We start from the raw sequence: 53,972 nt of genomic DNA on the forward strand, positions 1-53,972 counted from the left end.
TCATCGAAACAAGGGCAAGGCCACCACTGAAGCGCTGGTGATTTTGTCACGTAAACTCGCGCGTATTGCATACGCGCTGCTGAAGAGCGAGAAAGCATACGTCAGCAAAACTGCCTAAAAAACGTTGTTCGCAACCATAGAATCTCCCACAGGTTCTGTGTTTCTTCAGTGGCGGCGCTACAATCGGCTCCTTTTCTCCCCGGAGCAGATCCCCATGAGCGCCGACCATCGCCGCCCGGTTCCCCTCAACAAAGCCTACCGTTTGCTCAACCACGGGCCGACCGTATTGGTCAGCGCCGCCCACAACGGCCAGCGCAATATCATGGCTGCCGCCTGGGCAATGCCGCTGGATTTCGAACCGCCGAAAGTCGCCGTCGTACTCGACAAATCGACCTGGACGCGACAGTTGCTCGAAGCCTCGGGCACCTTCGTCCTCAACGTACCGTGTGCGCAACAGGCCGACATCGTGCAAACCGTCGGTAACACTTCCGGTCTGGACATCGTTGGCGATCAGGGGCGCGATAAATTCGAAGCGTATGGCCTGCAAACCTTCGCCGGAGATCTTGTTGAGGCGCCTCTGTTCGACGGCTGCGTCGCTTGGCTTGAATGTCGTTTGTTGCCGGAGCCGCACAATCATCAGCAGTACGATCTGTTCCTCGCCGAGGTGATTGCCGCGCACGCCGATGCGCGCGTGTTTAGCGAAGGGCGCTGGCATTTCGACGGCCACGATTCGTTGCGCACACTGCACCACGTGGCGGGCGGGCATTTCCTCACTATTGGCGATGCGCTGGATGGCAAAGTGCTGGAGGCTAAACCATCGGAGTGAAACAAAAATTAACGTTTTACAGTAATTAATTATTGTTTTGCGATAATTTAATCGTCTATGGTTTGTCTCACATTCAATCTGTGAGGCAACCCATGACTTCTGTTTCTCTCGCGCAATTCAGCCGCCGTATGGCCACGATTACATTGCTGCTGATCATCCTGATGCTGGTGCTCAACGCTGCGGTCTGGCTGTTCCCGACGTTGGCCAGCAAGGATGGTTTGGGGCTTGGGTTCGCACTGAGCGATCGCCAGCTCTCGGACATGACCAGTGCCGCCGCAGTGTTTCCGTGGTGGCAAACATTGGGCGCGATCGTGCTGTCGAGTATTCCTCTGATTGCACTGGCGTTTGGATTGAGGGCGCTGCGTCGTCTGTTCCAGTGCTACGCCACGGGTGAGTATTTTTCCGCCGAAGCCGCCGGTCATCTGGGCAAAGTCGGGCGCGCCGTGGCGCTCTGGGTGCTGCTGGATTTTCTATGCGAACCGATGCTCAGCTTGTGGATTACGCAAAATGCGCCCGTGGGTGAGCGAATGGTGACTTTGAGCGTCACAGCGTCCACCTTCGTCGCGTTGTTCATGGCCGGCTGTATTTCGATCATTGCGCGTATCCTGTCGCAGGCCAGCGAAGTGGATTCCGAAAACCGTACTTTTATTTGAGATCGCTATGTCTATCGTGATTCAACTGGACGTGATGCTCGCCCTGCGCAAGGTCAAATCCAAGGATCTGGCCGCCGCCATCGGCATCACCGAAGCCAATCTGTCTTTGCTCAAACAGGGCAAGGTCAAAGGTTTGCGTCTGGCGACCCTGGACGCCATTTGTGAATACCTCAACTGCCAACCCGGCGACTTGCTGATCCGCGTGCCGGAGGGCGAACCGGCTGTTTAAAAGCACTGCCCAACCCATGGCAAAACGCGGCGGGATGTTGCAAGGTGTGGGCATTGTCGAATCAATCAGGCACATGCCCCATGGATATCTCTGCCGTGAGCTACCTCGCTCCATTGCTGTCGCTGGCGCTGTTGTGGACAGTCGCCGTGGTCACGCCGGGGCCGAACTTCTTCAACATCGCGCAACTGGCCGTCAGCCGTTCGCGACGCCATGGCGTCGTTGCCGCACTCGGCGTGGCCAGCGGCACGGTACTGTGGGGACTGGCCGGCGGCTTGGGCATCCAGTCATTGTTCAGCGCTGCGCCGACGCTGTACCTCAGTTTCAAGATCGCCGGTGGCTGCTACCTGATCTACCTCGGCCTCAAGCAATTCAAACGCAAGGCTGCCATCGCGCCGGGCACCGTGGACGCGTCGCAGCAAACACTGCGCGGCGCCTATGCCCGAGGCTTTCTCGGCAACATGACCAATCCAAAATCGGCACTGTTCGTCGCCACCATCTTCGCTACCGCAATGCCGGCACACATACCGCCGTTATTGCTGGCGCTGGCGGTACTGACCATGGCCACGCTGTCGTTCAGTTGGTATTGCAGCGTCGCACTGTTCTTCGCCAGCCGCCGGGTGGCGAGTGTTTACGAACGCTCGCGTAAGTGGCTGGATCGACTGGCAGGTGGTTGCTACTTGCTGTTTGGCGCGCATTTGGTGTCGAGTCGTTGAGCGCATTGGGTGTATCTGTCTCAGGGCAAGTCGAGAGGAAAATGCTTCGCTTCGTAGGCTTCGATCAAGGTGATCAATACCTCGAAGTAATCCCCTTCAGGCGTACCAGGTACAGGTTCATTGTCGAAAAGTGCGGAAACGTTTTTGAGCGCCGCACGGTAGTCTTCTTCGGTGTGGATCGGACGGATGTTCATGGGGAAAACTCCATTTCAACGAACGGACTCACTCTACCTCTGCGTACAATTTTCAGGGATAGGAAAAGGCGACATGACATTGCCGAAGCTTCCGAGCCCGCATAAAAAAGGCCTACCTCCCAGTAAGCCTTTTCCGTCTTTCATGTAAGCTTCAATCCCCCAACGCTTCCCCTTCACGCCGTGGATCCGCACCACCTTCCAGCGTTGCATTCCCATGCTCATCCTTGACCCGAACAATCGCTTGGGTGCCGCTGGTCATGTCGATTTCATTCACCGCATGCCCTTTGTCTTTCAACGCCTGAATCAGCGTCGGGCTGAATTGGCCCTGTTCCAGTTCGGTCGGGCCGTTGCGGCTGCCGAAGTTGGGCAGGCTGATGGCGCTTTGTGGGTCGAGGTTCCAGTCGAGCAGGCCGATGGTGGTTTTTGCCACGTATTCGATGATCTGCGAGCCGCCCGGTGAGCCGACGCTGGCGAGTAATTCGCCGCTGTTGCGATCGAAGATCAAGGTCGGTGCCATCGACGAGCGTGGGCGTTTGCCGGGCTCGACGCGGTTGGCGACTTTTTGGCCGTTCTCTTCGGGGATAAAGGAGAAGTCGGTCATCTGGTTGTTGAGCAGAAAACCCTGAACCATCAGGTGCGAACCGAACGCCGCTTCGATGGTGGTGGTCATCGATACGGCGCCGCCGAGGTCATCCACCGCGACCACTTGCGAGGTCGAGATGCGCAGTGGCGAACGATCAGGCGCATAGGCCACCTGCACGCCCGGTGGTGTGCCGGGTTGGGCGGTGCCCATGCTGCGCTCGCCGATCAGACTGGCGCGATTGGCCAGATAACCCGGGTCGACCAGGCCTTTCACTGGTACCGGAACGAAGTCGGTATCGGCGACATATTGCGCACGATCGGCGTAGGCCAGACGTTCAGCTTCGGCGATCAGGTGCACCGCTTGTGGCGCGGGTTCGATGCCGGCGGGTTTGTCGGTTTTCACTGGTTTTAGTGGCGTGAGCGACAAGCGCGGATCGCGGGTTTCCAGCGCCTGCAAGGTGCCGAGAATCTGCGCCACGGCGATGCCGCCCGACGACGGTGGCGGCATGCCGCAGACTTGCCAGCGCTTGTAATCGGTGCACAGCGGCGCGCGTTCTTTGGCTTGATAGTGCTGAAGGTCGTGCAGCGACAGGCTGCCCGGGTTGGCGTGGCCCTGAACCTTAGCGACGATTTCTTCAGCGATCGGGCCTTTGTACAGCGCGTCGGCGCCTTCGTTGGCGATGCGTTTGAGCACGCCGGCCAACGCTGGATTCTGCAAGCGCGTGCCGACCGCTTTGACGCTGCCATCGGCATTGAGGAAATACGCGGCCATGTCCGGCGAGTTGCGGATCACCGGATCAGATTCCAGCAGCGAATGCAGGCGCGGGGAAATGGCGAAACCTTGTTCAGCGAGTTTGATCGCCGGTTCAAACAGCTTGGCCCATGGCAGGCGACCGTGTTGTTTATGCGCCATTTCCAGAGCGCGCAAAACGCCAGGAGTGCCAACGGAGCGGCCGCCAATTTGCGCCTGGGGAAACGACATCGGTTTACCGTCAGGGCGCAGAAAGAGTTTCTCGGTTGCGCCGGCCGGCGCGGTTTCGCGACCGTCATAGGTGCGCACCTGTTTACCGTCCCACAGCACGATCATCGCGCCGCCACCGATCCCGGAAGATTGCGGCTCAACCAGCGTCAGCACAGCCTGCATCGCAATCGCCGCATCAATCGCCGAACCGCCCTGACGCAACATCTCGCGACCGGCCTCGGCAGCCAGTGGATTGGCAGCGGCGGCCATGTGTTTGCTGGCGTGACGGGTTTGCAGATCGGTGCGGAAACCCGACGCGGCTTCCGGTGCCAACGGCATGACCGAGGAGGGCGGGGCATTGCACGCGGTGAGGGTCAGGGCGCTGATGATCAGCGTCAGGGCAGGCAGGCGAAAGCGGCTCAAGGGCAAGGCTGAAAACACGCGGGCTCTCCGTCCGTGGATTAAAAGTCTGAGGGACTCTATCGACCGGTCGGTCGAGACGCAAACCGATGGGCATTTTTGTCTTTCTTTTCAGGGCGGATGTTCGCTAGGGTCGACCTCAACTGATGGACCATAACGACTCCCTGTAGGAGTGAGCCTGCTCGCGATAGCGTCATCACATTCAACATCATTGCTGACTGATCCAGCGCTATCGCGAGCAGGCTCACTCCTACAGTTGAAAGGCATAAAAATCACAAGAGGCCAAGCATGCACAGCGAGTTTCCCACCGAGTCCAGTTACCGCATTCAACGCGAACAGTTTCTCGCCGCCGCCAATGCCGCCGGGGCGTCAATCACCTCCTACGCACATCCGCGCTGTGGCCCGTTTGGCGAGCCGTTGAGCACCGACGTCGCCGTGCTCGGTAACCCGCAGGCAGAAAAACGTCTGGTGGCGCTCAGCGGTACCCACGGCGTGGAGGGCTATTACGGTTCCGACTGCCAAATCGATTGGCTGAAAGCATTCGCACCCGGCTCGCTGCCCAAGGATGTCGCGGTGATCATGGTTCACCTGATCAACCCGTGGGGCACCGCGTGGTTGCGTCGAGTCAACGAAGACAACATCGACCTTAACCGCAATCATCTGGATTTCACCGAAGCGTTGCCGGATAACCGCGCTTACGCGGCATTACACGATATCTACGCCTGCACCGACCTGAATGGCCCCGAGCGTCAACGCGCCGATGCCTTGCTCGATGCGCAGATCAACGCACACGGCTGGCCGGCGGTGATGTCGATTGTCGAGGGTGGTCAACACAGTCATCCGGATGGATTGTTCTTTGGCGGTCGCGCGCCGAGCTGGTCGAATCGCACGTTGCATCAAATCATCGAAGCGCATCTGGCTGGCGCGGACACCGTGATGTGTTTCGACCTGCACACCGGCGCTGGCGAATACGGTCATCCGATGTTGCTGACGATCACCCAAGCGCCGTACCCGGCACTCCCCAAGGCTCAGTCGATTTACGGGCCATGGCTTTACACGCTGCACACCGGCGCCGACACCCTGAGCGAAACCGGCGTCGCCGCGACCGCCACCGGTTACACCTCGCAGGCATTGCTCGATGCCTTGCCGGACGTGCAATTGATGCCGTTCGTGATCGAGTGCGGCACCTATTCCGGCGCGGATGTGCATCGGTATTTACGTGACGACCATTGGCTGCATTTACACGGTGATCCGCTGGATGCAACGGGGAGGGTGATCAAACTGAATCTGCTGGAACAGTTCTACCCGGCCGATCCCGACTGGCGGGCGATGGTGGGTTTGCGTACCCGGCAAATCTGGGCGAAAGGGTTGGCGGCACTGGCAGGCTGAAACGCTGGAGGAGGGGAGAAATCCCCTCAACATAAAACCGGCGCTTTTCTCGAGGCATAAAAAAACGGCCTACCTTTCGGTAAGCCGTTTTTAGTACTTGGTGGCTACACAGGGACTTGAACCCCGGACCCCAGCATTATGAATGCTATGCTCTAACCAACTGAGCTATGTAGCCAAGTGGCGCGCATTATTCCCCTGAAATGGAAAAGCGTCAAGCGTAAATTTAAAATTTTTTCTACGCTTTCAACCGTTTATCAAAATCACTGGCTCAGCAGCGGCGAAGGGCAGCGTTGGAACCAGCGGCTGGCCTGTTCATACGCGTGCGCCAATTGCAGAACAGCGAAGTCTGCCTGGTGCTTGCCGATGATCTGCAGCCCCATCGGCAAACCCTGCGCATTGAATCCAGCCTGAACGCTCGCCACCGGGCAACCCGACAACGTGCCGGGGATCACCACTTCCATCCAGCGATGATAAGTGTCCATGCTCACGCCATCGATCGACGTCGGCCACGGCTGGGTCTTGTCGAACGGAAACACCTGAGCGCTCGGCAACAACAGGTAGTCGTATTTTTCGAATAACTTCGAGATCGCTCGATACCAATCACTGCGCACCGCCGAGGCGGTAAACACTTCGCTGGCGGAAAGCTGCAAACCGTTTTCCACTTCCCAGATCGCTTCCGGTTTCAACAGCGCACGCTTTTGCGGATCGGCGTAAGTCGCGCCCAACGAACCGGCGACCATCCAGTGGCGCAACGTGCGCCAACTGCTCCACAAGCGCTCAGGCGCGAAACCCGGATCCGCTGCCTCGACGTGGCAGCCAATGCTTTCGAAGTCGGCGAAGGTCTTCTTGCACAGCGACAGCACGCCGTTCTCCATTGGCAGATAACCGTTGAAGTCACCCAGCCAGCCCAGGCGTGTGCCTGTGAAATAACGATCCAGCGGCGCCGCAAACGCCTCACCGGATTCGGCGATGGACAGCGGCGCTCGCGCATCGGCGCCGGCCTGCACTGACAGCAGCAACGCCGCGTCACGCACGCTGCGCGCCATCGGGCCTTCGTAACCGAGTTGATCGATAAACAGATCGGCACTGTCATCAAACGGCACACGACCCTGCGACGGACGGAAGCCGAAGATGTTGTTGAACGCCGCCGGATTGCGCAGCGAGCCCATCATGTCGCTGCCATCGGCCACGGGCACCAGATGCATCGCCAGCGCCGCGCCAGCGCCACCGCTGCTGCCGCCGGCGGTTTTGCTCGGGTCATACGCGCAACCGGTGGCGCCGAACAATGGGTTGTAGCTTTGCGAGCCGAGGCCGAATTCCGGTGTGTTGGTCTTGCCGATGATGATCGCGCCGGCGTTCTTGATCCGCTCGACCATGATGCCGTCGCGCTCGGGCACGAAATCCTTGTACAGCGGCGAACCCATGGTGGTGCGAATGCCACGGGTCAGCGACAGATCCTTGATCGCGTGCGGCAGGCCGTGCATCCAGCCATGGTATTCGCCGCGCAGCAGTTCAGCGTCGCGCTGATCGGCCTGAGCCAGCAGATCTTCAGGCGCTTGCAGGCTGATCAACGCATTGACTTTGGGGTTGAAGCGTTCGATGTGCGCGAGATAGGTCTGCATCACTTCGCGGCAGGAAACCTGGCGCAGGCGAATGCGCTCGGCGAGCTCATGGGCCTGCAACAGGACCAGTTCGCTGATGTTATTAGAATTCATTGCAAGCAGCCTTCAAGACGACTGGAAAAACGCCCCGGCCTCGCGCCGGGGCGGCAGGGATCAACGCATCAGGTTGGTCCAGAGACGGTCGGCCAGACGGATCGAGCCTTCGCCGCAGGTCTTGCTGAACACCACTTTGGTGCCTTGCGGAATGTGCAGCTCGGGCGCGTCCTTGAGCGAGGCATCGAGGAACGGTTCGACGCCTTTGATCGGGCTCTGATGCTTGAGGAAGTTCTGTGTCATCGCCGCATTTTCAGGCTGGCTGAGGAACGCAATGAACGCCTTGGCATTCGCTGGATTCTTGCTGCCGGTCGGAATGACCATGTTGTCGACCCACGCCAGCACGCCTTCTTTCGGGTACAGATATTTCAGCGTCGGTTTCATTTCGCGGGCGCGCATCGACGAGCCGCCCCAGAACATCGACATGTCGATTTCACCCGAAGCGAGGTTTTCGCGGATCGAACCGGCCTTCGAGCTGTAGGTTTTCACGTACGGTTTCTGCGCCTTGAGCAGCGTCAGAATCTGCTGCATCTGCTTCGGATCTTCGGTGCACAACGGGATGTCGAGGTAGAGGCTGGCCATGTCCACCGCGTCGCTGACCGCGTCGAACATGTTGATCCGGCCTTGCAGCTCGGCCGGCGGCTCATACAAGACTTTGTAGCTGTCGGCCGGGCCGCTGTAGCGCGCGGTGTCGAGCACGACGCTGGTGGTGCCCCAAATGAACGGCACCGAATACGCGCCCTCGGGATCCCAGCTTGGTTTTTTCAGATTGTCGGCGACGTTGGCGTAATACGCTTCTTTGACCGGGTCGAAGCGCTCCAGGAGTTTTTCCTGAATCAGGATCGGCACGAATTGATGCGACGGAATCGCCACGTCATAACCGGCGCCGCCCTGTTTCAGTTTCGCCAGCAGCGTCTCGTTTGAGTCATAGGAATCGACGGTGACTTCGATGCCGGTCTGCTTCTGGAACTTGGCGAGAATCTCCGGCGAAAAGTAGCCGCTCCAGCTCACCACGTTGAGTTTCTCGGCGGCCTGAACACTGCCCGTCATCGCCAGCGGCACAGTCAGAAACAACGAAGTGCCAACGCTTTTTATCCACTTGCTCATGCTATTTCCCCACAGGTCGTAGAAGGTTCAGGCGTTCTTTTTGCCCAACAGGTAAGAGAGGCTGACGAACAGCACCGAGACGCCAAGGATCAGCGTCGAGACGGCGTTGACGTCGGGTGTCACACCCATGCGCAGCAGGCCGAAGATGAAGATCGGCAGGGTGGTGGTGCCGGCCTGCGAGACCATCATCGAGATCACGAAGTTATCCAGCGAGACGATGAAGGCCAGCATCAATCCGGAGAAAATCCCCGGCATCAGCAGCGGCAGCGTGACCTTGCGAAAGGTGCGCCACGGGCCGGCGTAGAGATCGGCCGAGGCTTGCTCCAGCGACAGATCCATATCGTTCAGACGTGCACGAATCGGCAGGTAGGCGAAAGGGATGCAGAACACCGTGTGCGCGATGATCAGGTTGCCGTAACCCAGCGACAGGCCGATGGTCGAGAACAGCGCCAGCGTTGCCACGCCGACGACGATTTCTGGCAACACCAGCGGCAACATGATCGCGCCCATCGACAGTTGCAGGCCCTTGAACTTGGCCCCGCGCGAGGTACCGAGCGCGGCGAGGGTGGCAATCGCCGTGGCGATCATGCTGGCGCACACCGCGATCAACAAACTGTTGCTGGCGGCCTGGCGCAAGGCCTGATTGGCGAACGCGGCGCGGTACCAGTCGAGGCTGAAACCGGTCCACACCGTCGCCGACTGATTGGCGTTGAACGAGAACACCACCAGCACCACGATCGGCGCATAGAGGTACAGATAGAACAGAAAACTGAAGCCGCCGAACCCGGGAAAGTCCTGCACGCCCAGCCCTTTGCGTTTGAATAAAGCGAGCATCACGCACCTCCTTTGGCGATGCGCTGACGCTCGGCGCGCAGGGCATACACGGTCAGCACCAACATCACTGCGGCCATCAGCACCAGCGACAGCGCCGCGCCGAATGGCCAGTTACGCGAGTCACTGAACTGGCGGAAGATCAGGTTGCCGAGCATCATTCGCGTGCCGCCGCCGAGCAGTTCCGGGGCAATCATCGCGCCCAGGCACGGTACGAAGGTGAGGATGGCGCCGGCGAGAATCCCCGGTTTGGCGATCGGCAGCACCACTTTGCGTAAGGTGCGCACGCGGCCGGCGTAGAGATCCTGCGCAGCTTCGAGCAGGCGAATGTCCATTTTTTCCAGCGTCGCGTAGATCGGCAAAACCACGAACGGCGCGTAGGTGTAAACCAGCCCCAGCAGCACCGCGCCGTCGGTGTACAACAACTGCAATGGTTCATGGATCACGCCCATGCCCATCAGGCTGTTGTTGATTACGCCGGTATTACGCAGCAGCAAAATCCACGCGTAGGTACGGATCAGCAGGTTGGCCCAGAACGGCACGGTGATCAGAAAAATCAGCAAGCCGCGCCGATGCGCCGGCTGCATCGCCAGCCACACGGCGACCGGAAAACCGATCAGCAGGGTGATGATCGTGGTCAGCCCGGCAATGCCGATCGAGCGCAGGGCGATGAGCAGATAGGAGTCGGTAAACGCCAGGCTGTCATCCATTTGCCGCTCGAACAGCAACGAGGTGTAAGCCTCACTGCTGAAGACTTTATTGACCCCGCCGTAGGGGTTGGCTTCCATCAGCGAATAGCCGATGACAATCAGAATCGGCACCACCAGAAACAGGCAGATGGCGGTCAGCGCCGGGCTGACACCGAGAAAACTCTGGAAGGCCTTGCGACGTTCCAGCGTGTTGGCAATCGGTAAGGCGTGCATGGCAATTTCTCCGGCTCAATCGTGCAGGACGCTGGCGCTACCACGGTCAAACAGCAGACCGGCCTGGGAGCCGACGGCGAAACGCAGGCTCTGGTCGACGCAATTGGGCGTGCGCACGGTGAGACGCGAACCGTCGCTGAGGCTGACCTGATATTGCAGGTCGGTGCCGAGGTAGATCTGCGCGTCGATCCGGCACGGCAAGGCAGCCTCGGTAGTGGCCGGCACCAGATGCAGGCGCTCGGGGCGAACCGACAGCGTTACGCTGGCGCCAACCTGCACGTCATCGCACGCTTGCGCCGGCAGCGGATGACCGGCCGGCCCGGCGAACCACGCCTGACCGTCTTCCACACGAGTCACGGTGCCTTCGATGAAATTGGTTTCGCCGATGAAGTCAGCGACGAAGCGATTGCGCGGACGTTCGTAAATCTCTTCCGGCCGCCCGACCTGCTGCACTTCACCTTCAGAGAGCACGGCGATGCGGTCGGACATGGTCAGTGCTTCTTCCTGGTCGTGGGTGACGAAGATGAAGGTGATGCCGGTTTTCGCCTGAATGGTTTTCAGCTCTTCGCGCATGGCCTGACGCAGCTTGAGATCGAGTGCCGAGAGCGGCTCATCAAGCAGCAACACTTTTGGATGCGGCGCTAAAGCACGAGCGAGGGCGACACGTTGTTGCTGGCCGCCAGACAGTTGCGCCGGTTTGCGATTGGCGAAGCGCTCCATCTGCACCAGCGCGAGCATCTCGCGGACACGTTCGCTGATTTGCGCCTTGGTGAGGACTTTACCCATCGGGTGCGATTCGAGGCCGAAGGCCAGGTTTTCAGCGATGGTCATGTGCGGGAACAGCGCGTAATGCTGAAACACCGTGTTGACCGGCCGCTCGAAGGGTGGACGATCGGCGATGTTTTCGCCGTAGAGAAGAATCTCGCCTTCGGTGGGAAATTCGAAACCGGCGATCATCCGCAGCAGCGTGGTTTTGCCACAGCCGGACGGGCCGAGAAGGGTGAAGAATTCGTTGTCGCGGATATCCAGATCAATGCTTTTCAGCGCCACTGGACCGGTGTGCGGATCACCGTATACCTTGCGCACCGAGCGGATTGAGACCGCCAGTGTTTGCAGCGAATGCAGGGCATTCATGCGTTACCTCCGATTCCCCCATCGCCTGCGACTTGCTCTCAAAAAGCATTGCCGTCGGGCCATGGATATTATTTTTTTGGGCAGGATCGAGATTGCGTTCGGGTGTAATAACCAGCTGTTTTTTTGTTCTGCTGTGGCTCGATTATCAGCCAGGGGTTGCGCGGGGCGACACTTCAATTTAAACATGGCAGCTGTTAGTTAATTTAATAGCCAAAGGTGCCAGGAATCATGCCCGACCACCGATTGCCGCCGCTGAATGCGGTGCGTGCGTTTGATGCCGCCGCGCGTTTGGGCAGCTACGTCGAAGCCTCGAAAGCGCTGCACGTGACCCAGCCTGCGATAGGCCGGCACGTGAAATTGCTCGAAGACTGGTTGGGCATTCAATTGTTCGAACGCACCTCGCGCGGGGTCAACCTGACCCCGGCGGGCGAGAAATACCACCGCAAGATCAGCGCCGCGTTGCAGTTGATCATCGAGGCCGGCAAGGAAGCGCAGCCCAAAGACGCCGAACGCTGGCTGCGGATCATGGTGGTGCCGGGGTTCGCCAAGCGCTGGTTGATGCCACGGATCGAAGCAATGCGGCACCTGCGGCCAGGGCTGAAATTCGCCATCGAACCCAACTCGACCTTCACCGAAGTGGACGGCAAGAGTGCCGATCTGGGCATCGTCTACGGCCTCGACGGGGAGTACGCCGATTCGCGGGAAGCGCTGATTTGCCCTCGGGTGTTTCCGATTTGCACGCCGGAGTATCTGGCGAGCATCGATCCTATCGACAGCCCGAGAGATCTGATCAAGCACGAGCTGATTCACGTCGATGACGGTGAGTGGTGGAACCTGTGGTTCGCCGCCCATGACCTCGATATCCACCTCAAATCCGACCTGCTGTACGTCAACAACGATCACGCCTTGTCAGTGGCCGAAAGCGGGCAGGGCATTGCGCTGGCCAACGAAGTGCTGGTGCGCCATGAACTGGCCAGCGGCAAACTGGTACGCGCGATTGATGATGAGGTGAAGCTGGAAAGTTACCGGGTGCTGACCGCGTCCGCCGAACTCTCGGCGGACGCCGTGTGGTTTATCCACTGGCTGAAAACCGAGCTGGAAAAGGACTTCCCGCAAGCGGTGATCAGTTGAGACGAAAGCGCGCCGTGTTCTCGCTCAGTGCCTGGCTGCCGAGGCGTAGGGTGTCTGCCGCGAGGTTCACCGCTCGCGCGCCTTCGAGCAAACGCACCGCAGCTTGATCGACCTGCTGGATATTGCCGCTGACTTCATCGGCGGTGCACGCCTGTTCCTCCACCGCCGTGGCGATTTGCGCGAGGGTGTCGGTGACACTTTGCACGGCACTGGCGATTTCGCCCAACCGTTCGCCAAGCCCGGTGACTGACTCGGCATCGGTTTGCGCCTGGCCGCAGGCAGCTTCCATCAAACTCACGGCTTCGTTGACCGTTGCGCGCAGGCTGTCGACCGTTCCGGCGATCTGCGCGGTGGATGATTGCGTGCGTTGCGACAGGCTGCGCACCTCGTCCGCCACGACGGCAAAACCGCGACCCTGTTCACCGGCGCGCGCGGCTTCAATCGCCGCATTGAGCGCCAACAGGTTGGTCTGTTCGGCCACCCCGCGAATGGTGTCGACCACCAATTGAATCTGCTGGCCTTGCTCGCTGACCCGACCGAGCGCCGCTGCGGTGTCGTTCAAACGCTGATTGAGCTGTTGAATACTCGCGGTGGTGCGCTGACTGTCGCGGCTGCTGTCGGCAGCGATGCGTTGGGTGTGCTGAGCGCTGCCGGAAGCCTGTTCGCAACTCTGCGCCACGCCTTGCGAGGTCGCGGCCAATTGCGTGGCCGCAGTGGCGATCTGGCTGATCTGCAACTGCTGCGCTTCGACTTCGCCGAGGGCACCGCTGGAGTGATCGTTGAGGCTGCGCACCGCGTCGCTCAATTGCGAGGTCTCGTGATCGACTCCGAGCATACTGCTGCGCAGTTGCACCACCGCGACGTTGAGCGCGGTGCTGATCGCCGCCAGTTCATCGCGACCCTCCACCGGCACTTGCAGGCTGAGGTTGCCGTCGCGCAGGGCTTCCGCGAGCAAGGTAATGCCGCTGGCGCTGCGACGAATCGAAGCTTGCAGGCAGATGAACAGGTACAGCGCGGCCAGTAGCAGGCAACCGAACACGGCGGCGACGATGATGAACTGACGGATCGCTGAACCGTGGTAGGCATCGAGTCGTTGATCCAGCGAGACCAACGATTGCTGGCGCAGGGCGGCGAGGTCGCTTAACAAGGCGTCGAGGCTGCGTTCAAAGTCTTCCGGTTTGAGATTGATGCTGCCGCCAAACACGCCGTCGTCCAGCACCTTCAGGCCGCTGTCGAGGTGTTTGAGGCTCTCGTGGTATTGGTTGGCCCAGCTCTGCTGATCTTTCGGCAGGCGTGCTTCCAGCAGCGTGGCGGTTTTCACCAATTGCTCGCGAGCATCACCGATACGGCTGCGCAGATCGCGCAACTGCAAACGGCTTTGCAGGGTGAACTGGCCCGAAACTACTGAGGCCTGGCCGACGGCAGCGAGGCGACCGACGCGTTCAATCAAGTCCGGCGCGTGTTGCGTGGAGATTTGCGTCAGCAGGTAGGTTTCCAGCCATGGCGCGAGGGTCAGGCGGTTGTCCATGACGATCTGCTCGCGCAACGCTTGCAGGGCGCTCAGGGCGTTGGTGAAACGGTCATAACCGTCCGGCCACCAACCGACGCCGCTGAGGCTTTTTGAATCCAGTCCATTGAGTGCGGTTTGCAGCGTTTGATAGCGGCTGAGTGTTTCACCTTCCGCGCCTTCGTTTTTCAGGGCATTGCCCAGATCCGTGGTGGCTTGCACAACCGCCGGTTGCACCGCGTCGAACGCGCCCATGGCGGCGAGGGTGGCCGGTGTCGGCTGGCGATTGGTTTCGGTGGCGCGCCAACGGGCGGCGCGGTCGCGTTGGGCGGCGAGCAGGTTGTCCAGCGCATCCAGCGCGAGCAACTGGCGCACGCCGGCACGTTCGCCGGCAATCAGATTGAGCTTGTCGCGATAGTCCTGGCCGATCATCAACAGGCTGCCGGCCAACGGCAAAATGAACAGCAGAAACAACAACTGGAATTTACCCGCGAAGCCAAACCGCCCCAGCAATTTGATCCCCGGTGAAAGGAAAGCCTGCATGCCCCATGACTCCTCTGGACACCACGCACCATCGGCGTGCATCGCGGTCGTTCGACGTTGATGTTGTGCCCTGCTAAAAGGCCTCGAAAGTTCACTCTCACCCGCTCTGTAGGCAGGTTCTGTAGCGAAACTTCCCATTGTCGATCACCTTTGTAAGGCGACCGCGTTCAGGGGCAGTAGCAAGGCAAGATTCAGACCATGGCGTTGCGCTATCACCTAAATCCCGTCCCCTGTAGGAGCTGCCGAAGGCTGCGATCTTTTGATGTTGTTTTTTAAAAGATCAAAAGATCGCAGCCTTCGGCGCTCCTACACGATTGGGTGATTCAGGTCAGGGTGGTTAGTTAGCTGGCTAAGGGGATGGCGCTGACGCACTGAAAAATGGCACATTGACGCACCTGCCTGCGTGCACCCATCTGCTGTCCGGAAACTTCCATGGCTATCAGCAACGTTCAGACCGCCGCTGCCTCGGCGCCCGCTGCCCCCCAAAGCAGTCCATTGGTGATGCGAATTATCGGCGCGGTGGCGCTGGCGCATCTGATCAACGACCTGATCCAGTCGGTCTTGCCGTCGATCTACCCGATGCTCAAGGCCAATTACGGCCTGACCTTTACCCAGGTCGGCCTGATCACGCTGACCTTCCAACTGACCGCGTCGCTGTTGCAGCCGTGGGTCGGTTATCACACCGATCGGCATCCGAAACCGTGGCTGTTGCCGGCCGGTTCGATCTGCACATTGATCGGCATCGTGATGATGTCGATGGTCGGCAGTTTTCCGTTGATACTGCTGGCGGCGGCGCTAATCGGTATCGGTTCCTCGACGTTCCACCCCGAGGCCTCGCGGATTGCGCGGCTGGCTTCCGGTGGACGCTTTGGTCTGGCGCAATCGACCTTTCAGGTCGGTGGTAACGCCGGTTCCGCATTTGGCCCATTGCTGGCGGCGGCGATCATCATTCCGTTCGGTCAGGCCAACGTCGCGTGGTTCGGTTTGTTCGCGGTGTTTGCGCTGTTCGTTCTGTACCGCATCAGCCGCTGGTACGCGCACCACTTGAACCTGTTCAAACTCAAGGCAGGTCAGGCCGCGACTCACGGACTGTCGAAGGGCCGGGTGACCAGTGCGCTGGTGGTATTGGGGCTGTTGGTGTTCTCCAAGTATTTCTACATGGCCAGCCTCACCAGCTACTTCACCTTCTACTTGATCGAGAAGTTTGACCTGTCGGTGGCGAGTTCGCAGTTGCACCTGTTCCTGTTTCTCGGTGCGGTAGCGGCGGGCACCTTCTTCGGCGGGCCGATTGGCGACAAGATCGGCCGTAAGGCGGTGATCTGGTTCTCGATCCTCGGCGTGGCACCGTTCACGCTGCTGATGCCCCACGTTGATCTGTTCTGGACGACTGTCCTGAGCGTGGTGATCGGCTTCATTCTGGCCTCGGCGTTCTCGGCGATTGTGGTGTACGCGCAGGAACTGGTGCCGGGCAACGTCGGGATGATTGCCGGGGTGTTCTTCGGTTTGATGTTTGGTTTCGGCGGGATAGGCGCGGCGCTGCTCGGGCATCTGGCGGATATTCACGGGATTGAGTACGTGTATTACCTGTGCTCGTTCCTGCCGCTGTTTGGCGTGTTGGCGATCTTCTTGCCGCGTACCAAAAAGGCCTGATCCCACACAAATCCAACTGTGGGAGCGGGCTTGCTCGCGAATGCTGGGTATCAGCTACACATGTACTGGCTGACACGACGCCTTCGCGAGCAAGCCCGCTCCCACAGGGGAATTGCGTACAACGATAAATCTCAGGCACAAAAAAGCCGCGTATCAAACGCGGCTTTTTCTTGGGCGTAACGCTTACACGTTAAAGCGGAAGTGCATCACGTCGCCGTCTTTGACGATGTAATCCTTGCCTTCCAGACGCCATTTACCGGCTTCTTTGGTGCCGGCTTCGCCCTTGTACTGGATGAAGTCGTTGTAGGCGATGACTTCGGCGCGGATGAAGCCTTTCTCGAAGTCGGTGTGGATCACGCCGGCAGCCTGAGGTGCGGTCGCACCGACTTTGACGGTCCAGGCGCGGACTTCTTCGACACCGGCGGTGAAGTAGGTCTGCAGGTGCAGCATTTCGTAGCCAGCGCGGATCACGCGGTTCAGGCCAGGCTCTTCCAGGCCCAGGGCCTCGAGGAACATGTCCTTCTCTTCGCCGTCATCGAGCTCGGCGATTTCCGCTTCGATCTTGTTGCAGACCGGAACGACCATGGCGCCTTCTTCTTCGGCGATGGCGCGAACCACGTCGAGGTGCGGGTTGTTCTCGAAACCGTCTTCAGCGACGTTGGCGATGTACATGACCGGTTTGGTGGTCAGCAGGTGGAAGCCCTTGATCACTGCCTTTTCGTCAGCGTTCATGTTCTTCATCAGGCTGCGCGCAGGCTTGGCTTCGGTGAAGTGCGCGATCAGTTGCTCAAGCAGGCCTTTCTGAACCACGGCGTCCTTGTCACCACCCTTGGCGTTACGCGCGACTTTCTGCAGTTGCTTCTCGCAGCTGTCGAGGTCGGCGAAGATCAGTTCCAGGTCGATGATTTCGATGTCGCGCTTCGGGTCAACGCTGTTGGAAACGTGGATCACGTTCTCGTCTTCGAAGCAGCGCACGACGTGAGCGATCGCGTCGGTCTCGCGGATGTTGGCGAGGAACTTGTTGCCCAGGCCTTCACCTTTCGAGGCGCCGGCAACCAGGCCTGCGATGTCGACGAATTCCATGGTGGTCGGCAGGATGCGCTTTGGATTGACGATGGCCGCCAGAGCGTCCAGACGCGGATCCGGCATCGGCACGATGCCGCTGTTCGGCTCGATGGTGCAGAAGGGGAAGTTTTCGGCCGCGATACCGGATTTGGTCAGGGCGTTGAACAGGGTGGACTTGCCGACGTTAGGCAGGCCGACGATGCCGCAATTGAATCCCATGGTGTTTCCCCTCGGAGTAGAGTCAGGCCTTCTGGCTGTGCAGGTTTTTCATCGCACGGTTCCATTCACCGGCGAGGATATCCGGCAGCACGCCGAGGGCAAAGTCGATGCTGGCATCGAGTTTTTCCTGTTCGGCGCGTGGCGCACGACCCAGGACGAAATTTGAAACCATACTGGCGACGCCCGGGTGGCCAATGCCAAGCCGCAGGCGGTAGAACGTATTCTGATTGCCCAGTTGCGCAATGATGTCGCGCAACCCGTTGTGACCGCCATGGCCGCCGCCCTGCTTGAGCTTGGCAACGCCCGGAGGCAAGTCGAGTTCGTCATGCGCCACGAGGATTTCTTCAGGCTTGATGCGGAAGAAACCGGCGAGTGCCGCCACGGCCTGGCCGCTGCGGTTCATGTAGGTGGTGGGAATCAGCAGACGAACATCCTGACCCTGATGCGAATAGCGCCCGGTCAGGCCGAAATATTTGCGATCGGCCACAAGATTCACATTCTGTGCGTGGGCGATGCGCTCAACAAAAAGGGCCCCTGCGTTATGCCGGGTCTGGTCGTATTCGGCGCCTGGATTTCCCAGGCCAACGATCAGTTTGATGGCAGTCACGATAGGGGCCCTTCCTTTGAGTGGTGAGTAACATCGCCGCGATCAGGGAAAGCGGCGAAAGTGGACGAAAAATGCTCATTTACCATGGATGTAAACTCCGCGTTCTCGCCCGCTTTCTCGCTACGTTCCAGTCCGCGATGTTACTTGCTCACTCAGGCATGACAGAGTGAATTACTCTGCTGCGCCTTCTTCAGCTTCTGGAGCAACGCGTGGAGCGTGTACGTTTGCAACAGCTTTGTCGTCGCCGTGAGCCAGTGCAACGAACTCAACGCCTTTAGGGGCTTTGAGGTCGGACAGGTGAACGATTGCGCCGATTTCCAGAGCCGACAGGTCGACTTCGATGAACTCAGGCAGATCTTTCGGCAGGCAGGAAACTTCGATTTCGTTCAGGACGTGCGAGATCTCGCCGCCTTTCTTGGTCGGAGCTTCTTCACCAACAAAGTGCACAGGCACGATAGCGGTCAGTTTCTGGCCAGCTACGACGCGTACGAAGTCAGCGTGCAGAACGTGACCCTTGGACGGGTGACGTTGCAGAGCCTTGATGATGACGTTCTGCTTTTTGCCGCCAACGTTCAGTTCGATAACGTGGCTGTAGGCAGCATCGTTTTCGAGCAGTTTGGCAACTTCTTTGGCCAGCATGCTGATGGATTCAGGGGCTTTTTCGCCACCGTAAACAACAGCTGGAACCAGAGCGGCGAGACGACGCAGGCGGCGGCTCGCACCTTTCCCCAGGTCGGAACGCAGTTCAGCATTCAGAGTAAAATCGTTCATTGTGTATCTCCAATATAGCCATGACCGGGTTGACGTTTGCGACCAGCGCCAAACACGGTATGGGCAAAAAAGCCCCGCCCCGGCAGGAATGCCGGGGCGGGGCGCTTTTCGTCAACGAGACATTTCGAGAAGGGCAGGGCCCTTAACGGAACATCGCGCTGATCGATTCTTCATTGCTGATGCGGCGAACCGCTTCGGCAACAACCGGTGCGATATCCAGTTGACGGATACGTGCACAGGCTTGTGCTGCAGCGGACAGCGGGATGGTGTTAGTCACCACCAGCTCGTCCAGCACGGAATTTTCGATATTCTCGATGGCCCGACCCGACAGCACAGGGTGTGTGCAGTAGGCAAAGACCTTGGCTGCGCCATGCTCTTTCAGGGCCTTGGCCGCGTGGCACAGAGTGCCGGCGGTATCGACCATGTCATCGACCAGAATACAGGTACGCCCTTCGACATCACCGATGATATGCATCACTTCAGAGTGATTGGCTTTCTCACGGCGTTTGTCGATGATCCCGAGATCCACGCCCAGGGATTTGGCAACAGCACGTGCACGCACGACGCCACCAATGTCCGGGGACACAATCATCAGGTTTTCGAAGCGCTGATCTTCAATGTCATCCACCAGAACCGGGGAGCCGTAGATGTTATCTACCGGAATATCGAAGAAACCCTGAATCTGGTCAGCATGCAGATCAACCGTGAGAACACGGTCGATGCCGACTACGGTAAGCATGTCAGCAACGACTTTCGCGCTGATAGCCACACGTGCGGAACGCGGACGGCGATCCTGACGGGCATAACCAAAATAAGGAATAACAGCAGTGATACGAGTAGCCGAGGAGCGGCGGAAGGCGTCAGCCATCACTACCAGTTCCATCAGGTTATCGTTGGTCGGAGCGCAAGTCGGCTGAATAATGAAAACGTCTTTACCGCGAACGTTTTCATTGATCTCGGCTGTAATTTCGCCGTCGGAAAACTTACCGACAGAGATGTCACCGAGAGGGATATGCAGCTGACGTACAACACGCCGAGCCAGATCGGGGTTAGCGTTCCCCGTAAAGACCATCATCTTGGACACGCGCAGTACCTAGAGGCTGAGGGTAACCTGGATGAGTATAGAAAATGGCAGGGGCGGCTGGATTCGAACCAACGCATGGCAGGATCAAAACCTGCTGCCTTACCGCTTGGCGACGCCCCTGTATCTGTTGCATCAAGTGCCGTGCACTTGGTTCCTTTAGAGCAGACTTTGCAGCTTGCGATGCAACATCGAAACGTTGCTTCCTTTCGCTACAAACCCTGTAAGGGTCTCTGTCAGAAGGGCCGAGACTTTATCAGCTTCAGCTTTGCTTGGGAAGCCCCCAAACACACAACTTCCAGTTCCGGTGAGCTTTGCTTCGGTAAATTTACCTAACAAATCCAATGCGTTATGTACCTCTGGATAACGCCTTGCAACCACCGGCAAGCAGTCATTTCGACTGTTTCCCTCGGGAACGGGGCGCACTTTAATGGGCGGCGTGTTACGTGTCAACAAAGGATCGGAAAAAATTTCTGCCGTACTTACAGAGACTTGCGGTACGAGCACCAGATACCACGGTTCTTCGGGATCGACCGGGGTGAGTTTCTCGCCCACGCCCTCGGCAAAAGCCGCGTGACCACGGACGAAAACCGGCACGTCGGCGCCAAGCGTCAGACCCAGTGCCGCCAGGCGATCTTCATCCCAGCCCAGCTGCCACAAGTGATTCAGACCGAGCAAGGTGGTCGCTGCGTTTGAGCTGCCGCCACCGATGCCGCCGCCCATGGGCAGAATTTTGTCGATCCAGATGTCGATACCCAGCGTACAACCCGATTGTTGCTGAAGCATTTTGGCTGCGCGCACGATCAGATTGCTGTCATGCGGCACGCCGGCAAATTCGGTGTGCAACTGAATCACGCCGTCATCGCGCACGGCAAAAGTGATTTCATCGCCGTAGTCGACAAACTGAAACAGCGTCTGCAACTCGTGATAACCGTCTTCACGGCGACCAAGGATGTGCAGCATCAGATTGAGTTTGGCCGGCGAGGGCAGGGTCAGACGTGCAGCGGTCATGCGTTATTGCCCCAACTTGCGCGGTTGCCAGGTCTTGATCACCAGCGTGACGTCGAGGTCGGTGCCGTGCAGCTTGATGCGCTCGGGCAACCAGTAACCGTTTTGTTCGGTGTACGCGGTGTACTCAACTTTCCAGCCGTCCTGTTCCAGGCTGGCCAGACGGCTGTCGGCGTCCAGATTCAGGCGACTTTTAGTGTCCGGAGCCGGCAGGCCACGCACCCACCAGGCCAGATTCGACACCGGCAACTTCCAGCCCAGTTGCTCTTCGAGCAGGGCTTCCGGCGATTGCGATTCGTAGCGACCCTGATTGGCGACTTCCAGCGACACCTTGCCCGGGCGTCCGGTCAGGCGTGCAGCGCCACGACCCAACGGGCCGGACAGACGAATGTCGTAGTAATCCTGTCGTTGCAGCCAGAACAACGTGCCGCTACCGGAATCTTTCGGTGCGCGGATGCCGATCTTGCCGTCGATCTGCCAGCCATCGAGGCCGGTCAGTTGCTGTTTGTTCGCCGCCCATTGAGCCGGGCTGCCGTGGCCCTCGACCGATTCGCGAGTACCAAAACCCGAACAACCAGCGAGGAGGGCGATGAAGCTGAAAACAATAACGTGGCGCAAAAACATGAGTTAAAGAGTCTCGGATCCGGTCAGGCGCTTGATGGTGCTGCGCAGAATGGTGCTGTCGGGCTGATCCTTGAGGAATTTGCCCCAGATTTGTTTGGCTTCACGCTGGTTGCCCTTGGCCCACAACACTTCGCCCAGATGCGCGGCGACTTCGTGATCCGGGAAACGCTCCAGCGCCTGACGCAGATATTTCTCGGCGTCGTCCAGATTGCCCAAGCGGTAATTCACCCAGCCGAGGCTGTCGAGTACGGCCGGGTCTTCCGGATTGATCTGGTGCGCCTGCTCGATCAGCGTCTTCGCTTCAGCGTAGCGAGTCGTGCGGTCGGAGAGGGTGTAACCCAGCGCATTCAGCGCCATCGCGTTGTCCGGATCACGCTTGATGATCAGGCGCAGGTCTTTTTCCATCTGCCCGAGATCATTGCGTTTTTCCGCGAGCATCGCCCGGGTGTAGAGCAGATTCAGGTCGTCCGGGTATTGCAGCAACGCTTGCTGCAAGACTTTCCAGGCCTTGTCGTCCTGTTTATTGGCCGACAGGGTTTCCGCTTCAATCAGGTACAACTGGATCGCGTAATCCGGTTCTTCGTCACGCTGCGCCGCCAGTTTGCTTTGCGCTTCAGCGGTTTTGCCGTTGTTCATCAGAATATCGGCCTGACGCAACTGCGCCGGCAGATAGTCGTTGCCCGGGCCGACCTGGGCGTACTCGATCAGCGCGCCTTGCGGATCGTTACGCTCTTCGGCGATGCGACCGAGGTTCAGGTGGGCTGAATCGACGTGGCTTTCGCGGGCGATCAGGTCTTCCAGGTAACCCTTGGCCTCGTCCCAGGCCTTGGCTTCGAGGCACACCAGCGCCAGCGAGTAACGCAGTTCGTCGTCTTCCGGGTATTGCTGAACGAGGCTGGAGAATTCGACTTTGGCGTCGTCCATCCGGTCTTGCTCGACCAGCATGCGCGCGTAAGTCAGGCGCAGGCGTTTGTCGTCCGGGTATTTCTTGATGTTTTTTCGCAGCAGCGGCAGCGCTTCGTCGCCACGGTTCATCACTTGCAGCAAGCGTGCGCGCAACAGAATCGGGGCGATTTCGCCTTCTTCCGGCGGATGGTCTTCGAGCAGGGTCAGGGCCGCTTTATTGTCGCCGTCTTGTTGCAACAGCAGGGCTTTGCCGAAAATCAGCTGACTGTTGTTTGGGTGGCGCTGCAATAAACGGTCAAAACTTTTCATCAGACCGTTGCGGGTTTCTTGATCAGTGTCAGCCGCCGACAGGGCGAGGAAGTCGAAATGGGTGTCGCCCTTGCCCTGCAGGACTTTCTCCATATAGACCATCGAGTCGTCGTAACGCCCGGCGCGCGCCAGTTGCACGGCGGCGGCGCGTTGCGCTTCGAGGTCTTCCGGAGCGTTTTTCGCCCAGATCAGCGCGGTATCGAGGGCCGGTTGATCGGCGCCCAGATATTCGGCGATGCGGAACGCACGCTCGGAAACGCCCGGATCTTGCGTATTGATCGCCTGGGTCACGTAGTTATCCAGCGCAATATCGAAGCGATTGCGCTGGCCGGCGAGTTCGGCGCTCAACAGGCTGAAGACGGTTTCCTCGCTGAACGAGCTGTAAACCTTGGGCTTTTCAGGCGCGGGCGTGGTGTCTTCGACCGGCGGCGTACCGTCCGGCGACACGGGTGCCAAGGCCTGGCAGCCGCTGAGGAAGACAAAAGCGAGGAGCAACGCGGAAGATCTATTCATATAGGAAGAGGACGACTAACCTGCGGTCGGATCATCATGACACAAGCCTTCGGCCAAACATAACCGCTCAGGCAATTTACGGCTTATCGCCCTGTAGGAGCTGCCGCAGGCTGCGATCTTTTGACGTTGTTTGAGACGCGGAGCGTCCCGGGCTGCATTCCCACGCCGAGCGTGGGAACGATCAATCAAAAGATCGCAGCCTGCGGCAGCTCCTGCAAGGAGCCAAATTGTGCCCATTATAGGGACTGACCATTGGGACAATAGTCAGCGGTAGTTGTTCTGAATCTGACGAAGTAGGACAATTGCCGGCTTCACGTCACCACCAGCGACTTTGAATGGCCTTCCTTGCACTCGGTATCAACCACAAGACTGCTTCAGTAGACGTCCGCGAGCGCGTGGCTTTTACGCCTGAGCAACTGGTGGAGGCCTTGCAGCAGCTTTGCCGACTGACTGACAGCCGCGAAGCCGCGATCCTCTCCACCTGCAATCGCAGTGAGCTTTATATAGAACAGGATCAGCTTTCTGCCGATGTCGTCTTGCGCTGGCTGGCTGATTACCATCATTTAAGCCTCGATGAGCTGCGCGCGAGTGCTTATGTGCATGAAGATGATGCGGCAGTTCGTCACATGATGCGCGTCGCCTCCGGGCTCGACTCGCTGGTGTTGGGCGAACCGCAGATTCTCGGCCAAATGAAATCGGCCTACGCCGTGGCCCGCGAGGCCGGCACCATCGGCCCGCTGCTGGGGCGATTGTTTCAGGCGACATTCAATGCCGCCAAGCAGGTGCGCACCGACACCGCCATCGGCGAAAACCCGGTATCGGTGGCATTTGCCGCCGTCAGTCTGGCCAAACAGATTTTCAGTGATTTGCAACGCAGCCAGGCTTTGCTGATCGGCGCCGGCGAGACCATCACGCTGGTCGCCCGCCATTTGCACGAGCTGGGCGTCAAGCGCATCGTCGTCGCCAACCGCACGCTCGAACGCGCCAGTTTGCTCGCCGAACAGTTCGGCGCCCACGCGGTGTTGCTGTCGGACATCCCGGCAGAACTGGTGCGCAGCGATATCGTCATCAGTTCGACCGCCAGTCAGTTGCCGATTCTCGGCAAAGGCGCGGTCGAGAGCGCATTGAAACTGCGCAAGCACAAACCGATCTTCATGGTCGACATCGCGGTTCCCCGGGATATCGAACCGGAAGTCGGCGAACTGGACGATGTTTACCTGTATAGCGTCGACGATCTCCACGAAGTGGTCGCCGAAAACCTCAAGAGCCGCCAGGGCGCAGCGCAAGCCGCCGAAGAGATGGTTTCGGTCGGCGCCGACGATTTCATGGTGCGCCTGCGCGAACTCGCGGCGGTTGATGTGCTCAAGGCCTATCGTCAACAGAGTGAACGCCTGCGCGACGAGGAGCTGCAAAAAGCCCTGCGTCTGCTGGCCAATGGCGGCAACGCCGAAGACGTGCTCGGGCAACTGGCCCGTGGCCTGACCAATAAACTGTTGCATGCGCCCAGCGTGCAACTGAAAAAGCTTTCTGCCGAAGGCCGCCTCGATGCGCTGGCCATGGCCCAGGAACTCTTTGCCCTCGAGGGCTCACCGGATAGCTTTTCGGATAAAAAACCGCAATGAAAGCGTCACTGCACAATAAGCTGGACATCCTCCAGGATCGCTTCGAGGAACTGACCGCACTGCTCGGCGACGGCGAAGTCATTGCCGATCAGAGCAAATTCCGCGCCTATTCCAAGGAATACGCCGAAATCGAGCCGGTCGTACAAGGCTATAAAAAGCTCCTCAGCGTACAAAGCGATCTTGAAAGCGCGCAGGCGCTGCTCAAGGACAACGACCCGGACATGCGTGAAATGGCCGTGGAAGAAGTCCGCGAAGCCAAAGAATCGCTGATCACTTTGGAAGCCGACCTGCAACGCATGTTGTTGCCGAAGGATCCGAATGACGGGCGCAACGTCTTCCTCGAAATTCGCGCCGGCACCGGTGGCGACGAGGCGGCGATCTTCTCCGGCGACCTGTTCCGCATGTACTCGCGTTACGCCGAGCGTCGCGGCTGGCGCGTGGAGATCCTCTCGGAAAACGAAGGCGAACACGGCGGCTATAAAGAAGTCATCGCGCGCATCGAAGGCGACAATGTTTACGGCAAGCTGAAATTCGAATCCGGCGCGCACCGCGTTCAGCGTGTACCCGCCACCGAATCCCAGGGCCGTATCCACACCTCCGCGTGCACCGTGGCTGTGTTGCCCGAGCCGGACGAGCGCGAAGCGATCGAGATCAACCCGGCGGATTTGCGCGTCGACACGTTCCGCTCCTCCGGGGCCGGTGGTCAGCACGTCAACACCACCGACTCGGCGATCCGCATCACGCACATTCCGACCGGTACCGTCGTCGAGTGTCAGGAAGAGCGTTCCCAGCACAAGAACCGTGCCCGGGCGATGGCCTGGCTGTCGGCGAAACTCAACGATCAGCAAACCGCAGCGGCAGCGAATGCCATCGCCAGCGAGCGTAAATTGCTGGTCGGTTCCGGCGACCGCTCCGAACGCATTCGCACCTACAACTTTGCTCAGGGCCGGGTTACCGACCATCGCGTCAACCTGACCTTGTATTCCCTTGATGAAATTCTCGCCGGTGGCGTTGATGCGGTGATCGAGCCGTTGCTGGCCGAATACCAGGCTGATCAACTCGCAGCGATAGGTGAATAAATGACCATCATTGCCAGCCTGTTGCGCGCCGCCGAACTGCCGGACTCGGCCACTGCGCGTCTGGACGCCGAATTGCTTCTGGCCGCTGCACTGGGCAAGTCGCGCAGTTTTCTGCACACCTGGCCCGAGCGCATCGTGCCGAGTGACGCGGCGCTGACCTTTGCCGAATACCTGCAACGTCGCCGTGGCGGTGAGCCGGTGGCCTACATTCTTGGTCAGCAGGGTTTCTGGAAACTCGATCTGGAAGTCGCGCCGCACACGCTGATCCCGCGTCCGGACACTGAGTTGCTGGTAGAAGCGGCGCTGGAATTGCTGTCCGCGACCCCGGCCAAAGTGCTCGACCTCGGCACTGGCAGCGGCGCGATCGCCTTGGCTCTGGCCAGTGAACGTCCGGCGTGGAAAGTCACGGCGGTGGATCGCGTACTCGAAGCCGTGGCACTGGCCGAACGCAATCGTCAGCGCCTGCATTTGAACAATGCCACGGTGCTGAGCAGCCATTGGTTCAGCTCGCTGGCTGGTCAGCGTTTTCAGTTGATCATCAGCAACCCGCCGTATATTGCGGCGGCCGATCCGCATCTGGTCGAAGGCGATGTGCGCTTCGAGCCGGCCAGCGCCTTGGTCGCCGGTGAAGACGGCCTCGATGATCTGCGCTTGATCGTCGAACAGGCCCCGGAGTATCTCGAGGCCGGTGGCTGGCTGATGCTCGAACATGGCTATGATCAAGCCGAAGCCGTGCGCGATTTGTTGCTGACGCGCGGTTTTGAAGAAGTCCACAGCCGCACCGATCTGGGCGGCCATCAACGCATCAGTCTGGGACGCCTGCCGTGCTGAATGATCAGGAGTTGCTGCGCTACAGCCGGCAGATTCTGCTGCAACACATCGACATCGATGGCCAGTTGAAGCTCAAGGACAGTCGCGTGCTGATCGTCGGCCTCGGTGGTCTCGGCGCGCCGGTCGCCTTGTATCTGGCGGCGGCGGGTGTCGGTGAATTGCATCTGGCGGATTTCGACACGGTCGATCTGACCAACCTGCAACGCCAGATCATTCATGACACCGACAGCGTCGGCATGAGCAAGGTCGATTCGGCGCTCAAGCGTCTGAGCGCGATCAATCCGGAGATCCAGTTGATCGCCCACCGGCAGGCGCTGGACGAGGATTCTCTCGCCGCCGCCGTGACAGCGGTGGATCTGGTGCTCGACTGTTCCGATAATTTTTCTACGCGCGAGGCGGTCAACGCCGCGTGTGTGGCGGCGCGCAAACCGCTGGTCAGCGGCGCGGCGATTCGTCTTGAAGGGCAATTGTCGGTGTTCGACCCGCGCCGCGATGAGAGCCCGTGCTATCACTGCTTGTACGGCCACGGCAGCGAAGCCGAACTGACCTGCAGCGAAGCGGGTGTTGTCGGGCCGTTGGTGGGTCTGGTTGGCAGTCTGCAAGCGCTTGAAGCGTTGAAAGTGCTGGTTGGTTTCGGCGAGCCGCTGGTGGGCCGTTTGTTGCTGATCGATGCGCTGGGCTCGCGTTTCCGTGAGCTGCGCGTCAAGCGTGATCCGGGTTGCAGTGTCTGTGGCTCGCGCCATGCGTGAAGCGCCGATCGGCGTGTTCGATTCCGGTGTCGGCGGTCTGTCGGTACTGGCAGAAATCCAGCAGTTGTTGCCCAACGAATCGCTGCTCTATGTCGCCGATTGCGGGCACATTCCCTATGGCGAGAAAACCCCGGAATTTATCCGCCAGCGCTGCAGCGTGATTGCCGGTTTTTTCCGCGAGCAGGGCGCTAAGGCGTTGGTGTTGGCTTGCAACACGGCGACCGTCGCCGGGGTTGCCGATTTGCGTCGTGATTACCCGGACTGGCCGATTGTCGGCATGGAACCTGCGGTGAAACCGGCGGCGGCTGCGACCCGTAGCGGTGTGGTCGGCGTGCTCGCCACTACGGGCACTTTGCAGAGTGCCAAGTTCGCGGCATTACTCGATCGTTTCGCCACCGATGTGCGGGTGATTACCCAGCCTTGTCCCGGACTGGTCGAGCTGATTGAAAGCGGTGACCTGCACAGCGACACATTGCGCGCGTTGTTGAAAAGTTATGTCGATCCGTTGCTGGCCAACGGTTGCGACACGATCATTCTTGGTTGCACGCACTATCCCTTCCTCAAGCCGATGCTCAAATCGATGATCCCGGCGGATATCAGTTTGATCGACACCGGCGCCGCTGTGGCGCGGCAACTTCAACGGCTGCTGGCCGAGCGCGATCTGCTGGCTGAGGGGCCGAACCGATCGGTCAGATTCTGGACGAGCGCGGATCTGCAGTCCTTCAAAAATGTCCTGCCGTTGCTGGGGCAAACCGCAAATGATGTGCAAAACTTCGGTTTGTGAAAAAAACGTGAAATAAGCTGAAATTCGTCTGAACTTCTATTCAGGCGCAGACTTCTATAGCGTTGTGTTAACCAGAAAACCAAACGATCGTTCCGGAAAGGGAAGTTTCAAAGTGAAGCGACTATTCTGCTTGGCCGCGATTGCGGCCGCACTAATGGGGCAAAGCATTACTGCACAAGCGGCAGGTGTTGAATTTGCGGTGGGGGCCACCAGCGATTCGACCATGACCTACCGCCTGGGGATGAATTTTGATTGGGATCAGAGCTGGCTGCAGAGCGACGTCGGTCGCCTGACCGGTTACTGGAGCGGCGCCTATACCTATTGGGAAGGTGACAAGACCTCCAGCAACAACAGCCTGTCGTTCTCGCCGGTATTTGTTTACGAGTTTGCCGGCCAGTCGGTCAAACCGTACGTTGAAGCGGGGATCGGCGTTGCCGCGTTCTCCAACACCAAGTACGAATCCAACAACATTGGCGGCTCGCTCCAGTTCGAAGACCGTATCGGTTTTGGTCTGCGTTTCAATGGCGGGCATGAAGTCGGGATCCGTGCGACGCACTATTCCAACGCCGGCCTGGCCAGCAGTAACGACGGCGTAGAAAGCTACGCGCTGCACTACACAATGCCGTTGTAAGCAAGATCAAAAGATCGCAGCCTTCGGCAGCTCCTACAGGTGAAACACAATCCCATGTAGGAGCTGCCGAAGGCTGCGATCTTTTGTTTTTTGGATCAGCGGTACGCAGTGGTAATGCCTTGGCGTTCTTCGAGGCACTCGGGGGCGCCCATTTCGAATTCGCGGCAGATCAGCGGGCGTTTTTCGTAGATCGTGCACATCATCGTGTCGCGATCCAGCGCCGCGCACCAGCCGTCGTCCAGACGCAGCATCACTTCGCCGCCCCACTCATCGGTATCGATAAAGCGATCAGGCACGCCGGTGTCGGTGATCAGCATCACTTCGAGCTGGCAGCAGCACGCCGCGCAGGTCGAGCAGGTGACTGCAGGCTCGGTGATTTGCTGGTGGGGAATGGTTTTCATGGCGGCAGTGTAAGGCAGTCGCCGCGGTGCGTGTGATTGGTCTGACAGACGCTCAGCCCGCCAACCGCCGCGCCATAGAGTGCAAAAGCGGAAACAACAGTGCCCAGAGCAGGCCGATGCCAATCAGTGTCGGTAATTCGCCGTAGGGAAATTGCACCCCGGCCAGTCGTCCACCGCCGTAATACGACAACGCGCCACCCACCGCGCCCAATCCACTCGCTAGCCACCAGGGCCGACCACTCCATTGCAGACAGTGCCGCAACGTGGTCGCAAGCAACGCCCACAGCAGCATCAGCCACAACGGAATCAGCGGCGATTGATCCTGAAACTCAAACACGCCGACGCCGCGCAAAACACTGTCCACCGCCGTGCCGACAATCACCACGCTGAGAATCAAACGTCCCTCAGCCGCCCAACTGCTGATCCAGCGCAGATGAATCACCAGCACTGCCAGCGCTAGCAACAACCACAAACTGTTGCCGCCGATTACACAGGTCAGCCAGCCGATCTGGAACAACACGGCATTGGCGACGCGCTCAAGCATCGAAGCGGCCAAGCAATGGCGCAGTCATCGCCGCGGGTTTGGCCAGCAGCAATTGCGCGGTGCCGATGGTGCGTTCGAGGAAACCACCTTCGCAGTAGCACAGGTAAAACTCCCACAGCCGCAGGAAATAATCGTCGTAACCCAGCTCGGTCAAACGGCCATGGGCGCGGCGGAAGTTCTCGTGCCACAGGCGCAGGGTCTTGGCGTAATGCAGGCCGAAATCTTCCATGTGCAGCAGGTTCATGTCGGTGTCGCGGCTGACCACTTCGAGCATCTTCTGCACACAGGGCAGGGCGCCACCGGGGAAGATGTAGCGCTGAATGAAGTCGACGCCGCGTTTGGCCTGCTCGTAGCGTTGCTCACGAATGGTGATCGCCTGGATCAGCATCAAACCGTTGCTCTTGAGCAAGTGCGCGCACTGTTTGAAATAGGTCGGCAGGAAGCGATGGCCGACCGCTTCGATCATCTCGATCGACACCAGTTTGTCGTACTCGCCCGTGAGGTCGCGGTAGTCCTCCAGCAGTAGCGTCACTTGATCCTGCAAACCGAGTTGTTCGATGCGTTGGGCGGTGAAGGCGTACTGCTCTTTCGACAGCGTCGTGGTGGTGACGCGGCAACCGTAATTCTGTGCGGCGTAAAGCGCCATGCTGCCCCAACCAGTGCCAATCTCGAGCAAATGGTCGCTGGGCTTGAGCGCGAGCTTCTGGCAGATGCGCTCCAGTTTGTTCAGTTGCGCCTGCTCCAGCGTGTCTTCGGGAGTAAGAAATTGCGCCGCCGAATACATCATGGTCGGGTCGAGAAACTGTTCGAACAGATCGTTGCCGAGGTCGTAATGCGCCGCGATGTTCTTCTGCGAACCCTTGCGTGTATTGCGATTGAGCCAGTGCAGACCTTGCACCAACGGCCGACTGATGCGGGCCAGTCCGCCCTCCATCGCATCGAGCACCTCAAGGTTGCTGACGAACACACGCACCACCGCCGTCAGATCCGGCGAACTCCAGTAACCGTGGATAAACGCCTCGCCCGCGCCGATCGAGCCATTACTGGCAACCATGCCCCACAGGGCCGAATCCAGCACATGGATTTCCCCAAGCAAGGCACTGCCCGGCGTACCAAACGTCAAGCGTTCGCCATCCTCGACCACCAGCAATTGCCCGTGTTTGAGCTGACCCAATTGACGCAATACGCCACGGCGCAGCAACGAACCGGTCAAACCGTTGGTGCTGAGCCGACTGACCGACAGGCTAGAGGATTTCATGGCGGTGCTCCTTGGGAGGCACAGTGGCGGTTTGAAAGCTGCCGTCAGCAGCCTGATGAGCAAAGATCGGTACGCGTTTAAGCAACAGCCGCAGCGCTTGCCAGTAAATGGCCAACGCGGTTTTCGCGGTCATCCACGGGAAGCGTTTCAGGTAGCGATGCAGGCTGCGACGGTCGAGGGCTTCGCGTTGCAGATTGAGCGTCGCGTCGAACAGTTTTTCCTCGCCCTGCCAGTCGGCCATGTGCACGCCGAGATTTTTCGCGGCGGGGCTGAAGCTCATGCGGTATTCGAGGTCGCGCGGCAGAAACGGCGAAACGTGAAAGGCCTTGGCCACGGCAAAATGCTGGTGGAAATCCTGCAGATTGCTCGGCGCACGGGCCGGCAACACATAGTGATAACGCTCCCGCCACGGCGTGTTGGTGACTTCGCAGACAATCGCTGCCAGTTGCCCATCGGCCTCGTGGCAATAAAAGAAACTCACCGGATTGAACGACAAACCCCAACTGCGCGCTTGGGTCAGCAGACAGATCGCGCCTTGCGGTTCGTGACCGATGGCGGCGCCGACCTGTTGGCGTACTGCATCAATCAAGCGCACGCCGCGACTGGTGAAGGATTTGAGGTAGTCAGTTTCACGAAAGGAGAACGGTGCAAATCGGCTGCGACCTGCCAGCGGCGACAGCGCGAGTACGGCGTCCTGCTCGCTGAGATCGAGATAGAGCAAGCCGATCTTGTAGCGAAATTGATGCTTGCGCGGCGAGAAGCGCCGATGGCCGATCCAGCCGCTATAAAGGGCGCTGTTCATAAGGTTTCCCCGAACGCCGAAGCCACGCGCAACGCACTGACCACACCGTCTTCATGGAAACCATTGGCCCAGTAAGCGCCGCAAAAATGCGTGTGTTGCGCGCCATCCAGTTCCGCCCAGCGATTCTGCGCCGCTACCGCCGCGAGGCTGTATTGCGGATGAGCGTAGGTGTATCTGGCGAGCACTTTGAACGGGCTGATGCCGGCGCTCTGGTTGAGGCTGACGCAGAACGTGGTGTCGCTCTGAATGCCTTGCAGGATGTTCATGTCGTAAGTGACGGCGGCGTGAGTGTGGCCGGCGCCGCTAAGCCGATAATTCCAGCTGGCCCAGGCCAGTTTGCGAGTCGGCAGCAAACGCGTGTCGGTGTGCAGCACCACTTCATTGTCGGCGTAGGGCAGGGCGCCGAGGATCTCGCGTTCGGCATCGCTCGGCTCGGCGAGCAATTGCAGGGCCTGATCGCTGTGGCAGGCGAACACCACTTTGTCGAACTGCTCGCTGCCCGCCGCGCTGTGGATAACTACGCCGTGCTCGTCACGATCAACCCGCGTTACCGGGCAATTGAGTCGGATCTTGTCTTTGAACGCGGCGGTCAGCGGCGCAATGTAAGCGCTGGAACCGCCCTCGATCACCCGCCATTGCGGACGATTGCTCACCGACAACAGCCCGTGATTCTTGAAGAAGCGCACAAAGAATTGCAGCGGAAAATTGAGCATCTCGGCCATCGGCATCGACCAGATCGCCGCGCCCATCGGCACGATGTAATGCAGGATGAAACGCTCGCCGTAGTTGCCTGCTTTCAGGTAATCGTTGAGGGTCATGTCGCTGGAAATGCGCAGTTCGGCGAGGTCGCGCTGGGCTTCTTTATTGAAGCGCAGAATGTCGCGCAACATGCCCCAGAACCCCGGCGACAACAGATTGCTGCGCTGGGCGAACAGGCTGTTGAAATTGTTGCCGTTGTATTCCAGACCGGTGTCCGGGTCGCTCACCGAAAAACTCATTTCGGTGGCTTTGAACGGCACGCCGAGCTGGCCGAGCAAGCGGATGAAATTCGGGTACGTCCAGTCGTTGAACACGATAAACCCGGTGTCCACCGCGTACTGCTGGCCGTCGACCGTCACTTCGACCGTGTGCGTGTGGCCACCGACCCAGTCGCTGGCCTCGAACACGTGCACGTCATGTCGGCGATTGAGCAGGTGGGCGCAGGTGAGCCCGGCGATCCCGCTGCCGACGATGGCGATTTTCATGCTGGATCTCGCAGCGGCGGCGACTTGCGCACCATGCGCTTGCCGATCGCCAGTTGCAGGCTGGCGGGCAATTTCGACAGCGGCCACAGCGCCGCCATGAACAGCGCCGGAAAGGCGATTTCCAGTGGCCGATCCTTGAGCTTGGCGAAGATGTGCCGCGCGGCTTTATCCACAGGCCAACTGAGCGGCATCGGGAAATCGTTCCTCGCGGTCAGCGGCGTTTCGACGAAACCGGGGCTGACGATGGTGACTTCGATGCCTTCATCCGCCAGATCGATGCGCAGCGATTCGAACAGGTAACGCAGCCCGGCCTTCGACGCGCCATAGGCTTCGGCCCGAGGCAGCGGCAAGTACGTCACCGAACTGGCGACGCCGATCAGATGCGGCGCAGTGCCTTTGCGCAACAGCGGCAGGGCGGCTTCGATGCAGTAGCTGCTGGCGAGCAGATTGGTGCGCACCACGTGCTCGATGATCGACGCGTCGAACTGCTTGGCGTCGACATATTCACAAGTGCCGGCGTTGAGAATCACCGAATCCAGCGAGCCCCAGACTTCAGCGATCTGCTCACCGATTTCGCGCACGGTCTGACTGTTGGTCAAATCCCCCGGCACCACTAAAACCTGGCCCGGATAGCGTTGCGACAAGACTTTCAGTGCCGCGACCGAGCGCGAGCTGACCGCCAGGTGCGCGCCGCTTTTCAGAATCTCTTCAGCGAGCGCCGCGCCGATGCCACTGCTGGCCCCGGTCAACCAATAGCGCCGTGGAGGTGTACGACTCATCCCATTCTCCTTTTTAGCCAGGCGATGACCCGGCCCAATACGGGTAAATGTTCATACAACAGCGCCCCGGCATCGAAGTAATCCCGGTGGCGATAAACCTTGTCGCGCCAGAGCAGATGCGAGCAGCCGCTGACGCGAATCACCTGACCACTCGCCAGACGCGGATGGCGGTAACTCATGACCCAGCGCAGATAGCCTTCGCCGTCGCTGATCTGATCGAAGCCATGAAAATCAAACCGCAGCTCGCTGACGTTGGCGTACAGCTCGCTGAAATAATCGTGCAGTTGCTTGAGCCCCTGCACTTCGTGCAACGGGTCGGTGAAATGAATGTCATCGCTGTACAGCTCGCCCAGCCGGTGCAGGTTGTCTTTGTTCAACTCGCAAAATTGTTGGGCGAAGCGGCGCAGGAATTCACTCATCACTGCCCTCCATTGCCGTGCGCGATGGCAGGCTCTTGAACGCGGCCAGTGCGCGCTCGCGGGAGGCGCTGAGATTGACGATTGGCGACGGATAATCGGCGACGCCAAACAGCCCGCCAAGGTTGGCCGGGTTGTGGATTTCCTTTTTGTTCAACCCGGCGAGTTCCGGCAGCCAGTGCTTGATGAACAGGCCTTCGTTGTCGAATTTTTCCGACTGGCTCAACGGATTGAAAATGCGGAAGTACGGCGCGGAATCGGTGCCGGTCGATGAGCTCCATTGCCAGCCACCGTTGTTCGCCGCCAGATCGCCGTCGATCAGATGACGCATGAAAAAGCGCTCGCCTTCACGCCAATCGATCAACAGGTTTTTGGTCAGGAACATCGCCACGACCATGCGCAGACGGTTGTGCATCCAGCCGGTTTCGAGCAATTGGCGCATCGCCGCGTCGATGATCGGCAGGCCGGTGCGCGCTTCTTGCCAAGCCTTGAGTTCCTCCGGCGCATCACGCCAGGCCAAGGCCTCGGTTTCCGGGCGGAAAGAACGGTGACGCGAAACCCGTGGGTAGCCGACCAGAATGTGTTTGTAGAACTCGCGCCAGAGCAGTTCGTTGATCCAGGTGACAGCGCCGACGTTGCCGCTTTCGAATTCGCCCTGATTGCTTTGCAACGCGGCGTGCAGGCATTGGCGCGGTGAGATCACGCCAGCGGCGAGGTATGCCGAGAGCTGACTGGTGCCGGGTTTGGCCGGGAAGTCGCGTTCACTTTTGTAGTATTCGATCTGCGCGTCGGTGAAGGTGTCGAGGCGGCGGCGCGCTTCTTCTTCACCGGCCGGCCACAGGGCTTGCAGGGATTCGCTTGGGGTGGCGAAGCCTTTGACCGAGTCAGGAATCGGGTCGCTGTCGACCTTGAGTGTTGCCTGTTTGCCGGGCGCCTTGACCAGCGCTGGCATCGAGCGGTGCAGGCGTTCGTAGCAGACCTTTCTGAACTGGCTGAACACCTTGAAATAGGTCTCGGTTTTAGTCAGCACGGTGCCCGGTTTGAACAGCAGTTGATCGAGGTAGCTGTGAAACTCGATGCCTTTGGCTTGCAGGCTTTCCGCCACGGCGGCATCGCGACGACTTTCGTGGACGCCGTATTCTTCGTTGACGTGAACCGCTTCGACTTTCAGTTCGCGGCACAGCTTGAGCAGCTCCGCTGGAGCCTGATCCCAATGATTGGCAGTGCGGATCAACAAGGGGATGTTCAGCTCGCCGAGGCTGTTGCTCAGTTCTTTGAGATTGCGTAACCAGAAGTCGACCTTGCACGCGGCATCGTCGTGTTCCAGCCACTGCTGCGGGCTCAACAGGTACACGGCCACGGTCGGGCCGCGGGCTGCGGCGGCCGAGAGGGCGGTGTTGTCGTGTTGGCGCAAGTCGCTGCGCAGCCAGATCAATTGCATGACATTGAACCCATCATTAAATCAGTCCACGCTGAACGAGTACCTGGTGCGCTGACAGCGCATCTTCAGCCAGGTACACATCAGCGATCTCGGAAGTTCTTACGGACAACTCGGCGTGGTGGATGCATACCGTTGGTCCGACAATCATTTTTGTGCAACTGACTCCGTTCAGTAGCTTGGGCAGGTAGGTAAGGTTCATGGCCTTGCTTGAATAGAGCAGCACGCCACGGGCTTGCAGGTGTTCGACGGCCAGCGCCAGTTCGCCGGCCGGTAACGGCCAGTCAAACACCTGCACCGGGCAATCGGCGCTGCTGATCAGCCACGCGCATAGCCACAGATGAGGTTCCAGTGGCAGGTCGGAGTGGTTGATCAACAGCAGCGGTGCGGCGTGCAACTGACGATTGTTATGGTAGATGCGCGCACCGAATTTGCTGCGCAGCCAGGAAAAAAAGAACGTGCGCTCCATCTGCGCACCGAATTGGCCCTGCCAGCGTTGTTCGAGCTCAGCCAGCAGCGGCATCAACAACTGCTCACACAAGGTGCGCGGCGGGTACAGCGCCATCGCTTGGTTGACGCTGTCGTCGAGGTTGCGTTCGTTGAGCTGGGTGACGGCGGCGAGCAATGTTTGACGCAGGCGTTGCCAATCGTTTTCCACCGGTTCGCTGAAGGCTTGCGGGGTGTCGAGCAGCGGCTTGACCTGGCTGACTGCAACGCCACGATTGAGCCAGGTCAGGATCGCCAGAATTCGTTGCACATGTTCAGCCGAATACAGTCGATGGCCCTTGGGCGTGCGTTGCGGCACGATCAGCCCGTAGCGACGTTCCCACGCGCGCAAAGTGATCGCGTTGACGCCGGTTTGCCGCGCGACTTCGCGGATCGGCAACCAGCCTTCATCAAGAGCTTTCTTGAAATCGGCGCCGAGGTCTTCCTGGGCGCTGGAGTCGAGTTTGTCGTTCATCAGATGGCGTTTCGCAGGCTGAGGTTTTCCGGGTGCGGTTGCAGGTAAACCTGTTGCGCGATGTACGGATCGGGGTGTTGGCGAAAGTGATGCTTGAGCAGCGTCAACGGCACCACCAGCGGCACGATGCCGAGGCGGTATTGATCGATGACGTGCACCATTTCCTGTTTGTCTTCGGCGCTGATCACCTGTTTCAGATAACCGCTGATGTGCAGCAGCACGTTGCAGTGCGTGCCGCGCGTGGCGCATTTTTTCAGCGCGGCCATCAGTTCGCTGAAGTAGCGCGGACCGAGTTCGACGGGATCGGTGTGCGCCATGTTGCCCAGCAGTTTGCCCAACGCTTTGTATTGCAGCGGGTTGTGGGCCATCAGCAAGTATTTGTAGCGCGAGTGAAATTCGGTGAGGGCGCGACGGCTCAGGCCATCGGCGAGTACCTGCTGCCAGGCGCTGTAGGCAAACACGCGGGTGATGAAGTTTTCCCGCAGCACCGGGTCGTTGAGACGCCCGGCTTCTTCCACGGGCAAATCCGGGTGTTGCGCGCAGAAGGCTTGGGCGTAAATGCCACGCCCGCCGCCATTCACCGGAGCGCCGTTGGCGTGATAAACCTTGACCCGCTCCAGCCCGCAGGACGGCGATTGCTGCATAAAGATGTAGCCGCAGATGTCATCAAGTTCAGCGGCCATTTTCTCGCCGTATTCGGCCAGTGGCTGGGTGACGTTGATCGCCGGATTGACTGTGCCGATGGCTTCAGGATTCTCTGGATCACCGACGAGGCGAATCGGCTCGCGGGGAATGCCGAGGCCGATAGCGACTTCCGGGCAAACCGGGGCGAATTCGAAATATTCAGTGAGGGTGCGGCTGCACAGGCGCGATTCCTTGTGGCCACCGTTGTAGCGCACCTCGGCACCCAACAGGCAGGCACTGATGGCGATTTTCGGTTTGGCGGCGGGCAGGGCAAGCATAGGCACCTCGAATCTAAACCTGTACAGAGTGCAATCTCTGTACAACATTGCGTTAGCATAGATTCAAAGGTGTACAAGTCAAATTGTTTGTATAACTTTTTGCGCGATCACCCTCGTAGGAGCAAAGCTTGCTCGCGAAAGCTATTTCATATTCGATATCAACGCTGAATGAAAAGACGCTTTCGCGAGCAAGCTTTGCTCCTACAAAAGCGAAGGCGTTATTGCCAGCCCAATACCCAGTTGTCGTTGTTCTTGAGGATTTGCCAATCGAGGCGTTCGGCGCGCTTGGTCAGCACCGCCTGCAACTCAACTTCCAGCACCGTGCCTTCCTCATCGCGGAACAATTCGGTCACCAGAAAATGCTTTTCGCGATTCTGCGGGTGGGCTGCTGTCCATTTCGACAGCAGCAATTTGCGCGGGTTGATGCGGTTCATTGCAGGTGTTCGTGCAAGCGGCGCGCAGCCTCCTGACCACTCAGCCATGCACCCTCCACACGCCCGGACAGGCACCAGTCGCCGCAGGCATACAAGCCCAGATCGGCATCGGCCAGCGTGCCCCATTCGTGCCCCGTTGCCGGGCGTGCATAGAGCCAGCGATGGGCGAGGCTGAAGCTCGGCGCCGGCATCGCGCTGTGCAGCAATTCAGCGAACGCACCGTGCAGATGCTCGATCACCGCTTCCTTGGACAGATCGATGTGTTGCCGACTCCAGGCGCTGGTCGCGTGCAGCACCCAGGTGTCGAGGGTGTTGTCGCGCCCGGGTTTGCTGCGGTTGCGCGCCAGCCAGTCGAGCGGGCTGTCCTGCACGAAGCAGCCTTCGATTGGCGTATCCAAAGGCGTGTCGAAGGCGAGGGCAACGGCCCATGTCGGATCCATCTTCACCCCGGCAGCGGCGCCGGCGAGCTTCGGTGCCGCGGCCAATAATGCGGTGGCTTGCGGCGCCGGCGTGGCGATCACCACGTGGCTGAAGGGGCCGTGGGTGAAGCCTTCGGCGTCCTGCAAATGCCAGTGCTCTTCACCGCGAAAAACTTCGGTGATGCGGCAGGCGAAATGCACTTCCAGACCGTCGAGCAAACCACGGGTGATGGCGCTCATGCGCGGCGCGCCGACCCAGCGTGTCTGCTCGTCCGGCGACAGGTTCAGTTGCCCGCCCTGATAGGTGTAGAGCTGCGGCGTCCACTCGGCGACCCAGCCCTGGCTTTGCCAACGCTGTACTTCGGTGACGAAGCGACGGTCGCGGGCGGTGAAATATTGCGCGCCCATGTCCAGCGAACCGGCGTCGCTGCGCTTGCTCGACATGCGCCCGCCACTGCCGCGGCTTTTATCGAACAGTTGCACGGTATGCCCGGTCTCTGTCAGAGCCTGGGCGGCGGAGAGCCCGGCGATGCCGGTGCCGATGATTGCGATAGGTACAGTCATAGGGGCCTCGTTTACCTTTCTGTACAGACTACGCCGTGATTGAAACCTGTACAATTTTGTTTTCTGGTATAACTTCTAGCGTTCTCGTTCTGACAGCTTGGCCTATGGTTAAACAATAGAGCCTGCCCGATAGAAAAGATCCCTGCTTTTAAAAATAGACTAGTGATCCGGGTTAAACGCCACGCGAGGAAGATGTCATGCACATATTGCTGACCGGCGGTACTGGTTTGATCGGCCGACAACTCTGCCGACACTGGTCCGCGCAGGGTCATCGTCTGACGGTCTGGAGCCGCACGCCGGAAAAAGTCGCGAAAATTTGCGGCGCACAGGTGCGTGGCATCGCTCGTCTCGAAGACGTGGGTGATGAGCCGTTAGACGCGATCATCAACCTCGCTGGCGCGCCGATTGCCGATCAGCCGTGGACGCATCGGCGCAAGGCGTTGCTGTGGAGCAGTCGCATCACGCTGACGGAAACCTTGCTGGCGTGGCTCGAAACCCGCGCGCAGAAACCGGCGCTGTTGATTTCCGGCTCGGCGATCGGCTGGTACGGCGATGGCGGCGAACGTGAGCTGACGGAAGAATCGCCGCCGGTGATCGACGATTTCGCCAGTCAGCTGTGCATCGCTTGGGAAGAAACCGCGCAACGTGCCGAAGCGCTGGGTATTCGCGTGGTGCTGGTGCGAACCGGTCTGGTGCTGTCGGCCGAGGGCGGCTTTTTGTCGCGGCTGCTGTTTCCGTTCAAGCTTGGGCTGGGCGGGCCTTTGGGCAACGGTCGGCAATGGATGCCGTGGATTCATATCGATGATCAAATCGCCCTGATTGATTTTCTTCTGCACCGCGAGCAGGCCAGTGGTCCTTATAATGCGTGCGCGCCGCAACCTGTGCGCAATCGCGAATTTGCCAAAACCCTGGGCAGCGTATTGCACCGCCCGGCGTTTATGCCGATGCCGACCCTGGCACTGAAGGTTGGTCTCGGCGAGATGTCTTTGTTGTTGCTCGGCGGCCAAAAGGCTACGCCGGCACGCTTGCTGGAAGCGGGTTTCACTTTCCAGTTCACGGAATTACGCGCGGCTTTGGATGATCTCTCCAGCCGCCTCTGAAATAGGACGTTGCATGACCGATCACGCCTTGCTTCTGGTCAACCTGGGCTCCCCGGCCTCCACTTCGGTGGCCGATGTGCGCAGTTACCTCAATCAGTTTTTGATGGATCCGTACGTGATCGACCTGCCATGGCCGGTTCGGCGGTTGCTGGTGTCGCTGATCCTGATCAAACGCCCGGAGCAGTCAGCCCATGCCTACGCGTCGATCTGGTGGGAGGAGGGCTCGCCACTGGTGGTGCTCAGCCAACGCCTGCAACAGCAGATGAAGGCGCAGTGGACGCAAGGGCCGGTTGAACTGGCGATGCGCTACGGCGAGCCGTCGATTGAATCCTGCTTGCTGAAGCTGGTTGTTGCTGGGCACAGGCGCATCACGCTGGCGCCGCTGTATCCGCAGTTCGCCGACAGCACCACAACCACCGTGATCGAAGAAGCCAAACGGGTGATTCGTGAGAAGAAGTTGAATGTGCAATTGTCGGTGCTGCAACCGTTCTACGATCAGCCGGAATACCTCGACGCGCTGGTTGAAAGTGCCAAGCCGCATCTGCTGCAGGATTACGATCACTTGCTGCTGAGCTTTCATGGCTTGCCGGAGCGGCACCTGACCAAGCTCGACCCGACGGGCAATCATTGTTTCAAGAACGAAGACTGCTGCAAGAACGCTTCGCCGGCGGTATTGGCCACCTGTTATCGCGCGCAATGCTTGCGCACCGCCGCGCTGTTTGCCGAGCGCATGGGATTGGCGGACGGCAAGTGGTCGGTGTCGTTTCAGTCGCGGTTGGGCAAGGCAAAGTGGATCGAGCCGTACACCGAAGCGCGGCTGGATGAATTGGGTAAAAGCGGCGTGAAGAAGTTGCTGGTGATGTGCCCGGCGTTTGTCGCTGACTGCATCGAGACGCTGGAAGAGATTGGTGATCGCGGCAAGGAACAGTTCCGCGAAGCGGGAGGCGAGGAGTTGGTTTTGGTGCCGTGCCTGAATGACGACCCGCAATGGGCGAAGGCGTTGGCGACCCTCTGTGAAAGAGCACCGTTGGCCCTTTAAAAGCCAAAAGCTTCGCGAGCAAGCCCGCTCCCACATGATCGTTCCCACGCTCCGCGTGGGAATGCAGCCCGTGACGCTCCGCGTCACTGGACGCGGAGCGTCCCTAGAGACATTCCCACGCAGAGCGTGGGAACGATCAGATCTAAAAGTTTAGATCAGCGGCTCATCCGCCTTCTTGTTCTTCCAGCCATCATTGCCCGGCAGGATCAGGTTCAGCGCAATCGCCACCACCGCGCACAGCGCGATGCCTTTGAGGCCGAAGTCGTCCGGGCCAGTGCCAGTACCGACCAGCACACCGCCAATCCCGAACACCAACGTCACCGAGACAATCACCAGATTGCGTGCCTCGCCCAAATCGATCTTGTGACGGATCAGGGTGTTCATGCCCACCGCCGCGATCGAACCGAACAACAGGCACAGAATCCCGCCCATCACCGGCACCGGAATGCTTTGCAGCAGCGCGCCGAACTTGCCGATGAACGCCAGGGTGATGGCGAAAACCGCCGCCCAGGTCATGATTTTCGGGTTGTAGTTCTTGGTCAGCATCACCGCGCCAGTCACTTCGGCGTAGGTGGTATTCGGCGGACCGCCAAACAGACCGGCGGCGGTGGTGGCAATGCCGTCACCGAGCAAGGTGCGATGCAGGCCCGGCTTCTTCAGATAGTCGCGACCGGTCACGCTACCCACAGCAATCACGCCGCCGATGTGTTCGATGGCCGGGGCCAAGGCCACCGGAACGATGAACAGAATCGCCTGCCAGTTGAACTCCGGCGCGGTGAAGTGCGGAATCGCAAACCATGGCGCAGCGGCAATCTTCGCGGTGTCGACCACGCCGAAATAGAACGACATGGCAAAACCGACCAGCACACCGGAAATGATCGGCACCAAGCGGAAGATGCCTTTACCGAACACCGCCACGATCAACGTGGTCAGCAGCGCCGGCATCGAGATCAGCATCGCGGTCTGGTAGTGGATCAGTTCGGAACCGTCGCCAGCCTTGCCCATTGCCATGTTCGCGGCAATCGGCGCCATGGCCAGGCCGATGGAGATGATCACCGGGCCAATCACTACCGGCGGCAGCAAACGGTCAATGAAGCCCGTGCCTTTGATCTTCACGGCCAGGCCCAGGAAGGTGTAGACGAAACCGGCCGCCATCACACCGCCCATGGTCGCGGCGAGGCCGAACTGGCCCTTGGCGAGAATGATCGGAGTAATGAAAGCGAAGCTCGACGCCAGAAACACCGGCACCTGACGCCCGGTGACGATCTGGAACAGGATCGTCCCTAAACCCGCGGTAAACAGTGCCACGTTCGGGTCGAGGCCCGTGATCAGCGGCATCAGCACCAAAGCGCCGAAAGCCACGAACAGCATCTGGGCGCCGGACAGCACCGTGCGCCAGAGCGGATCGTTGAACTCTTGCTGCATGGTTACGCGTCCTTCTGCTTGGTGCCGAAGATCTTGTCACCGGCGTCGCCAAGCCCAGGGATGATGTAACCGTGTTCGTTCAAACGCTCATCGATGGACGCGGTGTAGATGGTCACGTCCGGGTGAGCCTTCTCGACGGCAGCAATGCCTTCCGGCGCGGCAACCAGCACCATCGCGCGGATGTCTTTGCAGCCGGCCTTTTTCAACAGGTCGATGGTCGCAACCATCGAGCTGCCAGTGGCGAGCATCGGGTCGATGATCATCGCCAACCGTTCGTCGATTTCCGGAACCAGTTTTTCCAGATAGGTGTGCGCTTGCAGGGTTTCTTCGTTGCGGGCGACACCCACGGCGGAAACCTTGGCACCCGGGATCAGGCTCAGCACGCCTTCAAGCATGCCGATGCCGGCGCGCAGGATCGGCACGACGGTGATCTTCTTGCCGGCGATCTTCTCGACCGACACGGTGCCGCACCAGCCTGCAATATCGTAGGACTCCAGCGGCAAATCTTTTGTAGCTTCATAGGTCAACAGGGCGCCGACTTCCTGAGCAAGCTCACGGAAGTTCTTGGTGCTGATATCGGCGCGGCGCATCAGGCCGAGTTTATGACGGATCAGCGGATGGCGGATCTCGAGGATGGGCATGGAAAAACTCCGGCGGCGGGCAAAAAAACCGGCCTAGATTAATCTATCCGAGGGTGATGTCCTATAGGACATACAGTACGTTAGTCCACAAATGCTTGATTCGACCTCGCGGGATGCGTACCTTTGCCCGCTTTTCCGAAATCGAACCCCCTGGAGAGCGCCATGTCCGCTGATCTCGAGCATATCCGTCAAGTCATGCGAGAGGCTGACTGCCTGTACACCGAAGCTGAAGTCGAGGCGGCCATCGCCCGTGTCGGTGCACAAATCAACGAACAACTGGCTGACAGCAACCCTGTGGTGTTCTGCGTGATGAACGGCGGCCTGATCTTTTCCGGCAAATTGCTGACGCATCTGCACTTCCCGCTGGAAGCGTCCTACCTGCACGCAACCCGTTATCGCAACGAAACCAGCGGCGGCGACCTGTTCTGGAAAGCCAAGCCGGAAGTCTCGTTCATCGACCGCGACGTGCTGATCATCGACGACATCCTCGACGAAGGTCACACCCTCGGCGCGATCATCGACTTCTGCAAACACGCCGGCGCGCGCAAAGTGCACACCGCTGTGCTGATCGACAAGGATCACGACCGCAAGGCGCGTCCTGACCTGAAAGCCGATTTCGTCGGCTTGCCGTGCATCGACCGTTATATCTTCGGTTACGGCATGGACTACAAAGGCTACTGGCGCAACGCCAACGGGATTTTTGCCGTTAAAGGCATGTAATTTACGCCCCGATCCAGTGTGGGAGCGGGCTTGCTCGCGAAAGCGGTGTATCAGTCGACATTTGTTTTGAATGTCAGGTCGCCTTCGCGAGCAAGCCCGCTCCCACAGTAGTTTTGTGTGTGCTGATCCATTCGCGATACCCATGCTAGAGTGCTCGGCCCCGCCCTCCGGAGCCTGTCATGAGCCTCTTGATCCGCAGCCTCGCCGCGCTTTTCCTGATCTTCAGCCTGCCTCTGTCCGCCGCACCGATGCACAGTCAATTCCTGCCGCCGGACGATCTGACCGTGCGCGATGCCGAGCCCGAGCAACAGCAACTCATGCAGGTCACCGATTATTCCGTGGTGGTGGGCGCGCAACGTCAATCCAATCAGCAACCGATTCCGGTCACGTCACCGCTGCTGATCCGCCTCAAGGGCAAATCCCTGAACAAAGGTGCGACCATCACGCAGGTGCTGGTCAATTTTGACGGCGAAAGCAAAAGCCTGAAAAAGCCGATCTACGACGACAAAAGCAAAACCCTGACGTTGTTTTATCCGCTGGCCCAGTACCGCGTGATCATTGATCTGCTGCGCAATGACACCGTGTATGTGCAGTTCCTCAGTTACGCCAACGGCCACATCTGGGCCGATTTGCACACCGGCAGCACGCGTTCGCGTTGAGCCCGGCGGCAGGGCAGGGGTAAACTGCCCGCCCCGTGTAATGTCTGCGAGCTGGAGTCGGCAATGCGTAAAGATAAGAAACAAGTGATTGGTGACGAGATCGGCGATGAGCAGATCAAGCTGTTCCTCGATTTTGAACCGGTCGACGCCACTTCGCCGTCGCTGCACAAACTGATCAAGGCCTACCGTGGTCTGCGTATCGACGACTTCGAACGCTTCCTGGGTTTCTTCGTTGAGGCCGGTTATGACGTTGATGGCAAGGACGAGCAGGGCAAGACCTTTGTTGAGCTGATCGCCGATCAGCGTAATGCTCCGGACTACATCGAACTGATCGAAAAGTCCCGCGGTTAAGGTCAAAAGATCGCAGCCTGCGGCAGCTCCTACATGGGATTTATGGTGACTGTGTAGGAGCTGCCGAAGGCTCGGGCCGCGATCGGACGATCTTTTGCTTTTCAAGGCCATAAAAAAACGCCCCGATCGGGGCGTTTTTTATGCCGCAAGATCAAGCGTAGCTTGGTGTCTCGCTGCTTTCTTCAACCAGTTCCAGCGCGATGTTGTTCTGCGTGTTGACCTTGCGATACAGCGCAGCATCGGTTTCCAGCACCTTTTCACGGGCCGGGAAGATCTCGGCGAGTTTCGCCGCCCACTCACCCTTGGCCTGATTCGGGAAGCACTTCTCGATCAGTTCCAGCATGATCGAAACGGTCACCGAAGCGCCTGGCGAAGCGCCGAGCAGCGCGGCCAACGAACCGTCCTTGGCCGACACCAGTTCGGTCCCGAACTGCAGGATGCCACCCTTTTTCGGGTCTTTCTTGATGATCTGCACCCGTTGGCCAGCCACTTCCAGACGCCAGTCTTCGGCTTTCGCTTGCGGGTAGAAACGGCGCAGGGAATCCAGACGCTGTTCCATCGATTGCATCACTTCGCTGACCAGGTACTTGGTCAGATCCATGTTGTTTTTCGCCACGGCCAGCATCGGCCCGATGTTGCCGGCGCGTACCGACAGCGGCAGGTCCATGAAGGAACCGTGCTTGAGGAACTTGGTGGTGAAACCGGCGTATGGCCCGAACAACAGGGATTTCTTGCCGTCGACTACGCGGGTATCCAAGTGCGGCACCGACATCGGTGGCGAACCCACAGCGGCCTGGCTGTAAACCTTGGCCTGGTGCTGTTTGACCACTTCCGGGTTGTCGCAACGCAGCCACTGGCCGCTGATCGGGAAGCCGCCGAAGCCTTTGCTTTCTTCGATGCCCGAAGCCTGCAGCAACGGCAGCGCCGCGCCACCGGCGCCGAGGAAAACGAATTTGGCATCGACTTCACGGGTGTTGCCGTTGTTGACGTCTTTGATGCTGACGGTCCAGCCGCTGCCGTTACGCTTGAGACCAGTCACGCGCTTGCAGTATTTGACCTGAGTGTCGGGAGCGCTGGTCAGGTGCTTGAGCAACTGATTGGTCAGCGCGCCGAAGTTGACGTCGGTGCCGTTCATCACGCGGGTGGCAGCGAGGACTTCGTCCGGCGAGCGGCCCGGCATCATCAGCGGCATCCACTCGGCCATTTTGGCCTTGTCTTCGGTGTATTCCATGTCGGCGAAGGCGTGGTGCTTGTGCAGCACGTCAAAGCGTTCTTTGAGGAACGACACGCCGGAATCACCCTGCACGAAGCTCAGGTGCGGTACCGGGCTGATGAACGATTTGCACGAGCCGAAGGTGCCTTTCTTGGTCAGGTACGACCAGAACTGCTTCGACACCTCGAACTGGGTGTTGATGTGCACGGCTTTCTTGATGTCGACGGTGCCATCGGAGGCCTGCGGCGTGTAATTCAGCTCGCACAGACCAGCGTGACCGGTACCGGCGTTGTTCCACGGGTTGGAACTCTCCGCAGCACCGGAATCCATCAGCTCGACGACTTCCAGCTTGATCGCGGGGTCGAGCTCTTTGAGCAGTACGGCGAGGGTGGCACTCATGATGCCGGCCCCAACCAATACTACGTCGACTGCTTCGTTATGCGCCATTTAACGCGTCTCCAAAATCTGCAGCACCAAATTGTCGGCATGGCTGCCAGGCGTTCCAAGACAGATCAATTGTGTCCAGGCTATCCGTGGTCAGGTTCGCCATGTCCGAATCTTCGCAATTTTTCGCAACTTCGACGGATGCATGCGGCCTGGCTTTCAAGAGCTCCATGAACTCATTTCAGCACGCAGCTGGCAATTCGACTTATGGTCGAGACATCCGTTTTTGTGCAACCAAATCCGTAGCGGACAGGCTTCAGGCTCCGATATTCGAGGTATACCCGGTCCTGTGTCGTTGGGCTGTTCCAGACGCTAATGGTGCATGTTCAGACGCAAAACTATTCATTTGCTCGCCACACTCTTGTGAAGTTGTGAAAACCCGTTTTTTTCACGCTCTTTTGAAGACGTGAACCTCAAAAAAGGGCTGTCTTGGCTTGGCACCTTGCCCGAGGGCAAAAACAACGCGGCGGCCGAGCGTCATGACAGCTCTGCAGATTCGCGAAAAGCGGGGTTTTTGCCGGAAGAACAGGCAAGCGCGCCAACTTCACTCGATCTGTGTGGGCGGCTCTCTGTGGGCGATTTTGATGTCGATGCGATGCGCATTGACGCTGTTGCGGGGCCCGATCAGGAGACGTCCTTATAATCGGGGGGAGATTGTATCGAAGAAATGCGGGGAGTTGGTCGTGTTTAATGACTTTTATTAGGCATCCGGTCAGATGCTCAACATCGCCTGAGCGCGTGCACGAGGCTGCGGCGCTATGACGCGGGCGCTGGCGGGCAATGGGTGGTGCAACCAGTTGAGACGAATTTCTTCGATTTCCACCCAACCGTCACCCATCGGTTGCAGGCTGCACTGCTTGAATGCCTGACAATGGCCGTTGCGGTCGAGCAGGGCAAAGCTGCGGTGCAACGGGCGTGGCGCAAACAACGAGATCAAATAACGCATGGCCGATTACCTTGCTGGAGGACTTGTTTGAAGGTTGCCAGCAGGGCGTGACGTCAACATGTACGGCAGATGACAGCGGCGTGACAGGAACCGGCCTGCCACGGCTGTGTCAGACATTTCAGTATTCACCGTGTGACGCTGGTGACCCGCAGTGGCCCACCGCTATACTGCCGGCCTGTTTGTGCCTGATTCTGGAGAGAAGAGCATGTTGCAACGCCTGTTGTTCGGTTTGATCACTGTGGCCGGTTTGACCCTGGCCGGCTGCGCCCACAGCCCGCAACAACTGAATCCGGAGCCGAAGCTGACCACGCAGTTGCCAGCGGTCGGCCGTGGTCAACCCGTTGTCGTGCGTGTGGTTGACGGGCGTCCGTCGCCAACCCTCGGCACCCGTGGCGGCCTGTACCCGGAAACCAGCGCCATCACCGTGCAGCGCGAGCAGATCCTGCCGAAGCTGCAGGCTCAGGCTGAAGCCGCCGTGCGTCTGTTGGGCTTCACCCCGACCAACAACGCGCCGAATGCGCCGCAGCTGACCGTGACCCTGGCCGAGCTGAAATACCAGTCGCCGAAAGAAGGCATGTACGTGACTGAAGCGACCATCGGCGCGACCTTCCGCTCCGACGTGCAGAACGCCAACCGCCGTTACAGCGGCCGTTACGGCGCGTCGCTGGATCAGCGTTTCGGCATGGCGCCGAACCAAGAAACCAACACCAAACTGGTCAGCGACGTGTTGAGCGATGCGTTGACGCGTCTGTTCAAGGATCCGACCGTGGGTCAGGTGCTCGCTGAGTAAGCTTTCAGCGGATGTGAAAAAGCCCGGGGCCAGTGATGGTTCCGGGCTTTTTTGTGGGTGTCAGGTTCGGGACTTGTGGCGTATGGGAAATCGATCCCCCTCACCCCAGCCCTCTCCCCCAGGGGGGCGAGGGGAAAGGGAGCCGATCGGGGGCTTTTCAGAACCGGAGTTCAATTCGAGTTTTCAGGTCGATGTACCTCGACCAAACAACCCGGTCAATCCCCTCTCCCTCCGGGAGAGGGTTAGGGTGAGGGTGCTTTTGCTTTTTCAGGCAGCCTGCGAGTAAAAGTCGAGCACGCTAACCCCCGTCAACAAATCCGTCTCCGGTAAATCCGCATGCTGATGCCCGCCCAGCGCGCAATACACCAGCCAGTGGCGATCCTGAACATTGAAGGCAAGGCTGCCGACGAGGCTTTGCTGTTCGTCGGTCGGGGTGATGAGGTAGAGGCGATCCTGGTTTTCGGCGTGCAACATGACGCGTTCCCTGTCGGTTTCGAGGCGCGCATCTTGGTTTATCCACATGACGATGCCGTGACACAGGACAGCCATCGGTCGATTGTTACGTTATTTGTCGTAAAGGCTGGGGCAGGGGGCCAAGGTTTGGTTAGAATCCGCGCCGCGGTCGTCGGTCTGGCGCCTGCCACACCGGTTTAGATAGAGGTCTGTGATGTCGCTGCACTTGATGACGCTGTTTACCGCCCATCCCGCCAAATTGATCAACCTGCTGGCGCTGCTGTTGGCGTTCCCCGGCAGTTGGCTGCTGCACGCAACGCGCCGCCGCGAACAGCGCGCGATGGCCAGTATCGCCGCTCAGCGCAACGCGCAGCCGAACGCCGAGCCCATTCTTGATTGGGCGACCTTGCGCATGAACCGGTTTTTCTATCGATTTGGTTTTGCTTGCCTGGGGCTGGCACTGATCGTCTCGTGGATCAGCACGCGTTACTAAAAGCAAAAGATCGCAGCCTTCGGCAACTCCTACATGAATCCACTGTAGGAGCTGCCGAAGGCTGCGATCTTTTGATCTTGCTCTGAAAATTTAAAGCGGCAACCCGGCCTTAACGCGGAATTGGTTACGCACCGGCGTCGCATATTGCAGCAACAGATACGGACGGTGCTCTGCAGGGCACGCATCCAGCCGGCTCTGCCATTCTTCCTGCGCCTTGGCCAGTTCATCCGCCGCAAACACCTCGGCAGCCTTCGGCACATTCAACTGCGGATCCGCATCAGCCCACTGCGCGTACGCCAGGTAATGCACCGGGAATAACCGGTAGCCGCCGAGAATCTGCTTGTCCATCTCGACCGCCAATTGCTTGGTGTCTTCGAACAGCTCGGTGATCGGCGCAGCAAAGTTCACGTGCACGCGGCCCTTGTAGCCGGTGATGCCCTTGGCAATGCTCACGTCATCCTCGCCCGGCGCTTTCGCGTAGGTGCCGGTGGTGGCGCGGATGTACAGCTCGCGGGCCTTGGCCTGGTCGCACGGGTCGTATTCGTAACTGATCGACACCGGGGTGACGTTCAGTGAGCGAATGACTTCGCCGAACGGCTCATCCTTGCGGCTCATGTGGAACATCTTGAGGATCGCCGACTCGGTGCGATCATCGCCATCCTTCGCCCGACCTTCAGCCTGCGCGATCCAGATCGACGCGCAATCATTGCGGATCGAGTGGTTGATGTACGCCGACAACAGCTGATACGCGGCCATTTTCTCGCGACGGCCGGTGATCGAACGGTGAACGATAAAGCTCTTGTTCAAGCGCATCAGATCGCTGACAAACGGCTTTTGCAGCAGGTTGTCACCGATGGCGATGCGCGGCGTCGGCAGGCCGGCGTGGTACACGGCGTAGTTGACGAAGGCCGGATCCATGACGATGTCACGGTGGTTGGCGATGAACAGATAAGCGCTGCCGGACTTGAATTGCTCGACACCGGTGTAGGTCACACCATCGGTGGCGCGCTCGATGGTGTGGTCGACGTAGGACTCGACCTTGTCCTGCAACGTCGCCACCGAAGTCACGTCGGCGAACTCACGACGCAGCCGATGGGCTATAAGTGGTTTGAGCATCCAGCCGAAAGCACCGGCAAAACGCGGGAAGCGGAAGTGGGTGAGGATATCTAGAAACGCCTTGTCGCCGAGCAGTCTTGCCAGTACCACAGGTACTTCGCTGTCGTCGTAAGGTCGGATGGCATCGAATTCGCCCATCATGCTCTCTTGTTAGAAACGGCTAGGGTAAGTAAAGGTTTTGATCGAAAACCAACGGGGCACGGTCTGAAAAGTCAGCCAGACAAAAATAGCCCTGCAAATAGACCGGCGATTATACGCACAAGTCACTTGGGAGACCGCGATGCTGGAGAGCGCACTGTACGAATGTCCGTATTGTGGTGAGCAAGTTGAAACGACGGTGGATCTGTCCGGCGGTGATCAGACCTACATTGAGGACTGTCAGGTGTGTTGCCGGCCGATCACGTTCGTCTTGCAGGTACACGGAGAGGATTGGTTTCTGGAAGTCTTCAGCGAAAACGAGTGAGGCGCGCCCATGCAGCGAATCTACGAGCCGGAAAACCTGATGGAAGGCGAAATGCTCAAGGGCATGCTCGCCAGCGAAGGCATTGAGGCGCACCTGGTTGGCCGCGATTTGCTCGGCGGCACCGGTGAGCTGCCGATCTTCGGCTTGCTCGGGCTGTCGGTCGACAACGACCAGGCCGAATACGCCCGCGAGCTGATCACCGCGTACAATGCCGCGCTGCCGCTGCCCGGCGACGAACCGGAGAGCTTCCCCGGGACGCTGGTCTGTTAGGCTGACGATCGTTTTATTTAGAGTCTTGTTGCCCCATGTGTGGACGTTATGCCCTGTTTCGCTGGAACCGCGACTTTGCGACCCTGCCAGGTTTTCCCGCCGATCAACAGGCGCAGTGGAACATTTCCCCCAACGATTCGGTGTTGATGCTGCGTGCCGGTGACGCCGGCGAACGCACGCTGGCCCGCGCCCGCTGGGGGCTGACGCCGCCGTGGCTGACCGACCTGTCGAAAACACCCGCGCATGCCCGCGCGGAAACCGTGGCCGAACAGCCGATGTTCCGTGAGGCGCTGCGTCAGCGTCGCTGCCTGCTGCCGGCGAATGGTTTTTACGAATGGCGCGGGACTCAGCGCAAACGCCCGTACTGGCTGACGCCGGGGGAGGGCGCCTCGCTGTTTTTCGCGGCAATCTGGGAAGCGTATCCGGTGCAGGAACAGGTCTGGTTGAGTACGGCGGTGATTACGCAGTCGGCGTCGAGTCAGCGCCGACCGTTGATTCTGGATGAGGCGGGGCAGGCGGCGTGGCTGGATCCCGAGACGCCGTTGCATGTGTTGCAGGCGTTGCTGGCGAGTGAGCCGGCGGTGTTGCGGGAGCGGGTGTTGGCGAATCTGATCAATGATCCGAAGCTCAATGGGCCGGAGTGTTTGACGCCGGGTTGAGTTGTCTGGTCTATCAAGAGCCCCTCACCCTAACCCTCTCCCAGAGGGAGAGGGGACTGATCGGGGGATATTGACGCGATGCACCGACCTGAACCTTCTGTTTTGAATCCATAATCGCCACGCTTTCTCAGGTCGATGTATGGCGCAAGACAACTCGGTCAGTCCCCTCTCCCTCCGGGAGAGGGCTAGGGTGAGGGGCTTTTGAACTGTGGGACATGTCTGAAAGTCACTGCAACACGTCCGTTGTATCTGGCGTCGATACAATTACCCGCCTAGGATACCCGGCAGGTTTTCAGGGAGCTTTTGAATGAACAAGAGATTGGTTGTAAGTGCACTGTGCGCAGCGTTGTTGCTGGCCGGTTGTCAGTCGGTCAACACCACCAGCGGCGGCGCCGTGGGTGTAGAGCGCAAGCAGTACATGTTCAGCATGCTGTCCTCGCAAGAGGTCGACCAGATGTATGCCCAGTCGTATCAGAAGACCGTCGGCGAAGCGTCCACCAAAGGTGTGCTGGACAAGACCAGCAGCGACGCCAAACGCGTTCAGGCGATCGCCGACCGTTTGATCGCTCAGGCGCCGAACTTCCGCCCCGATGCGGCGCAATGGAAATGGGAAGTCAATCTGATCAAGAGTGACGAGCTCAACGCCAACTGTGGCCCCGGCGGCAAGATCATTTTCTACACCGGGCTGATCGACAGCCTGAAACTCACCGACGATGAAATCGCTGCTGTCATGGGCCATGAGATTGCCCACGCCTTGCGCGAGCATGGCCGTGAGGCGATGTCCAAGGCGTACGGGATTGAAATGGCCAAGCAGGGCGCGGGTGCGTTGCTCGGTCTGGGCCAAGACAGCCTGGCGCTGGCCGACACCGTGGCCAATTACGGCATGACGCTGCCGAACAGCCGCGCCAACGAAAACGAAGCTGACCTGATTGGCCTGGAACTGGCCGCCCGCGCCGGTTACAACCCGAATGCCGCGATCACCCTGTGGGACAAGATGAGCAAGGCCTCGGAAGGTTCACCACCGGAGTTCATGAGCACTCACCCGGCATCGGCTAGCCGGATTGCTTCGTTGCAGGCAGCGATTCCAAAGGTCATGCCGCTGTACGAACAAGCCCCGAAGTCCTGAGTCGGTGATCGTTCCCACGCTCTGCGTGGGAATGCCTCAAGGGACGCTCCGCGTTCCAATGGGACGCAGAGCGTCCCCGGCTGCATTCCCACGCAGAGCGTGGGAACGATCCTTCTCTCAGGGTTAAACCCAACCACTGCTCTGCATCGCTTTGTACACCGCGACAATTGCCAGAATCATGAACGCCGACGCCGCGAGGCGACGGATCAGGGTCAGTGGCAATTTGTCGGCGGCAAAGTTACCGGCCAATACCACCGGCACGTTGGCAATCAACATGCCCGCCGTCGTCCCGATAATCACCAGCCACAAGTCAGGGTATTGCGCGGCCAGCATCACCGTCGCGACCTGAGTCTTGTCACCCATTTCAGCCAGGAAGAACGCAATCAGCGTGGTCAGGAACGGCCCGAACTTGCGAGCCGTGCTGCTTTCATCGTCGTCCATTTTGTCTGGCACCAACGTCCACAGCGCCGTGGCCGTGAAGCTCGCGGCGAGGATCCAGTGCAGCGTCGCATTCGAGAAGAAACTGCCGAACCAG

The 53,972-nt window shown here is 59.3% G+C and carries 58 protein-coding genes, 2 tRNA genes and 2 pseudogenes (1 of these 62 running past the window's edge); 26 read left to right on the forward strand and 36 right to left on the reverse strand.

Features of this window, described 5'->3' with window-relative positions:
- The 5 genes and pseudogenes from GVL50_RS29060 to GVL50_RS17840 all read left to right on the forward strand — a co-directional run.
- Positions 1 to 118: pseudogene (locus GVL50_RS29060) on the forward strand (IS110 family transposase); the annotation flags it as partial.
- A gap of 96 nt (positions 119 to 214) precedes the next feature.
- Positions 215 to 826, forward strand: coding sequence for a flavin reductase family protein (locus GVL50_RS17825; protein WP_159814604.1), 612 nt, complete (start codon positions 215 to 217; stop codon positions 824 to 826).
- Positions 827 to 918: 92 nt separating this feature from the next.
- Complete coding sequence (locus GVL50_RS17830; RefSeq protein ID WP_159814605.1) at positions 919 to 1,479, forward strand: DUF2975 domain-containing protein; 561 nt, start codon at positions 919 to 921, stop codon at positions 1,477 to 1,479.
- A 7-nt stretch (positions 1,480 to 1,486) separates the two neighbouring features.
- Positions 1,487 to 1,708, forward strand: coding sequence for a helix-turn-helix transcriptional regulator (locus tag GVL50_RS17835; RefSeq protein ID WP_053123815.1), 222 nt, complete (start codon positions 1,487 to 1,489; stop codon positions 1,706 to 1,708).
- An 80-nt stretch (positions 1,709 to 1,788) separates the two neighbouring features.
- Positions 1,789 to 2,421 carry a LysE family translocator gene (locus GVL50_RS17840; protein ID WP_159814606.1) on the forward strand — a complete coding sequence of 211 codons (633 nt, stop codon included), beginning with the start codon at positions 1,789 to 1,791 and terminating at the stop codon, positions 2,419 to 2,421.
- Positions 2,422 to 2,444: 23 nt separating this feature from the next.
- Here the strand turns inward: GVL50_RS17840 and GVL50_RS17845 are convergent.
- Positions 2,445 to 2,615 (reverse strand): annotated as a pseudogene (locus tag GVL50_RS17845) (type II toxin-antitoxin system HigA family antitoxin); the annotation flags it as partial.
- A gap of 151 nt (positions 2,616 to 2,766) precedes the next feature.
- Positions 2,767 to 4,599, reverse strand: a complete 1,833-nt coding sequence (gene ggt, locus GVL50_RS17850; protein WP_159814607.1) for a gamma-glutamyltransferase — start codon at positions 4,597 to 4,599, stop codon at positions 2,767 to 2,769.
- A gap of 267 nt (positions 4,600 to 4,866) precedes the next feature.
- On the opposite strand from ggt, the gene GVL50_RS17855 reads away from it, so the two are divergent.
- The gene (locus GVL50_RS17855) at positions 4,867 to 5,967 is read left to right on the forward strand and encodes a DUF2817 domain-containing protein (RefSeq protein ID WP_159814608.1); all 1,101 of its coding nucleotides are present in this window, start codon (positions 4,867 to 4,869) and stop codon (positions 5,965 to 5,967) included.
- Positions 5,968 to 6,065: 98 nt separating this feature from the next.
- Here the strand turns inward: GVL50_RS17855 and GVL50_RS17860 are convergent.
- The 6 genes from GVL50_RS17860 to GVL50_RS17885 form a co-directional block, all read right to left on the reverse strand.
- A tRNA-Met gene (locus GVL50_RS17860) sits at positions 6,066 to 6,142 on the reverse strand.
- An 85-nt stretch (positions 6,143 to 6,227) separates the two neighbouring features.
- The gene (locus GVL50_RS17865) at positions 6,228 to 7,682 is read right to left on the reverse strand and encodes an amidase (protein ID WP_159814609.1); all 1,455 of its coding nucleotides are present in this window, start codon (positions 7,680 to 7,682) and stop codon (positions 6,228 to 6,230) included.
- Positions 7,683 to 7,742: 60 nt separating this feature from the next.
- Positions 7,743 to 8,789, reverse strand: coding sequence for an extracellular solute-binding protein (locus GVL50_RS17870; RefSeq protein WP_159814610.1), 1,047 nt, complete (start codon positions 8,787 to 8,789; stop codon positions 7,743 to 7,745).
- Between the two features lie 27 nt (positions 8,790 to 8,816).
- The gene (locus GVL50_RS17875) at positions 8,817 to 9,623 is read right to left on the reverse strand and encodes an ABC transporter permease (protein ID WP_159814611.1); all 807 of its coding nucleotides are present in this window, start codon (positions 9,621 to 9,623) and stop codon (positions 8,817 to 8,819) included.
- A complete protein-coding gene (locus tag GVL50_RS17880) occupies positions 9,623 to 10,543 on the reverse strand; it encodes an ABC transporter permease (RefSeq protein WP_053123801.1) in 921 nt (306 codons plus the stop codon). The genes GVL50_RS17875 and GVL50_RS17880 overlap by 1 nt, the downstream gene beginning before the upstream one ends.
- A gap of 15 nt (positions 10,544 to 10,558) precedes the next feature.
- The gene (locus tag GVL50_RS17885; RefSeq protein WP_159814612.1) at positions 10,559 to 11,677 is read right to left on the reverse strand and encodes an ABC transporter ATP-binding protein; all 1,119 of its coding nucleotides are present in this window, start codon (positions 11,675 to 11,677) and stop codon (positions 10,559 to 10,561) included.
- A 228-nt stretch (positions 11,678 to 11,905) separates the two neighbouring features.
- Between GVL50_RS17885 and GVL50_RS17890 the strand changes: the two genes are divergently transcribed.
- The gene (locus GVL50_RS17890) at positions 11,906 to 12,808 is read left to right on the forward strand and encodes a LysR substrate-binding domain-containing protein (RefSeq protein ID WP_159814613.1); all 903 of its coding nucleotides are present in this window, start codon (positions 11,906 to 11,908) and stop codon (positions 12,806 to 12,808) included.
- Here GVL50_RS17890 and GVL50_RS17895 read toward each other — a convergent pair.
- On the reverse strand, positions 12,801 to 14,996 hold the full coding sequence (locus tag GVL50_RS17895) for a methyl-accepting chemotaxis protein (RefSeq protein ID WP_371926010.1): 2,196 nt from the start codon (positions 14,994 to 14,996) through the stop codon (positions 12,801 to 12,803). The genes GVL50_RS17890 and GVL50_RS17895 overlap by 8 nt on opposite strands.
- A 294-nt stretch (positions 14,997 to 15,290) precedes the next feature.
- Between GVL50_RS17895 and GVL50_RS17900 the strand changes: the two genes are divergently transcribed.
- Positions 15,291 to 16,508 (forward strand): MFS transporter, encoded by a 1,218-nt coding sequence (locus GVL50_RS17900; RefSeq protein ID WP_053123775.1) that lies wholly within the window; start codon positions 15,291 to 15,293, stop codon positions 16,506 to 16,508.
- A gap of 183 nt (positions 16,509 to 16,691) precedes the next feature.
- Here GVL50_RS17900 and ychF read toward each other — a convergent pair whose 3' ends face one another.
- From ychF to GVL50_RS17940, 8 genes are all read right to left on the reverse strand, one after another.
- A complete protein-coding gene (gene ychF / locus GVL50_RS17905) occupies positions 16,692 to 17,792 on the reverse strand; it encodes a redox-regulated ATPase YchF (protein ID WP_053123773.1) in 1,101 nt (366 codons plus the stop codon).
- Between the two features lie 22 nt (positions 17,793 to 17,814).
- A complete protein-coding gene (gene pth, locus GVL50_RS17910; protein WP_008079560.1) occupies positions 17,815 to 18,399 on the reverse strand; it encodes an aminoacyl-tRNA hydrolase in 585 nt (194 codons plus the stop codon).
- 171 nt (positions 18,400 to 18,570) lie between these two features.
- The gene (locus GVL50_RS17915; RefSeq protein ID WP_053123771.1) at positions 18,571 to 19,170 is read right to left on the reverse strand and encodes a 50S ribosomal protein L25/general stress protein Ctc; all 600 of its coding nucleotides are present in this window, start codon (positions 19,168 to 19,170) and stop codon (positions 18,571 to 18,573) included.
- A 142-nt stretch (positions 19,171 to 19,312) separates the two neighbouring features.
- Positions 19,313 to 20,254, reverse strand: coding sequence for a ribose-phosphate pyrophosphokinase (locus GVL50_RS17920; protein WP_003171603.1), 942 nt, complete (start codon positions 20,252 to 20,254; stop codon positions 19,313 to 19,315).
- A gap of 45 nt (positions 20,255 to 20,299) precedes the next feature.
- Positions 20,300 to 20,374, reverse strand: a tRNA-Gln gene (locus tag GVL50_RS17925).
- 36 nt (positions 20,375 to 20,410) lie between these two features.
- Entirely contained in the window at positions 20,411 to 21,262 is an 852-nt protein-coding gene (gene ispE / locus GVL50_RS17930; protein WP_159814615.1) for a 4-(cytidine 5'-diphospho)-2-C-methyl-D-erythritol kinase, read from the reverse strand.
- A gap of 3 nt (positions 21,263 to 21,265) precedes the next feature.
- On the reverse strand, positions 21,266 to 21,883 hold the full coding sequence (gene lolB, locus GVL50_RS17935; RefSeq protein ID WP_053123767.1) for a lipoprotein insertase outer membrane protein LolB: 618 nt from the start codon (positions 21,881 to 21,883) through the stop codon (positions 21,266 to 21,268).
- 3 nt (positions 21,884 to 21,886) lie between these two features.
- Complete coding sequence (locus tag GVL50_RS17940) at positions 21,887 to 23,611, reverse strand: tetratricopeptide repeat protein (RefSeq protein ID WP_159814616.1); 1,725 nt, start codon at positions 23,609 to 23,611, stop codon at positions 21,887 to 21,889.
- A 335-nt stretch (positions 23,612 to 23,946) separates the two neighbouring features.
- On the opposite strand from GVL50_RS17940, the gene hemA reads away from it, so the two are divergent.
- From hemA to GVL50_RS17970, 6 genes are all read left to right on the forward strand, one after another.
- Positions 23,947 to 25,233 carry a glutamyl-tRNA reductase gene (hemA, locus tag GVL50_RS17945; RefSeq protein WP_053123763.1) on the forward strand — a complete coding sequence of 429 codons (1,287 nt, stop codon included), beginning with the start codon at positions 23,947 to 23,949 and terminating at the stop codon, positions 25,231 to 25,233.
- The gene (prfA, locus tag GVL50_RS17950) at positions 25,230 to 26,312 is read left to right on the forward strand and encodes a peptide chain release factor 1 (RefSeq protein ID WP_053123761.1); all 1,083 of its coding nucleotides are present in this window, start codon (positions 25,230 to 25,232) and stop codon (positions 26,310 to 26,312) included. The genes hemA and prfA overlap by 4 nt, the downstream gene beginning before the upstream one ends.
- Positions 26,313 to 27,143 (forward strand): peptide chain release factor N(5)-glutamine methyltransferase, encoded by an 831-nt coding sequence (gene prmC / locus GVL50_RS17955; RefSeq protein WP_159814617.1) that lies wholly within the window; start codon positions 26,313 to 26,315, stop codon positions 27,141 to 27,143. It begins immediately after the preceding gene.
- Positions 27,137 to 27,892, forward strand: coding sequence for a molybdopterin-synthase adenylyltransferase MoeB (locus GVL50_RS17960; RefSeq protein ID WP_159814618.1), 756 nt, complete (start codon positions 27,137 to 27,139; stop codon positions 27,890 to 27,892). The genes prmC and GVL50_RS17960 overlap by 7 nt, the downstream gene beginning before the upstream one ends.
- A complete protein-coding gene (murI, locus tag GVL50_RS17965) occupies positions 27,885 to 28,676 on the forward strand; it encodes a glutamate racemase (protein WP_159814619.1) in 792 nt (263 codons plus the stop codon). Before GVL50_RS17960 ends, murI begins: the two co-directional genes overlap by 8 nt.
- A gap of 112 nt (positions 28,677 to 28,788) precedes the next feature.
- On the forward strand, positions 28,789 to 29,307 hold the full coding sequence (locus tag GVL50_RS17970) for an acyloxyacyl hydrolase (protein WP_053123753.1): 519 nt from the start codon (positions 28,789 to 28,791) through the stop codon (positions 29,305 to 29,307).
- A gap of 95 nt (positions 29,308 to 29,402) precedes the next feature.
- On the opposite strand, the gene GVL50_RS17975 is transcribed toward GVL50_RS17970, so the two are convergent.
- The 12 genes from GVL50_RS17975 to GVL50_RS18030 all read right to left on the reverse strand — a co-directional run bounded on the left by GVL50_RS17975 (position 29,403) and on the right by GVL50_RS18030 (position 39,529).
- Positions 29,403 to 29,708 (reverse strand): YkgJ family cysteine cluster protein, encoded by a 306-nt coding sequence (locus GVL50_RS17975; protein ID WP_053123751.1) that lies wholly within the window; start codon positions 29,706 to 29,708, stop codon positions 29,403 to 29,405.
- Positions 29,709 to 29,760: 52 nt separating this feature from the next.
- On the reverse strand, positions 29,761 to 30,252 hold the full coding sequence (locus GVL50_RS17980) for a DUF2878 domain-containing protein (RefSeq protein ID WP_159814620.1): 492 nt from the start codon (positions 30,250 to 30,252) through the stop codon (positions 29,761 to 29,763).
- Positions 30,245 to 31,510: a cyclopropane-fatty-acyl-phospholipid synthase family protein gene (locus GVL50_RS17985; protein WP_159814621.1), complete on the reverse strand. Its 1,266-nt coding sequence runs from the start codon at positions 31,508 to 31,510 to the stop codon at positions 30,245 to 30,247. The genes GVL50_RS17980 and GVL50_RS17985 overlap by 8 nt, the downstream gene beginning before the upstream one ends.
- Positions 31,497 to 32,312: a DUF1365 domain-containing protein gene (locus GVL50_RS17990; protein ID WP_053123744.1), complete on the reverse strand. Its 816-nt coding sequence runs from the start codon at positions 32,310 to 32,312 to the stop codon at positions 31,497 to 31,499. Before GVL50_RS17990 ends, GVL50_RS17985 begins: the two co-directional genes overlap by 14 nt.
- On the reverse strand, positions 32,309 to 33,556 hold the full coding sequence (locus tag GVL50_RS17995; protein ID WP_159814622.1) for an NAD(P)/FAD-dependent oxidoreductase: 1,248 nt from the start codon (positions 33,554 to 33,556) through the stop codon (positions 32,309 to 32,311). Before GVL50_RS17995 ends, GVL50_RS17990 begins: the two co-directional genes overlap by 4 nt.
- A complete protein-coding gene (locus GVL50_RS18000) occupies positions 33,553 to 34,335 on the reverse strand; it encodes an SDR family oxidoreductase (protein WP_159814623.1) in 783 nt (260 codons plus the stop codon). Before GVL50_RS18000 ends, GVL50_RS17995 begins: the two co-directional genes overlap by 4 nt.
- Positions 34,332 to 34,754 (reverse strand): nuclear transport factor 2 family protein, encoded by a 423-nt coding sequence (locus tag GVL50_RS18005; RefSeq protein ID WP_053123738.1) that lies wholly within the window; start codon positions 34,752 to 34,754, stop codon positions 34,332 to 34,334. Before GVL50_RS18005 ends, GVL50_RS18000 begins: the two co-directional genes overlap by 4 nt.
- Positions 34,747 to 36,192 (reverse strand): deoxyribodipyrimidine photo-lyase, encoded by a 1,446-nt coding sequence (gene phrB / locus GVL50_RS18010; RefSeq protein WP_159814624.1) that lies wholly within the window; start codon positions 36,190 to 36,192, stop codon positions 34,747 to 34,749. Before phrB ends, GVL50_RS18005 begins: the two co-directional genes overlap by 8 nt.
- A 16-nt stretch (positions 36,193 to 36,208) precedes the next feature.
- Positions 36,209 to 37,150 (reverse strand): MerR family transcriptional regulator, encoded by a 942-nt coding sequence (locus tag GVL50_RS18015; RefSeq protein ID WP_159814625.1) that lies wholly within the window; start codon positions 37,148 to 37,150, stop codon positions 36,209 to 36,211.
- Positions 37,150 to 38,112 (reverse strand): DUF523 and DUF1722 domain-containing protein, encoded by a 963-nt coding sequence (locus GVL50_RS18020; RefSeq protein WP_159814626.1) that lies wholly within the window; start codon positions 38,110 to 38,112, stop codon positions 37,150 to 37,152. Before GVL50_RS18020 ends, GVL50_RS18015 begins: the two co-directional genes overlap by 1 nt.
- 218 nt (positions 38,113 to 38,330) lie before the next feature.
- On the reverse strand, positions 38,331 to 38,546 hold the full coding sequence (locus GVL50_RS18025; RefSeq protein WP_159814627.1) for a TIGR02450 family Trp-rich protein: 216 nt from the start codon (positions 38,544 to 38,546) through the stop codon (positions 38,331 to 38,333).
- A complete protein-coding gene (locus GVL50_RS18030) occupies positions 38,543 to 39,529 on the reverse strand; it encodes an NAD(P)/FAD-dependent oxidoreductase (protein ID WP_053123729.1) in 987 nt (328 codons plus the stop codon). Before GVL50_RS18030 ends, GVL50_RS18025 begins: the two co-directional genes overlap by 4 nt.
- A 197-nt stretch (positions 39,530 to 39,726) precedes the next feature.
- Between GVL50_RS18030 and GVL50_RS18035 the strand changes: the two genes are divergently transcribed.
- Entirely contained in the window at positions 39,727 to 40,629 is a 903-nt protein-coding gene (locus tag GVL50_RS18035; RefSeq protein ID WP_159814628.1) for a TIGR01777 family oxidoreductase, read from the forward strand.
- Positions 40,630 to 40,642: 13 nt separating this feature from the next.
- Positions 40,643 to 41,668 carry a ferrochelatase gene (gene hemH, locus GVL50_RS18040; RefSeq protein ID WP_159814629.1) on the forward strand — a complete coding sequence of 342 codons (1,026 nt, stop codon included), beginning with the start codon at positions 40,643 to 40,645 and terminating at the stop codon, positions 41,666 to 41,668.
- 150 nt (positions 41,669 to 41,818) lie between these two features.
- Here the strand turns inward: hemH and GVL50_RS18045 are convergent, their stop codons facing one another.
- Together GVL50_RS18045 and upp are read right to left on the reverse strand one after the other, a co-directional pair.
- Positions 41,819 to 43,093, reverse strand: coding sequence for a uracil-xanthine permease family protein (locus GVL50_RS18045; protein WP_008086144.1), 1,275 nt, complete (start codon positions 43,091 to 43,093; stop codon positions 41,819 to 41,821).
- Positions 43,094 to 43,095: 2 nt separating this feature from the next.
- Entirely contained in the window at positions 43,096 to 43,734 is a 639-nt protein-coding gene (gene upp / locus GVL50_RS18050; RefSeq protein WP_007912842.1) for a uracil phosphoribosyltransferase, read from the reverse strand.
- Between the two features lie 162 nt (positions 43,735 to 43,896).
- On the opposite strand from upp, the gene GVL50_RS18055 reads away from it, so the two are divergent.
- The 3 genes from GVL50_RS18055 (at position 43,897) to GVL50_RS18065 (ending at position 45,464) form a co-directional block, all read left to right on the forward strand.
- A complete protein-coding gene (locus GVL50_RS18055; RefSeq protein WP_159814630.1) occupies positions 43,897 to 44,454 on the forward strand; it encodes a hypoxanthine-guanine phosphoribosyltransferase in 558 nt (185 codons plus the stop codon).
- Positions 44,455 to 44,633: 179 nt separating this feature from the next.
- Positions 44,634 to 45,113, forward strand: a complete 480-nt coding sequence (locus GVL50_RS18060; RefSeq protein WP_053123718.1) for a hypothetical protein — start codon at positions 44,634 to 44,636, stop codon at positions 45,111 to 45,113.
- A 63-nt stretch (positions 45,114 to 45,176) separates the two neighbouring features.
- Positions 45,177 to 45,464, forward strand: a complete 288-nt coding sequence (locus GVL50_RS18065) for a PA4642 family protein (protein WP_053123715.1) — start codon at positions 45,177 to 45,179, stop codon at positions 45,462 to 45,464.
- A gap of 151 nt (positions 45,465 to 45,615) precedes the next feature.
- Here the strand turns inward: GVL50_RS18065 and mqo are convergent, their stop codons facing one another.
- Positions 45,616 to 47,124: a malate dehydrogenase (quinone) gene (gene mqo / locus GVL50_RS18070; RefSeq protein WP_159814631.1), complete on the reverse strand. Its 1,509-nt coding sequence runs from the start codon at positions 47,122 to 47,124 to the stop codon at positions 45,616 to 45,618.
- Positions 47,125 to 47,527: 403 nt separating this feature from the next.
- On the opposite strand from mqo, the gene GVL50_RS18075 reads away from it, so the two are divergent.
- Positions 47,528 to 47,764 (forward strand): hypothetical protein, encoded by a 237-nt coding sequence (locus tag GVL50_RS18075; RefSeq protein WP_156316182.1) that lies wholly within the window; start codon positions 47,528 to 47,530, stop codon positions 47,762 to 47,764.
- A gap of 69 nt (positions 47,765 to 47,833) precedes the next feature.
- Here the strand turns inward: GVL50_RS18075 and GVL50_RS18080 are convergent, their stop codons facing one another.
- Positions 47,834 to 48,067: a hypothetical protein gene (locus tag GVL50_RS18080; protein ID WP_053123709.1), complete on the reverse strand. Its 234-nt coding sequence runs from the start codon at positions 48,065 to 48,067 to the stop codon at positions 47,834 to 47,836.
- A gap of 205 nt (positions 48,068 to 48,272) precedes the next feature.
- Here GVL50_RS18080 and GVL50_RS18085 point away from each other — a divergent pair, with 205 nt between their 5' ends.
- The gene (locus GVL50_RS18085; protein WP_008086137.1) at positions 48,273 to 48,857 is read left to right on the forward strand and encodes a YajG family lipoprotein; all 585 of its coding nucleotides are present in this window, start codon (positions 48,273 to 48,275) and stop codon (positions 48,855 to 48,857) included.
- 267 nt (positions 48,858 to 49,124) lie between these two features.
- Here GVL50_RS18085 and GVL50_RS18090 read toward each other — a convergent pair whose 3' ends face one another.
- Positions 49,125 to 49,331 (reverse strand): hypothetical protein, encoded by a 207-nt coding sequence (locus GVL50_RS18090; protein WP_027612213.1) that lies wholly within the window; start codon positions 49,329 to 49,331, stop codon positions 49,125 to 49,127.
- Between the two features lie 193 nt (positions 49,332 to 49,524).
- On the opposite strand from GVL50_RS18090, the gene GVL50_RS18095 reads away from it, so the two are divergent.
- Positions 49,525 to 49,803, forward strand: coding sequence for a hypothetical protein (locus tag GVL50_RS18095; RefSeq protein ID WP_053123707.1), 279 nt, complete (start codon positions 49,525 to 49,527; stop codon positions 49,801 to 49,803).
- A gap of 90 nt (positions 49,804 to 49,893) precedes the next feature.
- Here the strand turns inward: GVL50_RS18095 and GVL50_RS18100 are convergent, their stop codons facing one another.
- Positions 49,894 to 51,057 carry a 1-acyl-sn-glycerol-3-phosphate acyltransferase gene (locus GVL50_RS18100; RefSeq protein ID WP_178124204.1) on the reverse strand — a complete coding sequence of 388 codons (1,164 nt, stop codon included), beginning with the start codon at positions 51,055 to 51,057 and terminating at the stop codon, positions 49,894 to 49,896.
- Positions 51,058 to 51,199: 142 nt separating this feature from the next.
- On the opposite strand from GVL50_RS18100, the gene GVL50_RS18105 reads away from it, so the two are divergent.
- From GVL50_RS18105 to GVL50_RS18120, 4 genes are all read left to right on the forward strand, one after another.
- Positions 51,200 to 51,382, forward strand: coding sequence for a CPXCG motif-containing cysteine-rich protein (locus GVL50_RS18105; protein ID WP_053123703.1), 183 nt, complete (start codon positions 51,200 to 51,202; stop codon positions 51,380 to 51,382).
- 9 nt (positions 51,383 to 51,391) lie between these two features.
- The gene (locus GVL50_RS18110; protein WP_025109321.1) at positions 51,392 to 51,652 is read left to right on the forward strand and encodes a putative signal transducing protein; all 261 of its coding nucleotides are present in this window, start codon (positions 51,392 to 51,394) and stop codon (positions 51,650 to 51,652) included.
- A gap of 35 nt (positions 51,653 to 51,687) precedes the next feature.
- Positions 51,688 to 52,311 carry an SOS response-associated peptidase gene (locus tag GVL50_RS18115; protein ID WP_159814633.1) on the forward strand — a complete coding sequence of 208 codons (624 nt, stop codon included), beginning with the start codon at positions 51,688 to 51,690 and terminating at the stop codon, positions 52,309 to 52,311.
- A gap of 307 nt (positions 52,312 to 52,618) precedes the next feature.
- Complete coding sequence (locus GVL50_RS18120; RefSeq protein ID WP_159814634.1) at positions 52,619 to 53,437, forward strand: M48 family metallopeptidase; 819 nt, start codon at positions 52,619 to 52,621, stop codon at positions 53,435 to 53,437.
- A 123-nt stretch (positions 53,438 to 53,560) separates the two neighbouring features.
- Here the strand turns inward: GVL50_RS18120 and GVL50_RS18125 are convergent, their stop codons facing one another.
- Positions 53,561 to 53,972: the 3' portion of a TMEM165/GDT1 family protein gene (locus GVL50_RS18125; RefSeq protein ID WP_053123696.1), read on the reverse strand. It continues 173 nt past the right edge of the window; 412 of the gene's 585 nt are visible here — the last part of the coding sequence; the start codon falls outside the window, past its right edge; it ends in the stop codon at positions 53,561 to 53,563.

It is taken from the genome of Pseudomonas sp. 18058 (genome assembly GCF_902706155.1).
Taxonomy (GTDB): domain Bacteria; phylum Pseudomonadota; class Gammaproteobacteria; order Pseudomonadales; family Pseudomonadaceae; genus Aquipseudomonas; species Aquipseudomonas rustica.

What these genes read in the sequence shown, in the direction of transcription:
- GVL50_RS17825 (WP_159814604.1), top strand. Translation starts at nt 215, where the DNA reads ATGAGCGCCGACCATCGCCGCCCGGTTCCCCTCAACAAAGCCTACCGT.
- GVL50_RS17830 (WP_159814605.1), top strand. Translation starts at nt 919, where the DNA reads ATGACTTCTGTTTCTCTCGCGCAATTCAGCCGCCGTATGGCCACGATT.
- GVL50_RS17835 (WP_053123815.1), top strand. Translation starts at nt 1,487, where the DNA reads ATGTCTATCGTGATTCAACTGGACGTGATGCTCGCCCTGCGCAAGGTC.
- GVL50_RS17840 (WP_159814606.1), top strand. Translation starts at nt 1,789, where the DNA reads ATGGATATCTCTGCCGTGAGCTACCTCGCTCCATTGCTGTCGCTGGCG.
- GVL50_RS17855 (WP_159814608.1), top strand. Translation starts at nt 4,867, where the DNA reads ATGCACAGCGAGTTTCCCACCGAGTCCAGTTACCGCATTCAACGCGAA.
- GVL50_RS17865 (WP_159814609.1), bottom strand. Translation starts at nt 7,682, where the DNA reads ATGAATTCTAATAACATCAGCGAACTGGTCCTGTTGCAGGCCCATGAG.
- GVL50_RS17870 (WP_159814610.1), bottom strand. Translation starts at nt 8,789, where the DNA reads ATGAGCAAGTGGATAAAAAGCGTTGGCACTTCGTTGTTTCTGACTGTG.
- GVL50_RS17875 (WP_159814611.1), bottom strand. Translation starts at nt 9,623, where the DNA reads ATGCTCGCTTTATTCAAACGCAAAGGGCTGGGCGTGCAGGACTTTCCC.
- GVL50_RS17880 (WP_053123801.1), bottom strand. Translation starts at nt 10,543, where the DNA reads ATGCACGCCTTACCGATTGCCAACACGCTGGAACGTCGCAAGGCCTTC.
- GVL50_RS17885 (WP_159814612.1), bottom strand. Translation starts at nt 11,677, where the DNA reads ATGAATGCCCTGCATTCGCTGCAAACACTGGCGGTCTCAATCCGCTCG.
- GVL50_RS17890 (WP_159814613.1), top strand. Translation starts at nt 11,906, where the DNA reads ATGCCCGACCACCGATTGCCGCCGCTGAATGCGGTGCGTGCGTTTGAT.
- GVL50_RS17895 (WP_371926010.1), bottom strand. Translation starts at nt 14,996, where the DNA reads ATGGGAAGTTTCGCTACAGAACCTGCCTACAGAGCGGGTGAGAGTGAA.
- GVL50_RS17900 (WP_053123775.1), top strand. Translation starts at nt 15,291, where the DNA reads ATGGCTATCAGCAACGTTCAGACCGCCGCTGCCTCGGCGCCCGCTGCC.
- ychF (WP_053123773.1), bottom strand. Translation starts at nt 17,792, where the DNA reads ATGGGATTCAATTGCGGCATCGTCGGCCTGCCTAACGTCGGCAAGTCC.
- GVL50_RS17915 (WP_053123771.1), bottom strand. Translation starts at nt 19,170, where the DNA reads ATGAACGATTTTACTCTGAATGCTGAACTGCGTTCCGACCTGGGGAAA.
- ispE (WP_159814615.1), bottom strand. Translation starts at nt 21,262, where the DNA reads ATGACCGCTGCACGTCTGACCCTGCCCTCGCCGGCCAAACTCAATCTG.
- lolB (WP_053123767.1), bottom strand. Translation starts at nt 21,883, where the DNA reads ATGTTTTTGCGCCACGTTATTGTTTTCAGCTTCATCGCCCTCCTCGCT.
- GVL50_RS17940 (WP_159814616.1), bottom strand. Translation starts at nt 23,611, where the DNA reads ATGAATAGATCTTCCGCGTTGCTCCTCGCTTTTGTCTTCCTCAGCGGC.
- hemA (WP_053123763.1), top strand. Translation starts at nt 23,947, where the DNA reads ATGGCCTTCCTTGCACTCGGTATCAACCACAAGACTGCTTCAGTAGAC.
- prfA (WP_053123761.1), top strand. Translation starts at nt 25,230, where the DNA reads ATGAAAGCGTCACTGCACAATAAGCTGGACATCCTCCAGGATCGCTTC.
- prmC (WP_159814617.1), top strand. Translation starts at nt 26,313, where the DNA reads ATGACCATCATTGCCAGCCTGTTGCGCGCCGCCGAACTGCCGGACTCG.
- murI (WP_159814619.1), top strand. Translation starts at nt 27,885, where the DNA reads ATGCGTGAAGCGCCGATCGGCGTGTTCGATTCCGGTGTCGGCGGTCTG.
- GVL50_RS17975 (WP_053123751.1), bottom strand. Translation starts at nt 29,708, where the DNA reads ATGAAAACCATTCCCCACCAGCAAATCACCGAGCCTGCAGTCACCTGC.
- GVL50_RS17980 (WP_159814620.1), bottom strand. Translation starts at nt 30,252, where the DNA reads ATGCTTGAGCGCGTCGCCAATGCCGTGTTGTTCCAGATCGGCTGGCTG.
- GVL50_RS17985 (WP_159814621.1), bottom strand. Translation starts at nt 31,510, where the DNA reads ATGAAATCCTCTAGCCTGTCGGTCAGTCGGCTCAGCACCAACGGTTTG.
- GVL50_RS17990 (WP_053123744.1), bottom strand. Translation starts at nt 32,312, where the DNA reads ATGAACAGCGCCCTTTATAGCGGCTGGATCGGCCATCGGCGCTTCTCG.
- GVL50_RS17995 (WP_159814622.1), bottom strand. Translation starts at nt 33,556, where the DNA reads ATGAAAATCGCCATCGTCGGCAGCGGGATCGCCGGGCTCACCTGCGCC.
- GVL50_RS18000 (WP_159814623.1), bottom strand. Translation starts at nt 34,335, where the DNA reads ATGAGTCGTACACCTCCACGGCGCTATTGGTTGACCGGGGCCAGCAGT.
- GVL50_RS18005 (WP_053123738.1), bottom strand. Translation starts at nt 34,754, where the DNA reads ATGAGTGAATTCCTGCGCCGCTTCGCCCAACAATTTTGCGAGTTGAAC.
- phrB (WP_159814624.1), bottom strand. Translation starts at nt 36,192, where the DNA reads ATGCAATTGATCTGGCTGCGCAGCGACTTGCGCCAACACGACAACACC.
- GVL50_RS18015 (WP_159814625.1), bottom strand. Translation starts at nt 37,150, where the DNA reads ATGAACGACAAACTCGACTCCAGCGCCCAGGAAGACCTCGGCGCCGAT.
- GVL50_RS18020 (WP_159814626.1), bottom strand. Translation starts at nt 38,112, where the DNA reads ATGCTTGCCCTGCCCGCCGCCAAACCGAAAATCGCCATCAGTGCCTGC.
- GVL50_RS18025 (WP_159814627.1), bottom strand. Translation starts at nt 38,546, where the DNA reads ATGAACCGCATCAACCCGCGCAAATTGCTGCTGTCGAAATGGACAGCA.
- GVL50_RS18030 (WP_053123729.1), bottom strand. Translation starts at nt 39,529, where the DNA reads ATGACTGTACCTATCGCAATCATCGGCACCGGCATCGCCGGGCTCTCC.
- GVL50_RS18035 (WP_159814628.1), top strand. Translation starts at nt 39,727, where the DNA reads ATGCACATATTGCTGACCGGCGGTACTGGTTTGATCGGCCGACAACTC.
- hemH (WP_159814629.1), top strand. Translation starts at nt 40,643, where the DNA reads ATGACCGATCACGCCTTGCTTCTGGTCAACCTGGGCTCCCCGGCCTCC.
- GVL50_RS18045 (WP_008086144.1), bottom strand. Translation starts at nt 43,093, where the DNA reads ATGCAGCAAGAGTTCAACGATCCGCTCTGGCGCACGGTGCTGTCCGGC.
- upp (WP_007912842.1), bottom strand. Translation starts at nt 43,734, where the DNA reads ATGCCCATCCTCGAGATCCGCCATCCGCTGATCCGTCATAAACTCGGC.
- GVL50_RS18055 (WP_159814630.1), top strand. Translation starts at nt 43,897, where the DNA reads ATGTCCGCTGATCTCGAGCATATCCGTCAAGTCATGCGAGAGGCTGAC.
- GVL50_RS18060 (WP_053123718.1), top strand. Translation starts at nt 44,634, where the DNA reads ATGAGCCTCTTGATCCGCAGCCTCGCCGCGCTTTTCCTGATCTTCAGC.
- GVL50_RS18065 (WP_053123715.1), top strand. Translation starts at nt 45,177, where the DNA reads ATGCGTAAAGATAAGAAACAAGTGATTGGTGACGAGATCGGCGATGAG.
- mqo (WP_159814631.1), bottom strand. Translation starts at nt 47,124, where the DNA reads ATGGCGCATAACGAAGCAGTCGACGTAGTATTGGTTGGGGCCGGCATC.
- GVL50_RS18080 (WP_053123709.1), bottom strand. Translation starts at nt 48,067, where the DNA reads ATGCGTTATTTGATCTCGTTGTTTGCGCCACGCCCGTTGCACCGCAGC.
- GVL50_RS18085 (WP_008086137.1), top strand. Translation starts at nt 48,273, where the DNA reads ATGTTGCAACGCCTGTTGTTCGGTTTGATCACTGTGGCCGGTTTGACC.
- GVL50_RS18090 (WP_027612213.1), bottom strand. Translation starts at nt 49,331, where the DNA reads ATGTTGCACGCCGAAAACCAGGATCGCCTCTACCTCATCACCCCGACC.
- GVL50_RS18095 (WP_053123707.1), top strand. Translation starts at nt 49,525, where the DNA reads ATGTCGCTGCACTTGATGACGCTGTTTACCGCCCATCCCGCCAAATTG.
- GVL50_RS18100 (WP_178124204.1), bottom strand. Translation starts at nt 51,057, where the DNA reads ATGGGCGAATTCGATGCCATCCGACCTTACGACGACAGCGAAGTACCT.
- GVL50_RS18105 (WP_053123703.1), top strand. Translation starts at nt 51,200, where the DNA reads ATGCTGGAGAGCGCACTGTACGAATGTCCGTATTGTGGTGAGCAAGTT.
- GVL50_RS18110 (WP_025109321.1), top strand. Translation starts at nt 51,392, where the DNA reads ATGCAGCGAATCTACGAGCCGGAAAACCTGATGGAAGGCGAAATGCTC.
- GVL50_RS18115 (WP_159814633.1), top strand. Translation starts at nt 51,688, where the DNA reads ATGTGTGGACGTTATGCCCTGTTTCGCTGGAACCGCGACTTTGCGACC.
- GVL50_RS18120 (WP_159814634.1), top strand. Translation starts at nt 52,619, where the DNA reads ATGAACAAGAGATTGGTTGTAAGTGCACTGTGCGCAGCGTTGTTGCTG.